The following is a 54,524-nucleotide window of genomic DNA, read 5'->3' as shown; positions in this document are numbered from 1 at the left end:
GGCGTTCGTTCGGGGAGCCGACGGTAGCACCGTCTCACTGGAGGTCGCGTGGGCGACGAACCGACCGACGACGGACGAGTTCGTGATCCGAGGCAGCGAGGCGGGCGCGACGTTCGACCGCGGCCGGGACGAACTCACGCTCCACGAGGCGAGCGTCGGCGGCGGACACCACCTCTCGGACACCGAAGTGGAGACCCGCGACGACAACAGCCACGGGGCCGAACAGGACGTCTTCCTCGAGGCCGTCGCGGCGGACGAACCCCCCGCTATCAACACGGTCGAGGAGGGGCTGGCCGTTCAACGCGTGATCGACGCCATCTACCGGTCCTCCGAGACCGGCCGCGCGGTCCGACTCGATTGAACGCGGCGCGGAAGGCCGGCTTCCGACCGGATCACGAACCTATTCGTCGCTGTAGTCCGTGGACCCGCGTATCGTGAGCGACTCGCCCGGACCGACGCCGCCCTCCGAACGCATCGTCAGCCTCGACGCGCTCCGCGGCGTGGCCGTCCTCGGCATTCTCGTGATCAACGTTCGGGTCTTCTCGATGCCCGAGACGACGCTTCTCAATCCCACCGTCTTCGGCGACTTCACCGGGGCGAACTACTGGGCGTGGCTCGTCGGCCACGTCCTCGCCGAACAGAAGTTCATCACCCTCTTCTCGGCGCTGTTCGGGGCGGGAATGGTCCTCTTCATCGAGAGCAAGGAGCGGAAGGACCAGCCCGCCATGCCGCTTCACTACCGGCGGACCGCCTGGCTGATCGCCATCGGTCTGGCACACGCGTACCTGCTCTGGTACGGGGACATCCTCGTCGCCTACGGCTTCTGCGGGCTGGCGCTCGTCTTCGCGTACGACTGGGAGCCGCGGGCGCTCGCCGGACTCGCACTGGTCTTCCTGCTCGTCACGCCCCTGCTGGAGGTGTTCGCCGGCCTCACCGTCGGTGGCGAGGCGATCGCGGGGCAGTGGGCACCCGCCGAGTCCGCGCTCCGCGCCGAGGTCGAGACCTACCGGAGCGGCTGGGTCGCCCAGTTCGACCACCGCGCACCCACCGCGTTCGAGCGACAGACCGTCGGCTTCCTCGGCGGGACGTTCTGGCGGGTCGGCGGCACCGTCCTGCTCGGGATGTCGTTGTACAAGTGGGGCGTGTTGACCGGCGAGCGCTCCTCGGCGTTCTACCGCCGGCTCGTCACGGGCGGCCTCGTCGGCGTCGGGATCGTCCTCGCGGGCGTCTGGTACATCGAGGCCAACGACTGGAGCGCGGCCGCGGCCCTGTTCTGGCGACAGTTCAACTACGTCGGCAGCCTCCTCGTCGCCGGCGGCTACGTCGGGATCGTCACTCTCTACGCACGGTGGCGGCCGGAGGGCCCGGCCACGCGGGCGTTCGCGGCGGTCGGCCGGACCGCGTTCACCAACTACCTGCTCCAGACGGTGGTCGCGACGACCGTCTTCTACGGCCACGGGCTCGGGCTCTTCGGCTCCGTCCCTCGCGTCGAGGCGCTCGGGATGGTCGTCGCCTTCTGGGCGATACAGGTGCTCCTGTCGGTGATGTGGCTCCGGCGGTACCGGTTCGGTCCCGTCGAGTGGCTCTGGCGGACGCTCACCTACGGCGAGCGTCAGCCGATGTGATCGTTCGGAGGGATTTGACGCGCTCGGAGGTGTTTGACGCGATCGGAGGAGCCCCTACGTCGAGTTCGACCCGGCCACGACCCGATTCGAGAGCGTTCCGACGCCCTCGTAGGTTATCTCGACGCGCTCGCCCGGCTCGACGAGCCCGGGGTTCGCGGGGCTTCCGAACGCGATACAGTCGCCCGGACGGAAGGTGAACCGCCGGGAGAGATACGAGACGACCTCGTACGGATCGAACAGCATGAGTTCGGTGTTCGCGTCCTGTCGGCGCTCGCCGCCGACCGTGGTGGTCACGTCGATCGCGGTCGGGTCGACGTCAGTCTCGATCCAGGGACCGAGCGGTGCGGAGCCGTCGAACGCCTTCCGCGCGGTCCGCCCCTGCTGGTCGAGCCCGTCGAGGTCGTTCATCACCGTGTATCCGCGGATGGCCTCGGGCACGTCCTCGGGCTCGAGGTCGCGACACCGCTCGTCGATCACGGCGACGAGCTCGCCGGCGTAGGTCAGCTCGTCGGTCCACTCGGGGTAGCGAACCGACCGACCGTGTGCGAGGAGACTCGTCGGCGGCTTGATGAAGAAGTCCGGTTCCTCGGGTCGCTCGTACTCCATCTGATCGAGCGTCTCCGCGTAGTTCCGACCGACGCAGTAGAGCGCGCTGGGTTCACACGGCGGGAGAAGCCGGCCGTCGCGGCCGACCTCGTATCGACCGTCCTCGGCGATGACGGTTCCGTCGTCGTATCGACCGGCAACCGGGCCCTCGGGCGTCAGCAGACGAGCGAGTCGCATGCCGATCCGTCCTCGCGCGGGCGAGAAAGGTCCGTCGGTGGGGGAGGGCTCATTCCTCCTCCGCGTTCCCGGTCCCGATCACGACCGCCGACCGGATCTCGAGGGCGGCCTCGAACTCCGCGCGTCGGTCCGTCGTCGACCCCCACCGCTCGACCGCGGTCTCGTGTGTGCGGGCGACCGCGTCGCGCTCGCGGGACGACAGGCCCAGACGCGCGCCGATCCCGTCCCAGTGGTCGGGCTCGACGAGGAACGTCTCGCGGTCGGGGGCCGCCTCGATCCGCTCGTAGCGCCGCCGGTAGTCGTCAAGCTGCGACCCGAGATCGGTCTGGACGCGCGCGAGGAGCGTCGGGAGTCGATCGGCGGGGACGCTCGCGAGCGCCGCGGCCTTCAGGAGCGCCGTCCCGTCGATCGGGTGGCCCCCGTCGCCGCTCCCGGTACCGTTCCCGGCGGAATCCGCACCCATCAGCCGCCGGCCCGCATCGCCTTTCGTTCGAACTTCGGGAGCAACTCGTCCAGAACCGACTCCTCGCCCGCGAACGAGACGGTCACCTCCGTGAGCGTGATCGACGCCGCCGCGGTCACTTTCGCCGCGTCGAGCGTCGCGCGCCAGCCCTCGCCGTCCACGCGCGTCGCCGCCGCGGGGTCGTCGGTGTCGACGAGTTCGCCGCCGAGGTTCTCGAGGTAGTGGGCCGCGAGCCGCCGGGAGATCCCCCGATACGCGACCTCGCGGCGGACCCATCCGGGCTCGGTCGTCGGCTCCGGCGGAACCTCCGCTTCTTCGTCGGCGGCGTCACCCTCGATCGTCCCGCCGGCGACGGGCGGGAAGACGGAGAGCCGGTCGCCGTCGGCGAGTTCGGTGTCGAGCCCCTGGAGGTGTAACACCTCGCGACCGTTCTTCAGCACGTTGATCTGGGGGGCGAGGTCGCCGTCGACGATCAGCCGGCCGTCCATCCCCTCGTACTCCGCTTCCAGCGCGCGGAGTACGTCGCCGACGTCGGAGCCGTCCTCGAACTCGCGGACGACGGTCTTGCCGCCGGCGGCCTCCCGAAACGTCGCGAAGAACCGCAACTCCAGTTCCATACCCACCGATCGGGACGTGGCGGCTTAAAAACGGGCGACACCGGTGGTACCTGTGGGGACGATCCGGCGTGGACGGCCGTGCGTCGGTCCACGCGAACCGATCCGTCGACGAGGGACGTGCGCGGCTCGTCGGGAAGTGGATGTGGTGGCTCGGTGGAAACCCGTCGTCACAAGGGGCTCAGTGGGGGTAACTGAATCGTCACTGCCACCACGGATGGGGATACTCGCTGACGACAATAAGTCGTTCGTGATACGTCCTGCTACGAGCTAGTGGTTTTCCAGTGGCGGTGAATCCGGACGGGCTTTTTCGATGCCGCACCTTCTCCGAGACCGGTTTCAAGTATCGAATCGGTTTCGGCCATCGACGATTCTACGCAGACCGTTTCCGGTCGAGGATCGACTGCATCTCCGACAGCGCTGCCCGTGCCTCCGACCGATTGTCTTCGAGCGATGCGATCAGTTCTTCCGGGAGGCCGAGATCATTTGCCAGCAAGATCAGCCGGTCCAACAGCGTGATCTCGATCCGCTCGTTGATCGTCCCGACACCGATTACGTCGAGATCGCGTAACTCCTCGCTCGTGACTTCGCTGACGAACTCGTCCTTCTCGGCCACCAATCCCTCCATGATCGGACTGCCGCGGGCGGCAGGTTCGGCGCCGATCGTCTCGAACATCTCCTCGATGCGGTTTATCTGCTCGGTCGTGTCCTCGCGGTGGCCGGAAAACAGGTCCACGACCGCCGGACTCGCGGCGGCGGCGGCGAGGTCGCGGTGAAGATCGAGGATCTCCAGTTCGGCGTGGTACAACTTCCGCAACTCCCGGATGAACATGTCCTCTTTCGTTTCGATCGTCATTCTTGCTTCTCCGTATGGGTCGCTTCGATTTCGCTCGACGAACTACCGGCGTCGTCTCCCTGTTCCGTTATCATCGTGCGCATGTGCGCCTGGATCTCGTCCGTATCGATCGACTCGGACTCGAGTAAGATCGCGAGTTCGGACATGGATAGCTCTTCACCGTCGACGAGCTTCCGTTGCAGTTGCGACCTCGTCGCTGGCCGGGCCTGCACGTCCAGCGAGACGTCCTCAACGACGTAGTCGTCGACTCGGCCGGCCTCGCGCACGGCGTCCCGGAGGAGCCGCCGAGCGTCCGTTTCGACGCCGCCCTCGCGGTCCATCGATGCGGTGATCCCGGTGCTATAGAGGAGAAACGCGAGACCGTCGCGGACCCCCTGATCCAGTTCGGGATCAGCGGAGATACCGCCCTCGTCCTCGCGGAACAGCTTCTCCCGTTCGGCTTCCTCGAGGTGCTCGAACACGATCGAGAAGTCGAGTAGCGAGTTATAGATCCGGTCACGGATGTCGCGGCGTCGCTGGTAGCGCTGCTGTTTGGCGTGTTCGCCCTCGTACGCCTTCGATCCGGTCAGCCATCGTCGGTCCTCGGTGGTGAGCATCGCGTTCTTCCGGCTGTTCATGCGACGATACCTCGATCCTTCATGAACATCACTCCGCCATGTAGTGGGAAATACTTTACCACCCATAGAAATCTATTTACCACTTGGTGCGAACGCACGGACATGCGCGTACGGACGGTCGTCATCGAGTTCCCTCACAGCGAGGTACGTGCTGGAGGCGGTGAAAGGTGACGGACACGGAATCGGCCAGCGAGGCCGCCACGTCCTATAGTGGCGAGCCGACGCGGACGAACCTCGTCGAGATCGCGCGCTACTTCATCTACATCGGGATCGTCGGGTTCGGCGGCCCGCTCGTCCACATCGCGATGATGGAGGACGACCTCGTGGGCGACGAGGGGTGGACGGACCAGCAGACGTTCATGGAGGGACTCGCCATCTGTAACACGCTTCCCGGACCGGCGTCCACGCAACTCGGAATCTTCATGGGATGGGTGCGCGGCGGGAACCTCGGCGCGCTCGTAGCTGGCGGCGCGTTCATGCTTCCGACGTTCCTGCTCGTCGTGCTGTTCTCGTGGATATACTTCGCCTATCAGGCCGTTCCTTCCGTCGAGGCGTTCTTCTACGGCATCAATCCGGTGGTGATCGGGCTCATCGTCGGCGCGGCGTGGTCGATGGGCCACTCCGCGCTCGCGGAGGGTCGCACCGATCTCGAGTTCGAGCTGGGCTCCGAGACGTGGGAGATCGACTACCTCTTGGCCGTGCTGTTGGTCGCGACCGTCATCGCGACCGTGGTCGTGAACCCGAACCCCGTGGTCGCGTTCGTCGTCGCCGGCGTCGTGGCGGTGATGATCTACCGGTCGACGTGGGTCCGCGAGAACCTCCGCGCGGTGAGCCTTTGGGGACTTCTCGGCGTGGTCCTCGCAGCGCTGTACACCGTCCGTGATCGCGTCCTCGACCTCCTCGGCCCGGGCGCGAGGGGCGCACTCGAGTCGTCGCCGATATGGGGCGTCCTCCTCCTGCTGTGGTCGAACCCGTGGGTCCAGCTGTTCGCGTTCATGGTGTACACCGGGTCGTTCATCTACGGCGGCGGCCTCGTGTTGATCCCCTTCATCGAGAAGTACGTCGTCACCGACTTCGGGTGGATGACGGCCCGCGAGTTCGTCGACGGCGTCGCAATCGGACAACTCTCCCCCGGCCCGGTCGTGATGACGACCGCGTTCGTCGGGTACAAACTGCTGCTTGACGTCTCCGGCGGGTTCGTCGGAATCGCCGTCCTCGGGGCACTCGTCGCCACCATCGGCGCCTTCGGCCCGTCGTTCGTTTTCATCATGGGCTTTTTCCCCTACTTCGCGAGGGTTCGGGAGAACGACGTCGTCCAGACGGCACTGAAGGGAGTTAATGCAGCAGTCGTGGGAGCGATCCTCGGTGCCACCGTCACGCTCGCCCGTGAGTCGTTCGTCGTCGACGGCGTCGTCGATCCGCTGACCGTGGCGCTCGCGGCAGTCACGTTCGGGCTCTTCCAGCGGGGGATCGACGCGGTCTACCTCATCTTCGGTGGCGGCGCCGTCGGAATCGCATGGTACTTCATCGTACTGTGACACGATCGCGAGGGTATCACCGTATGACGAGGGCTCACACGTCATCCGAAGCCAACTCGGGCGAGTCGAACAGCGGGTCGAGAACCGACGTGATCGGACCGAACGGCCGAACGAGTCTCTGCTGACGACACACCGATGACAAAAGAGCAAGTCACCGTCGAGACACAGGATACGAGCCCGCTAGACACGTTTCGCCAGTTCTTCGCACTTCAACAGGACGTCCTGGTGCTGTCGCTGGCCATGTTCGCGTTCAGTCTGGGATTCCAGATGACGAGTCGATTCCTCCCCGAATACATGGTTGCGCTCGGGGCGAGCAGTTTCGTGGTCGGTCTGTTCGGAACGTTCGGCAACGTCATCTCGGCGATCTACCCCTATCCCGGCGGCGCGGTCTCCGATAGAATCGGGTCTCGCTACGCGCTTACCGTGTTCGGGTTCGTCTCGACGCTCGGCTTCGCAGTTTGGCTGTTCGCTCCGAACGTCGGGATCGTTCAGATCGCCGGCATGTCGATCGAGCCATGGATCTGGGTCTTCGTCGGACTGGTCCTCGCTCAGGCGTGGAAGTCGTTCGGTCTCGGCGCGACCTTCGCAGTCGTGAAGCAGGCCACCGATCCGTCACGACTTGCAGCGGGCTTCGCCAGTACGGAGACGTTCCGGCGTACTGCGTTCCTCATCGGTCCCGTTCTCGCAGCCGTGCTCATCGACCTTCATCCAGAGTTCACCGTGAGCTTTCGGTACGTCCTCGCGATCGCCGTCGTGTTCGGGATCGTCGGGACCGTCGTCCAACACTTCCTGTACGAGGTCGACGCCGATTCGATCGGCGGTTCCTTCGAGGGGTTCGCACAGATCCGGCAGGACCTGCGCGACATGCCGGAAGAACTCCGCCCACTACTCGTCGCCGACACGTTGGTCCGCTTTGCCAACGGAATGGTGTACGTTTTCTTCGTCCTCGTGGTCACCCGGTTCCTCAGTGTGGGGCTGGAAACGACCGTCTCGGTCGGGAGTTTGTCATACGCTCTCGACCTCTCGCCAGCGGCCTTCTTCGGCTATCTACTCGGTGTAGAGATGCTCATCGCCTTGCTCAGCATGGCGCCGGCCGCGAAGTTCGCCGAGCGCGTCGGTCTCAAACCGGTCGTCGCACTCGGGTTCTTCGTCTACGGGGTTTTTCCCGTCATTCTGATCAACACGCCGGCGAACCCGGCTGCTCTAATCATCGTGTTCGCGTTTTCCGGACTTCGGTTCGCCGGACTCCCATCGCACAAGGCGCTCATCGTTGGCCCGGCCGAACGGGGAGCAGGTGGCCGCGTCACCGGGACCTACTACCTGCTCAGGAACACCATCGTCATCCCGAGTGCCGCCATCGGCGGCTACCTCTGGGACTTCGTCAGCCCCGAAGTGGCGTTCACGATCGCCGCCGCCATCGGCGTCCTCGGAACCGGCTACTTCCTCGCCTTCGGGAAGGAGTTCGAGGCGTACGCGTGAACGCAGGTCGGGGGGAGGTATCCCCGACGACTCGCGTTTAAGGACTTCATCGAACAGGGCCGTGACCCGATCTTCGATCTCCTCGCGGATCTCGCGTACCTCCGCGCTCGGCCTGCTGTCGGGGCCGTCCAGCGCCCAGTCGCGGTTCTCACCGCCCCACGTGGCAGGAAGACGTCCGACGCGGAACGACCCATCGCCATGACACCACCAACTCCAGGGCGGACACGGACGGGTCGTCGAACGCTTCGGCGTCGAAAAGCGGAGACGAGTCAGTCACGTCGTTTCCACTCACGGAGCCTTGGTAACCGAAATAGGGCACGCATCTCCGGGGAACAGCTGGATCTGGTTTCTGAACAGGTTAATGCCTCTCGACGTTTTTCCCTGGCATAGTGGCGTTTTCAACCGAGTATTGGGACGGGAATTCGGTTGAGTTTTCCATTGATGAGTTCACCGGAGCGATGGGTGATTCGGTTACGGTGTTTCCGGTGGTGGTCGCTATTGCCGCCCTCACGGAGCTCTCGCTGACACGTCTCCTTCTCGGGTTCGCGGCGTTCCAGATCGTCTGGGGGCTCCACTACGGGCTTCCCATCTCCGTCGAGCCGATGAAAGCGCTCGCGGCGCTCGTGATCGCGGGCGCGCTCACGGCGAGTGAACTCGCGGTCGCGGGGCTCCTCGCCGGCGTCGTGCTTCTCGCCGTCGGGTCCACCGGAACGCTCGGTCGGATCGAGCGGTACGTGGGCCAACCGGTGATCCGAGGCGTTCAACTCGGAGTCGGGCTCATCCTTCTCGAAACCGGCATTCGATTGAGTCTCGACGGGGTGACGCTCGCACTCGTCTCGATGGGCGTCGCGTCGGTCGTGATCCTCGCGGGGTACCGGAAGGCGAGTGCCCTCGTCGTTCTCTGCGTCGGCGTCGTCTTTACCGTCACTCAGGTCGGCGTCCCGACGCCGCAGCTTCCCGCGTTTACGGTGGCTCTTCCGGATCCTTCGTCCGTCTCCGTGGCGGCGCTCGAAGGGACTGTCGCGCAGCTCGCCATGACGGTGGGCAACGCCGCCGTCGCCACCTCGTTACTGCTCTCGGACTACTACGACGCGGACGTCTCCGCCGACGAGCTCTCCACGAGCATGGGCGTGATGAATCTGTTCGCCGTTCCGCTCGGAGCGATGCCGATGTGCCACGGGAGCGGGGGTGTCGCCGGAAAGTACGCCTTCGGTGCGCGAACCGCCGGATCGAACGTCATTCTCGGCGCGATCTACGCGGTCGCCGCCGTACTGGCGGTCGGTATCGTGTCGGCGTTCCCCCTGCCGATGCTCGGCGTCGTCCTCGGGCTGATCGCCATCGAGCTCGGACGAGCGGGCCTCGACACGGATCACCTGCCGCTCACGATCGGGATCGGGTTGCTCGGTGTGGTAACCAATATCGGCGTTGCGTTCGTGGCGGGTGCCCTTGGATACCTTCTCTTTGAACACGGATCGTAGGCACGCTCGGTGACACGACCGGCGGAGGATCCCTCCGAAAGGACTTACCGAAGGGGCGAGAATCGTCGCCCGAGAGATGGCACTCGATACCACACCACCGTGGGGGGACGTGCGGAACTACATCGACGGCTCCTGGCGGGCGTCGACCGGAACCGACGGGCAGGACGTGGTCGATCCGGGAACCGGAGAGACGCTCACGCGCGTCGGATTCAGCGCCGAGGAGGACGTCGACGCGGCCGTCCGGGCGGGACGGGACGCGTTCGGCGAGTGGTCGCGAACGCCCGTCGAGGCCCGCATCCAGCCGCTCTTCGAGCTCAAGCGACTCCTCGAGGAGCACCAAGACGAGCTCGCGGAGGTGTTGGTCCGCGAACACGGCAAGACGCTCGCGGAGGCCCGTGGCGAGCTTCGCCGCGGCATCGAGAACGTCGAGGTCGCCTGCGGCATTCCCTCGATGATGCAGGCGGGCCACCTGCCGAACGCCGCGCCGGACATCGACGAGACCGCGGTCCGCAAGCCGCTCGGCGTATTCGCGGCGATCACCCCGTTCAACTTCCCCGGAATGATCCCGCTGTGGTTCCTCCCGTACGCGGTCGCGACCGGGAACGCGTTCGTTCTCAAACCCAGCGAGCGTGACCCCGTCGTCGCCGAACGACTCTTCGAACTGATCGACGAGGCGGGCTTTCCCGACGGGGTCGTCCAGCTCGTCCACGGGAGCGCCGACACGGTGAACGCGATCCTCGACCACGACGGGATCGAGGGCGTCTCGTTCGTCGGCAGCACGCCCGTCGCGAGACACGTCTACGAGCGCGCCGCCGCGAACGGGAAGCGTGCCCAGGCGCAGGGCGGCGCGAAGAATCACGTCGTCGTCACCGAGACCGCCGATCTCGACTTCGCCGCGAAGAAGACCGTCTCCTCGGCGTTCGCGTGCGGCGGCGAGCGCTGTCTCGCGAACGACGTCGTCGTCGTCGAGGCGGACGTCTACGACGAGTTCGTCGACCGCGTCCTGGCGGAGGCGGAGTCCCGAACCGTCGGCTACGGTCTCGACGACGACACCGACATCGGTGCGCTGATCACGCCCGACCACGAGGAGCGCGTCCGCGAGCTGATCGCGAGCGGGATCGACGAGGGAGCGGACCTGCTCTTGGACGGCCGCGACGTCGCGGTCGAGGGCTACGAGGACGGCAACTTCCTCGGGCCGACCGTGTTCGGCGACGTCGACCCGGCGATGCAGATCGTCAAAGAGGAGATATTCGGTCCCGTCCTGGGGCTGATGAGCGTCGCGGACATGGACGAGGCGATCGACGTGGTAAACCGGAGCGACTTCGGCAACGCGGCGAGCCTCTTCACGGCCAGCGGGGGCGACGCCCGGAAGTTCCGCCACGAGGCCGACGTGGGGAACGTCGGCGTGAACGCCGGGACCGCCGCGCCGATGGCGTTCTTCCACTTCGGCGGCCGGAAGGACTCGTTCTTCGGCGACCTCCACGCCCAGGGTCAGGACATGATCCACTTCTACACCGACGAGACGGTGTACATCGAGCGGTGGCCGGACGCCTGAGCGGGATCGCTCGGGTGCCCGAACCGGCGGACCGATCGCGACCGTTCGACGGTGTCTCGGTCGCACAAACACTTTTCACCAATTGAATAGAGGAATAAATATGATCGCGGACATCGCGCTGATCGACGGTACCGTACTGACGCTCGACGCCGACGGTCGGGAGGCCGAGGCGCTCTCGTCGCGCGCCGGGCGGATCGCGACCGTCGGGTCGACGGACGAGGTACTCGACGACGTCGGGCCCGAGACGACGGTCGTCGACCTCGAGGGACGGGCGGCGCTCCCGGGGTTCATCGACACGCACCTCCACGTGCCGATGGGCGGCGCCCGGATGGTCCACGTGAACTGCCGGTCGCCGCCGAACGAGTCGGTCGCCGACGTTCAAGGGCGAATCCGCGATCGGGCCGAAGGGACGCCCGACGGCGAGTGGATCCTCTGTTCGGGGTACAACCTCGGGCTGGTCTGGGAGGCCGAGGGCCGCCACATCGACCGGTGGGACATCGACGAGGTCGCGCCCGACAACCCGGTCCAGGTCAACAGCGTCGGCGGCCACACCGGGAGCATCTACAACTCCGCGGCGCTCGATCGCGCGGACATCGACCGCGACACGCCCGACCCCGAACCGCCGGCGACCATCGAGCGCGACGCGGACGGCCGGCCGTCGGGACTGGTGAGCGAGGAGGCCGAGATCCCCCTCCACGAGGCGATCCCCGACGAGACCGACGAGGACCGCCGCGCGAACGTCGAGCGGGCGATAGACCGCCTGCTCGAGTGGGGGATCACGACCGTCCACGAGGCCAAGACGACGCCCGGGGATCTCCGGATCTACCAGGAGCTCGAACGCGAGGGTGACCTGCCGCTCCGGCTGGGGACGATGATCCAGGGGGACGCCGGCGAGGACCTCGGCGAGGAGGGGATCGACCTGCTCTCCCGGCTCGCGGAGACGGGCGTTCGGCCCGGCTTCGGGAGCGACCGGCTGTTCGTCGTCGGCGTCAAGTACTTCATGGACGGGGCGTTCACCGGCCGGACCGCCGCCATGCGGGACCCCTACGAGGGCGAGCCGGTGCCCGAGGACTCCCCGCAGTACGACGGCGTCCTCCACATCGACCCCGAGTACTTCGCCGACCGGGTCGAACGTGCCGCCGAGGCGGGGCTCCGGGTCTGCGTCCACGGCCAGGGCGACCTCGCCATGGACCACATCCTCGACGCCTACGAGGCCGTGCTCGACCCCGACGAGGACCACCGCTTCCGGATCGAACACGCCGGGTTGACCCGCCCGGAGCACCTCGAACGTATGGCGGACCTCGGGGTGTGCGTCTCCTCGTCGATCAGCTTCCTCGGGGCCGACGTCTCGCGCAACTGGGTGTACTGGGGCGACGAGCGGATGGACTGGACGTACGCCGTGGCCGCCCTCCAAGAACACGGGATTCCGACGGCCGGCAACGGCGACTGGCCCGTGGCGACGGGCGACCCCCGCGTCGGGCTGCGGACCGCCGTCACCCGCGAGACGGTGACCGGCGACGTCGTCGGGCCGGACCAGCGGGTCGCGATCGAGGACGCGCTCCGTCTGTACGGTCCCGACGCCGCCTACCTCGGGTTCAACGAGGACGAGAAGGGGACGCTCGAGCCCGGGAAGCTCGCGGACGTGACCGTCCTCTCGGCGGACCCACGGGCGGTCGACCCCGCCGCGATCAGCGACCTCGACGTGGAGTACACCGTCGTCGACGGCGAGGTCGTCTACGACGCCGAACGGGGCCACGTGTACTGAGAGGGGAACGCTCGGAGAGCCCTCGCGGAAATCGGCGGAGCCGACCCGCAGTTTTATGATCCCGGTCGGAAAGCGTGACGTATGGTATCACTGCCCGATTACGGGGTCACGGTCCGTCACGACGTCCAGGTGGAGGTCCGTGACGGGACCGCGCTCGCGACCGACGTGTATCGCCCGACGGACCCGGAGACGGGGGAGCCGATCGAGGAGCCGAAGCCGGCGCTGCTCGTCCGGACGCCCTACAACAAGCGCGCCCGCGAGCGCGTCGAGCAGGCGGGGAACTGGTACGCCGAGCGCGGGTACGTCGTCGCCCTCCAGGACGTCCGCGGCCGGTACGCGAGCGACGGCGAGTTCTACCTCCTCGCCAACGAAGCGGAGGACGGCGCCGACACGGTCGAGTGGCTGGCCGATCGGCCGTACTGTGACGGCCAGGTCGGGACGATGGGCATCTCCTACATGGCGTGGGTCCAGAACGCGCTTGCGACGCAACGACCGTCGGGGCTGGCGGCGATGTTCGTCAACCAGGGGGCGGCGAACGCGTGGAAGGCGACGCTGCGACACCACGGGGCCTTCGAACTGCGGTGGCTCACGTGGTCGTTGACTATCGGCGGCGGGTTCGCGAAGCGCGTCCTCGCCGACGAGGACCTCCGGCGACGGATCGCCGAGGTCGACACGCGCGACATGCTCGCGAACGAGCCGGTACTTCCCGGCCAGTCGCCGCTCTCACACCTCCCGAACTACGAGAAGTACGTCCTCGACTTCGCGCGGACCCCCGGCGACGACGAGTTCTGGACGGACCCCAGCATCAACTTCGAGGCGCACTACGACGAGAGCGCCGACGTGCCGACCGTCTACGCCGGCTCGTGGTACGACTCCTACGCGAAGGCGACCTGCGACAACTTCGAGGGGCTCGCGGACCGGAAGGAGAGCGACCACTTCCTGCTCATGGGCGCGTGGACCCACGGCGGGCAGTCGACGTGGACCAAGCCGTACTCGGGCGAGACCGCCTTCGGCGACGCGATGACTCGCGACTGCCTCGAGACGAAGCTGCGGTTCTTCGATCACTACCTCAAGGGACGGGACACCTGGGACGAGCCACGAGTCCAGTACTTCCGGATGGGATCCGGCGACGGCTCCGCGACCGGGGACGGGCGACTCCGTCACGGGGGCGAGTGGAAGGAGGGAACCGACTGGCCGCTCCCGGACACCGACTTCACCGCGTACTACGCGCACGGCGACGGCAGTCTCGCGACCGATCCGCCCGACGACGCCGACTCCTCGACGACCTACGAGTTCGACCCGCGGGACCCGGTCCCCACCCTCGGCGGGAACTGTTCGTCGTACTATACCTTCGAGCCGCGCGAGGAGCGGATCGAGGACCTCCCGCTCGCGGATCGGCCGACTCTGAGCATCACCGGCCGCGGCGGCTACGACCAGCGAACCCGCCCGGACACCTTCGGAGCCGACCCGCCCTACGGGCCGTTGGAGGAGCGGAACGACGTCCTCGTCTTCCGGACGCCGCCGCTGGAGGAGGCCGTCGAGATCGCGGGCCCGATCCGCGTTCGGATCCACGCCTCGACCGACGCCCTCGACACCGACTTCACCGCGAAACTGATCGACGAGCATCCGGCGAGCGAGGAGTTCCCTTCCGGCTTCGCGCTCAACCTCACCGACTCGATCTGTCGGGGTCGCTACCGGAACTACCGCACGGAGCCGGACCTCCTCGATCCCGGCGAGGTGTACGAGTTCGAACTGGAGCTGTACCCGACGGCGAACCTGTTCAAGCCGGGCCACCGGATCCGACTCGACGTCTCATCGTCGAACTACCCGCGATACGACGTCAACCACAACACGGGCGGCGACCTCTACGGCGACCGGGAGTACGAGACCGCGACGAACACGATCCATCACGACGCCGACCGCCCGACGCACGTGGAGCTGCCGATCCGGTCCGGATAGAACCATGTCCGCAGACGACGGAAACGCCGCCGGCCGAGGCGACGACGACGGCCCCGATGGGGGGATGACGCTCGTCTTCACGCTCTCGGCCGCCCGAGAGCTCGCCGACCCCGCCGCCGCGTTCGCGGACGCGCGCCGGTGGAGCGCGCACGTCGGGATCGTCGCCAACGACACGGACGCCGTCGAGGCGTTCCTCGATCGACACGGCCTCGAGAACGACTACGCGCTCAGGGACTGGGACAAGTGGGGCACGCTGGCCGACGTCCGGGAGGCGACCGACACGCCCCGGCACGTGTTCGTCGGGACCTCCCCGGAGGACCGCCGGCTCGCCGAGACGGTCGGTTGGGAGTTCCGCACGGTGCGCGAGGCGGCCGGAAAGGCCGAGTGGGAGCTCGGCGAACGGGAACCGTCCGAGAGCGATTCCGACGCGGGAGCCATCGAGCGGCTCCGGCGAGCGGTGCTCGACCGCCTCCGGAAGTGACCCACGGTCGGTTCGTCGGTCGTCGCGCTGGTGCTGTCGAACACGCGGAACTCAGACGCCGTCCGCGATCCGGCGAGCGACGCGGTCGCGGTCCTCGCGGATCCGGTCGACGAGCGTCGCGACCGACGCCAACACCGGGTGGTCGGGCCCGTCCATCGGCTCGTAGAGGTACTCGTAGAAGCCGGCCTCGACGCCGCCGGCGACGCGTTCCGGGGACATCGGCGGGTTCCGAAGGGTCGACTGTCGGTCGTCGGCGAGGTCGTCACACTCCGTCTCGAGGTCGCCGAGCCGCTCCCAGACGTCGATCGAGGCGTCGGCTCGTCTCCCCTGCGGGATCCCCTCGAGATGCTGGTCCAACCGTCTCCGGCGCCGGTCGATCCCCGAGAGGGTCGCGTCGGCGTCGTCGAGCGCGTCGAGTTCGACGCCGATCGCGTCCCCGAGCGACCGTCTCGCGGCCGCCGCCCGACGGCTCCGGTCGACGAGTGCGGACTGTAACCCCGGCGAGAGCGTCCCGTTCGACGCCAGAGACACGGTCGTGTCCGGACCCAACTCCGCCGCGAGGCTCTCGGCGACGCTCTCGTCGTACTCCTCGGTGTAGTGAGGTAGCGACATCACGGTGTCCCGGTACGTGTCGAGGACGCGTCTGAGGCGTATATCCCCGACCGCGCGTTGCCCGGCTCCCCGACGCGTCCCGACCGTTTGGGTGGCGGCGGACGCGGACGGTTCCGTCGCCTCCGCGGGACACGGATCGAGCGCGGCGACGCGGTCGGCGAACTCCTCGAACGCGTCGTGTTCGTCCATGACGCGGCGGCGCTCGCGACGGCAGACCGTCTCCGCGTCGCGGACGTACGCGAAGGTGAGGAGCGCGAGCAGTCCCGCGAGCGCGACGGCCATGACGACGCCGGGCTCGGTCGCCGCCGCCGACAGCTCACACGAGAGGCTCGTGCACTCGGGTTCCAGGGCGGGCTCGCTCGGGATCCGGAAGGCGACGTCGCCGCCCCGATTGACGCTCATAATTTCGTTAACACATCGCACATTCAAAACCGTTTTGCCAGGTGTCACGCGCCATACATCGGATCGCGTCCCGGAAGCGGTCGGGCCGGGTCCCGCCGACCGATAGGCGAGTCACGGCCGGCAGGCGACATCGATTTCATGCCGCGTACCGAACCGTCACGCGTGACGACGCAGACGCCGGGCATCCACCACGCGACCGGGATCGTCGGCGACGCGCAGGCGAGCGTCGACTTCTACGCAGGCTCGCTCGGGCTCCGCCTGCTCCGGACGACGGTGAACTACGAGGACGTCCTCCAACATCACCTCTACTTCGGGACGGGCGTCGGCGCTCCGGGATCGGTCCTCACCGTCTTCCCCGAACCGGAGGGAGCCCCGGGACGACCCGGAAAGCCGGGGTACGAGTCGGTCTCGCTCGCCGTCCCGCCCGGTTCGTCCGAGTACTGGCGCGACCGACTGACCGACCGCGGCGTCGACGTCGACCGGATCCGCCCGGAGGAACGGTTCGGCGACCGTGGACTCCGCGTTTCCGACCCCGCCGGGACCGCGGTCGAACTCCTCGAGACGGCCGACCCGGGCGACCCGTGGACCGACGGGCCGGTCCCCGAATCGGCGGCGATCCGGGGACTGTACGGCGCGGCCGCGACGCCGACGGACCCGTACGGTGCCGCGAGCGTGCTTGAGACGCTTGGATTCGAATACGAGGCCGAGATGAACGATCGGGTCCGGTACCGCGCGCCGGGCGAGCGGGCGACCGCCGTCGACCTCCTCGATCGGGACGCACCCTATCTTCGCGAGGGCCCCGGCACGCTCCATCACGTCGCGGTGCGAGTCCCGGACCGCGAGGCCCTCCTCGACTGGCACGACCTGTTCCGCGATCGGGAATACGAGGTCTCTCGCGTGAAGGATCGACACTTCTTCCACTCGCTGTACGTCCGCGGTCCGGGCGGGCTCCTCGTGGAGCTCGCGACGGAGGAGCCGACCCCGGACGGCCCGCGAGGGCCGGGACTCGCCGATCCCGACGCGGACGGCCACGCGACCGACCGCTACCTTCCTGGCCGGTTCGCCGAGGACCGGGACCTGATCGAGGGACAGCTGCCGCCGATCGAGCCGCCGGCGGACGGGGGATGACCCGGACGCTGTCGGGGATCGAGGGTCCCCACGCCGACGCTCGGCTCGTCGTCGGGGGTGCACCCGCCGCGGCCGCCGAGGTCGCGGTCGTGCTCCTTCACGGACGGGGAGGAACCGCGGACGGGATCGTGCGGCTCGCCGACGAGTTCTACCGCCCGGGCGCGACGTATCTCGCCCCCCAAGCCCGCCGGTCGAACTGGTTCCCGGCGAGCCACGACGCCCCGATCGAGTCCAACGAGCCCGCCCTCTCCTCGGCGATCGACTGCGTCGCCGGCGCGGTCGCGGCCGCGGGCGACGTGGGGATCCCCCCCGAGCGGACGCTCCTCGTCGGGGTGTCTCAGGGCGGGTGCGTCCTCGCGGCGTTCCTGTGTCGTCGTCCGCGACGGTTCGGCGGGGCGGTCGTCGCGTCGGCGGCGCTCCCGGGCGACGACCTCGATACGTGGCGGATCGCGGACGGCGGGGACGGCGGGGACGGCAGGGATGACGAGGGCGATAGGGACGGGGACGGCGAGGACGACGGTGACGGCGCCGGACGCGGGGCCGACCGCGACGGCCCGCTCTCAGGAACGCCCGTCTCGCTCGATTCCAGCGAGTCGGACCCGTACGTCCCGTCCACTCGAGTGCGCGAGACCGGCCGGATCCTCGAGGCGGCCGGCGCGGCCGTCGACGTCCGGATCGACTCCGGGTCGGGTCACGGGCTCTCGGACGCGACGCTCTCGCGGATCGGCGACCGGGTCGACTCGCTCGTTCCGTGACGCTCGACGCGCTCACTCCATGACGCCGTCGTCGGTGATCACGGTGTCGATCATCCCGACGGGAGTGGCGTCGTAGCTCGGGTTCTCGATCTCGACGCCCTCGACCGGCTCGCGCATCACTTCCACGGCGTCGCGGAACTCGTTCTCGAACCGGAACTCCTCTATGGTCTTCGCGCCGGAGCCGACCGCGGTGACCGGGACGCCGAGCTCGCGGGCGGTCACGACGAGCGGGAACGTCCCGACGCGGTTGTAGTAGGTGCCGCCGGTGATACACGTGATACCGAGCAGGACGCGGTCGCAGTCGCGGAGCGCGTATCCCATCGCACCGTCGACGACCATCCGCACGTCGACGCGGTCCATCCCGGCCAGCGCGCGCGCCGTCTTCCGGCCGAGGGTCCGCGGACGCGCCTCGGTCACGTACACCGTCAGGTGTGCCCCCTCGCTGGCGGCGGTCTCGATCGACTCGAGGACGGTCGTGGAGTAGTCGTGGACCAGAAGGGTGTCGCCGTCGACGATCCGTTCGGCGGCGTTGGCGGCCGCGGCCGCCTTCGACGTCTCGACGTCCTCGACGACGCGGGCGATCACGTCCTCGAGGAGCTGTTTCGCGCCCTCGACCGTGGTCGGCTCGCCGACGATCGAGCGTTCGACCTCGCGCATCGCGTTGTGGAGCGCGGCGTGTGAGGGGTTCGACCGGCGCAACACGCCCGCGTTGTGTTCGAGGTCGCGCTCGAACTCGTCGACGGTGATGTACTCGCGGTCGAGCAGTTCCGCGAGCGACTCCGTCGCCTTCACGGCCACCGCGGAGGTGCTGTGGGTCCGCATCGCCCGGATCTCGGCGACCGTCTCGTCGATCATGTCCGGAGAGTCGACGGCCCCGCTAAAAGGGGTTGCGGGGTTTCGTTCCCCCGCCAGCAGGCTTATATCGGAGAACGAACGTGTTCATACACGAGATGAACGAGAGCGACGGGTCGGACGGGTACGAGCGCCTGTTCGCCGATCCAGTTCGAGAGACGATGGAAGGTGCCGCCTACGGGACGTGGCGGGCGATCACGGCTCCGGACGCGGTGTCGCTCGCGTTCGGGTTCCCGTACCCGGACGCGTTGCCGAACGAGGCGGTCGGCGACGCCGTCGATACGGTCCTGGAGGTCGACCACGAGGACGCGCTCCAGTACGCCGGCGGCGACTACGCGGACGCGATCACGGAGACGGTCGTCGAACGGACCCGCGCCCGCGGGATCGACTGTTCGGCCGAGGAGGTTCACGTGGCGAACGGCGCGACCCACGCGCTCGATACGGTCGCCCAGACCTTCCTCGACCCGGGCGACACCATCGCGGTCGAGGCGCCCACGTTCATGGGCGCGATACGGCTGTTCCGCAACTACGACCCCGACATCGAGGGGTACGCGATGGACGCGAACGGCCTCGACGTCGACGCGTTCGCGGACGACCTCGCGGCCCGCGAGGAGGCGGGCGACCCGCTCCCGAAGCTGCTGTACACGATCCCCGACTTCCAGAACCCGACCGGCGTGACGCTGTCGGCGGAGCGCCGCGAGCGGCTCCTCGAGCTGGCGGAGACGTACGACTTCCTGATCGTCGAGGACGACCCGTACGGCCAGCTCCGCTACGAGGGCTCGACGCCGCCGCCGCTCAGGTCGCTCGACGAGGACGGCCGCGTCGTCCGGGTCGACACGTTCTCCAAGACGATCGCTCCCGGCATCCGGACGGGCTGGATCGTCGCCGACGAGGCGATAATCAGGGAGCTCGACCGGATCAACGCCGGCGGCGAGAACGTGCTGACGCTGGGGCTCGTCGCCCGCTACTGCGAGGCGATCGACTTCGAGGCGAACCTCGAGGAGCTGTGTGCGGGCTACCGTGAGCGCCGGGACCGCATGCTCGAGACGCTCGAGGAACGGATGCCGTCGGGGACGAGCTGGAGCGAGCCCGAGGGCGGCTTCTTCGTCTGGGTCGATTTCCCCGAGGGGATCGATGCCGAGGAGCTGCTCGAGACGGCGGCCGAGGAGGGCGTGACGTACCTCCCCGGCTCGTACTTCTTCCACGACGACCGCGGGGAGGGTCACGCCCGGATCTCGTTCAGCTACGCCGCGCCCGACGAGATCGAGGAGGCGATCGCGGCGCTCGCCCGGGCGACGCGCGCGGAGCTGCCGGCGGTCGAGGCGTCCGACGACTGACCGTCCTCGACCCCGGCCTACCGCCGGCGACGAGCGTTTATCCGTTCCGCCCCTCCCGACGATATGGGCTATCCCGTCACCTACCACTGTCCGCGCTGTGAGACGATCGTGGAGATCGAACGCGAGGGCTACCTCGCGGACAAGGCGGTGACGCCGTACCCCTTCGAGGGATGGACCTACGCCGAACCCGACGAGTCCTTCGAGGACGACGCCGCCGACGGCGTCCGGTTCGTCTGCGGCGAGAGTGACGAGGTCGTCTGGGACCCGAACGCGGACGGGAGCGGAGAGGACGGATCCTCCGGATCGACTCCGGGATGTGGCGAACCCTTCTATCTCTCGTTCGTCCGCTACGAGGAGGGTCGAGAGATCGATCCGCGTGCCGAAAGCGAGTTCGTGCGGATCGACCCGGATCCGCGTCCGTCGGGGCCGAAGGGTCCCGACGGTCCGTGCGGTCCCGGCGGCGGCTTCCGGTAACGGCTCGGAGCTCGCACGATCCGGCTCCAACCGGCAAGCCCCTTACGCCCGGACGCGAAAGGGGAGGTATGGAGAGCATCAACCGGACCGCGATCGAGCTCGTCGACGAGGCGCTCGACTTCGCGGGCGAGCTCGACGTGGCGGGGTACGAGTTGGAGAACGGGGCGACGGTCGTCGACTTCGGCATCGAGGCCAACGGCGGGGTCGAGGCCGGCCTGCTGTTGGCCGAGATCCAGACGGCCGGGCTGGCGAGCGTGAACACCCGCATGGGCGAGGTCGCGGGCGCGTCCCGCGGGTACGTCGAGCTCTCGACGGACCACCCGGCGGTCGCGCTGTTGTGTTCACAGAAGGCCGGCTGGGAGCTGGCGTTCGAGAACGGCTTCGAGGGGCTCGGCTCCGGGCCCGCTCGCGCGCTCGTCGGCCAGGAGACGGAGTTCGAGCGGGTCGGCTACTACGACTCCTCGGAGTTCGCCACCCTCACGATCGAGTCCACGTCGCTGCCCGACGAGACGGTCGCCGAACACGTCGCCGACCTCGCCGAGGTCGACCCCGAGGGCGTCTTCCTCCCGACGTACGCCACCGGCTCCACGGCGGGCTCCGTCTCGACCGCCGCGCGGGCGGCCGAGCTCGCGGTCTTCCGCCTGCTCGAGATAGGCTACGAGCCGACCGACGTGCTCTACGCCTCCGGGAGCGCGCCGATCGCCCCCGTCACCCGCGACGAGGACCTCGCGATGGGCCGGACGAACGACGCGCTGGCGTACGGCGGGGAGGTCCACCTCCAGGTCGCGCGCGACGACGATCGGTTCGACGAGGTAGTCTCTACCGTGCGCGACGACTACGGCACCCCGTTCGTCGAGGTGTTCGAGGACGCCGGCTGGGACTTCTACGAGGTCCCCGAGAGCGTGTTCGCCCCGGCGAAGGTCACCGTCGACGTGGTCGACGGCCCGGTCTACACGGTCGGCGAGACCGACGAGGAGCTGCTCGCGGAGTCGTTCGGCTACCGCTGATGCGGCTCAAACCGGTCCCCGAGCCGCCGGCGAAGCTCGCGGAGCTCGCGGCGTTCCAGCGGGCGGTCCCGCTCGTCCCGGGAAGTACGGACGACTGCTGTGCCCGCCTGCGCGACCGACGTGACCTCCCGAACCGCCAGCGCGCGAACGACTGGCTCGCGTTCCTCCGGACGCTCGGACTCGTCCGGGAGACGCCCCGGGGATTCGTCCGAACCGACGCCGATCCGACGCCCGAACGCGTCCGCGAGGGTCTTCGCGACGGCGTCCTGTTCGTCCCCGAGGCGCTCTCGTTGCTGCGGTCCGCGACGCCGGCGGAGCCGGTGACGGCCGACACGCTCTTCGAGGCGACCCGAGCGTCGGTTCCGCGTCACGACCGTGCGCGCGACGCCGACTGGGAGCGGACCTGGCGCGGCCGCGCGGACCGGCTGCTCCGGTGGCTCGCGCTCGTCGATCTGGCCGCGCCGATCGAAGGCGACGGGCCGAGGTCCGCGGACGGGAACGACGGAGGCTACGTCGCCGGCGGCGCCCTCGAGGCCGCGTGAGGCGGACGGGTCCGTTTCCGAACTTCCGATCCGCATCCTGCAGTTCGACCCCGTAACAAGCCTTTTGCCCGGGGGCGGTGACGGTCGAGCATGGGACGATTCGACGGGCGACGGCCGCCGGAGAGGGTGTCCTACGAGCCCGCGAGCGTGAAGGACCTCCTCGTGGAGATGAAGGACACGGCGGAGCTCCTCATCGACCTCTCGTACTCGGCGGTGCTCCACGGCAGCCCCTCGGTCGCGCGGGAGGTCGTCGAGCTCGAACACCGGATGGACGTCCTCCAGATGCGCGCCCGAATGAGCCTCATGCTCGCCGCACGCAACCCGAAGGAGGCGGAGACGCTCGCGCCCGTGCTCGGGGTCGTCGGCGCCGCCGACAAGGTGTCCGACGCCGCCGGCGACATCGCGAAGATCGTGCTCGAGGAGATCGGTCTCCCGGACGCGATGCGCGGCGCGCTCACCGAGGGCGTCGAGACGCTCGTCCGCGGCACCGTCGCCGACGACTCCCCGTACCACGGTCGGACGCTGAAGGACATCGACCTGGAGTCCGTGACGGGCGTTCGAGTCATCGCGATCCGCCGGGACGACGACTGGATACTCAATCCCGGACCGAAGACGCGGCTGAAACGCGGGGACGTGACGCTGCTTCGCGGGCCGGAGACCGGCGTCGCGGAGGCGTACCCGACGCTGGCCGGCGAGCCGTTCGAGGCGGACGACCCCGTCGAGCCCGCGATCGACGACCTCGAGCGCGCGGTCGACTCCATCGTGTTGATGAAGAACCTCTCGGAGCTCGCCGTCGACTTGGCGTACGGCTCCGTGCTCTTCGACAACGAGGAGCTCGCGGAGGAGGTGAGCAACCTGGAGATCGAGGTCGACGCCCTCCAATCGCGCTTCGAGGCGTGGACGCTCCGGGCCGCGAAGGAGGCCGACGACCCCGTCGCGCTCCGCGGGCTCATCCACCTCGGCGTCGCGACCGAGGAGATATCCGACGCGGCCCTCGAGATCACGGAGGGCGTGTTGCGCGACATCGGCGTTCATCCCGTCGTCGAGATGGCCGTCAGGGAGTCCGACGAGATCATCGCCCGCACGCGGGTCGCGCCGGGAAGCGACCTCGTGGGAACGCCGATCGAGGCCGGCATCCCGGCCACCGAGATAGCCACCAGCGTGCTCGCGATCCGCCGTCCGGACGAGGGGTGGCTCGTCGGTCCCGACCTCGACACGACGATCCGCGCCGGCGACGTGATCATCGCGAAGGGGACGCGGACCTCCGCCGCGGAGTTCGCGGAGCTGGCGTCGTGAGCCGGGCGATCCGGACCGCCCGCGCCTACTACGAGGCGATAGACGACGCCGACTACGACCGGCTCGCGGACCTCCTCGACCCGGAATTCGTCCACGAACGCCCCGATCGAACCCTCGAGGGCCGCGATCGGTTCGTCGAGTTCATGCGCGAGGAACGACCGCGTTTCGACACCGAACACGTCGTCGACGCGCTCTACGAGAGCGACCGCGGCGTGGCCGTCCGGGGACGACTCCTCGCCGCCGACGGCGAGGAGCTGTTCGCGTTCGTCGACGTCTTCACGGTCGAGGGCGGGCGGCTGGCCGGGTTGAAGACGTACGTGCGGACGGACGGGTAGTTCGCGGGCCGGTAGCTCCGAAGTCCGTCTACTTCTCATCGACGTGGCGCACTTCGCTCGCGACGCCGCGGGTCGACTCGACCATCTCAGGACCGGACATCTCCGCGCGGCCGACCGCGAAGGCCTTCGGGCCCTCGATGACGACCTCGTCGCCGACGCGGATCCCGTCGTCGGCGTCGACCACGCCCGGCGCGAGCACGGAGCCGTGGGGGACGAACCCGTCGATCTCGACGCGCTTCGTCGGGGCGTCGCTCGCGAGCCACCGCCGCGCGCCCGCGAGCGTGAACGAGAGCGTCCCGTACTGCGGGACCATGGTCGCGAGCTGTTCGCCCGGTTCCCCCTCGCGACCGGCGTCGGGGTCGTCGCCCCACACCTGCAGTTTGGGATAGCGACCCGTGGTGCGGATCTCGGCCGAGCCGGAGTCGTTCGTCCCGTCGTCGCTCGACCCGTCCGCTCCGTCACCGAACACCTCGTCGCCCGCGCCGTCCCCGAGCAGGTAGTCGGCGATCGCCCGGACCGTGTTGTGCTCGCGTTCGCGCTTGCTGTAGGCGGGCTCGCCGGAGAGCGCCGCGTTCAACTCGCCGAGCGACTCGTCGGTCGTGGGGTGGTCGACGCAGGTGTACTCGAAGTCGACGTCGATCTCGGGGTCGGACTCGACGCGCTCACAGACCTCGCGGTAGCCGTGTTCCGGGACGTGAGCGATGACCCGCGAGTACTCGTTTCGGACCAGGTACCGGCGGAGCACCTCGGCGACGAAGCCGATCTCGTCCTCGCTCCAGTCGCCGGTCACGACGGAGTCGTAGTGCTGTGCGGGGTAGGTCGTCTCGAGTTCCTGGGGAACGACCCCGATCGGCGAGGTCATCGAGACGGTGTGGCCGCGCCACTTCACCGCGTCGTGGAACTGGCGGTGGCTCTGGGAGTCGCTGTACGGCTTCGTCGCCGAACAGGGAACCAACACCAGCGGCTGGTCGGAAAAGCGGTTGCGGTAGCGGCTCGTCACGCGGTCGGCGAACCGCCGGATCTCGACGCGGTCGAGCGTCTCGGCGGTCGCCGCCGTCACCTCGGCGTCGCGCATCAGCGGCGTCCGCTCCTCGAGGTAGCCCCACTGGTCGTCGAACTCGCGGAACGCGGCGGTGAGCCACTGGTCGTGGCGAGCCTGCCCCTCGAGGTAGTCCCGGAGCCGCCCGGACCGGATCCGCTCGCGGACCCGGCGCAACTCGGCGCGGAGCGCGTTCACGTTGTGGTCGGCACAGTCCACACGGGTGAACTCCCCGCGGGGCTTCGCGCAGGCCGGGCAGGCGCACGGAAGCTCCTCGAGGTCCTCGAGGAAGTGCTCGGCGTCCGCGGTGAGGTACATCCCCTGCGCTCCCTTCGTTCGCGCGAGCGACGCGTCGACGAGGTCGACGCCGACGTACGCGAGCGTCGCGACGTTCAGCGGCGTGGCGACGCCGGCGAGGTGAAGGGCGGTGTCGGCCGGCAGCGCCGACTTCGCCGACAGGATCGCGTCGCGGAACGCCTCGCCGTGGCCGACGAACCCGGACGCGTCCGCGAGGACGTAGGCGTCGGCACCCACGTCACGCGGGGCCTCGCTGTCGACGACCGCGGCGGTCGGCGCGTCGATCGCGGGATGGTCCACCCGGAACGACTCACGGACCTCCTCACGAGTCCCCGCCGGAAACGAGCGGTGCGGTAACACGGTGAGTTCCGACTCGTCCCCCTCGGGTACGTCGCGGTCGGCGGTCCAGAGGCTGCCCGCGTCGACGAGGAAGGGGTCCGCGAGCGCCGGCGTGGTCACGGGGTCGGCGAGCCGAAGCTCCCCGATCCGGGCCGCACCGTCGCGCTCGTGGATCTCGAAGTGGTCGGTCATACGTCCCTTCACCGGGGAACGCTCAATTCTCTTGTGTTCCGACTCGAGAAAGCGCGGGCCGCGGGAGAAGTGGACCGCGGCTCAGTATCCGCGCGTGATGAGGTAGTCCGCGAGGTCCTCGAGGAGCGCGCGCGAGTCGCTCTCGGGTAACACCTGGAGGTGCTCCTTCGAGCGGGCGGTGAGATCCGCCGCGGTCTCGCGGGCGTACTCGATCGATCCGGCCTCCTCGAGGACGGCGACCGCCTCGTCGACCTCGGCCTCCGTGACCTCGGCGGGCGTCTCGGCGTCGACGAGCCCGTCGACGTCGACGCCCTCCTGACGGGCGTGAAGCGTGATCAGCGTCTCCTTGCCCTCGACGAGGTCCGAGCCGCGCTGTTTGCCCAGATCCTCGGAGGGGACGGTGAGATCGAGCACGTCGTCCTGGATCTGGAAGGCCCTGCCCGAGTCGATCCCGTACTGATACAGCGCGTCCGAGATCCCGTCGTCAGCGCCGAGCAGGACCGCCGCGGTCGAGGCCGCGGCCCCGTACAACACGGCCGTCTTCAGCTCGACCATCTCGAGGTACTCCTCGGGAAGGATGTCGTCGCGGGACTCGAAGGCGACGTCGAGCGCCTGTCCCTCACATATCTCCGTGCAGGTCGACGCGAGCAGCCGCATCGCCTCCAGGCCGTCGGCGGGATCCGCGCCGGTCTCGCTCATGATCTCGAACGCCTTCGAGTAGAGCGTGTCGCCGGCGAGGATCGCCGTCGACACGTCGTACTGCTCGTGGACGGCCGGGACGCCGCGTCGCAGGTCGTCCTCGTCCATGATGTCGTCGTGGATCAGCGTGAACGACTGGATCACCTCGATGGACACGGCCGCGCGCATGACGTCGACGGCCTCGCCGTCGAGCGCGTCGAACTCCCGAAAGTCGGCGCTCATCGGCTCGATCCCGGCGACGGCTTCCGCCGCGAGCGTCGTGACCGTCGGCCGGAGCCGCTTGCCGCCCGCCTCGAGGATGTATCGGGACGCCTCGTAGAGGCGCTCCGGGCGCTGTACGGGTAACTCCTCGTCGATAGCGGCGTTGACCAGATCGCGCCGCTCGCGGATGGCGTCGAGCACCCGCGCCTCCGTCGTCTCGGTCGTCATTCGACTATCTGGACGGTGTTGCCGTTCTGCGTGACGTGGAGGTCACGACCGAGCTTGTACCCCTGCGACTTGGCGAGGTCCACGTACGGCGACCGGCCCTTGAGGTCCTGGTGGCCGGGGATGACGTGTTGCGGCTGGAGGGTGTCGAGCATCTCGTAGTGACCCTCCTCGCGGAGGTGACCGGAGACGTGGATGTCGTCGAAGATTCGAGCGCCCTGCATCCGGAGCAGCTGCTCGGACTGGTAGCGCTGTCCCTCGTTGGTCGGCTCCGGAATGATACCCGCGCTGAAGACGACCTTGTCGCCGTCCTCCAGTTCGTAGGGTGTCTCGCCGCGACCCATCCGGGTGAGCATCGCGCGCGGCTCGCCCTGGTGGCCCGTCACGATGGGGAGGAAGTTGCCCTTCCCCTCCTTCATGATCCGCTTGAACGCGCGGTCGACGGACTTCCGGTGGCCGTACATGCCGACGTCCCCCTGGAAGTCGACGAAGTCGAGGCGTTCCGCGGTGCCCGAGTACTTCTCCATCGAGCGGCCGAGCAGAACCGGCTGGCGGCCGATCTCGCGGGCGAACTCGACGAGCGACTTCACCCGAGCGATGTGGGAGGAGAACGTCGTGGCGACGATCCCGCCGGAGTAGTCCTCAACCGACTTGAGCGTGTCGTGGAGGTGCTTGCGCGCGACCGACTCGGAGGGCGTTCGGCCCTTTCGGCCCGCGTTCGTACAGTCCTCGATGTAACAGAGGACGCCCTCGTCCTGGCGGCCGATCTCGGCGAAGCGGTCCATGTCGATCGGGTCGCCGATGACGGGCGTGTGGTCCATCCGCTTGTCGAGCCCGTAGACGATGGCGCCCTCGGGCGTGTGGATCACCGGGTTGATCGCGTCGATGATCGAGTGGGTGACGTTGACGAACTCCATCTCGACCTGCTCGGAGTCGCCGATGGCCATCGTGCCGCCGGCCTCCATCTTCACGAGGTCGTTGTCGACCTGGAACTTGCCCTCGTCGGAGATCTGCTGTTTGACCAGCTCGATCGTGTACGGGGAGGCGACGACCGGCGCGTCGTACCGGTGTGCGAGCTTCGGGATCGCCGCGATGTGGTCGAGGTGACCGTGCGTCGGGACGATCGCCTGGACGTCGCCCTCCAGGTCGCTCATGATCCGGTCGTCCGGGATCGCGCCCATGTCGATCAGGTCGAGGCTGTGCATCTTCTCGGTCTCCACGTTGTCGTGGATGAGGACCTTACTGAGGTTCAGGCCCATGTCGAAGATGACGATGTCCTCGCCCGCACGGACCGCCGTCATCTGTCGACCGACCTCTTCGTATCCGCCGATTGTCGCGATTTCGATTTCCATGGTGTGGTAGTTCGACGCCGTCGTCCGGCGTCTCTCACTGGTTCCCCGCAAAGGAGCCGTCAGCCCCGGCGTCTAACCGCGTGTCGGTGAAGGCCCCGCTACGGCCGAGCCGGCGTCGGCTCACCGTGTCCCGCGGGAGTGTGGTGTTCGCCGATACACCGTGGCGTGTTAAAAACGTCCGGGTTCGACGGCGCAGCGCGGAAACGGAGACCCGGGAACGCGGGTTCGACCGTTCTACGGCCGGTCGAAGGCGTCCGCCTCCCGGTATTTTTAATAGTGCGACGGGAGGCGGTAGGCACAATGAGTGGACGACCCCTCGACGTGCTCGAAGCGTCGCTCGAGGATCCGGTGACGGTACATCTCAAGGACGGGACGACCTACTACGGCATCCTGGCGGGCTACGACCAGCACATGAACGTCGTGATCGACCCCGAGGAGAGCGTGAGCGACCGCGTCGACGGCGATATCGACGGGGAGTTCGCGGTCGCGATCGAAGACACAACGATTATACGCGGCGATAACGTCGTTTCCATCAAAGCATGACCGGCTCCGGTACGCCCTCTCAAGGGAAAAAGAACAAGACGGTTCACGTGAAGTGTCGACGCTGCGGCGAGAAGTCCTACCACCTCACGAAGGAGCGCTGCTCCTCGTGCGGCTTCGGGAAGTCCGCCAAGCGCCGCGACTACGCCTGGCAGTCGAAGGCCGGCGACAACTGAATCTCCGCCCTTTCTCCCAACCGATCCGCGCCCCCGACAGCCGCCGCTCCGTCCCGAACCGACCGACGTTTCGTCCCGAACCGACGACCACTTGCTCCCGGATCGTCGGACTACTCCGCCGCGAGCCCAACCGTTAACGGCGGGACCCTCCGATGTCGGACATGGACCTCTCCATCGTCGACCTCTCGCCGATCCCCGCCGGCGGGACTGCCGCCGACGCCTACGCGAACACCGTCGAGACCGCGAAACAGGCGGAGCGGCTCGGATGTTCCCGGTTCTGGGTCGCCGAGCACCACGGGATGGGCGACCGGCTCGCGGGAACGACCCCCGAGGTGCTCCTCGGACGGCTCGCGGCCGCCACGGACTCGATCCGGGTCGGGTCGGGTGCGGTTCTTCTCAACCACTACAGCCCGTTCAAGGTCGCCGAGGTCTTCGGCGCGCTCGACGGGCTCGCACCGGGGCGGATCGACGCCGGACTGGGTCGAGCCAACGGGTCACCCGCGGCCGACCGCGCGCTCGGCACGGACCGGCGGACGAACGATCCCGACGGCGACCACACGGAGAAGATACGCGCGGTCATCAACCACCTGTACGACGCCTTTCCCGCGGACCACGCGTACGCCGACCTCGAGATCCCCCGATCCGGGGCCGCCCCGCCGGTCCCCTGGGTGCTCGGATCGAGCCCGTCGAGCGCGGAGATCGCCGGGGAACTCGGTGCGCGGTACTGCTTCGCGGCCTTCATCCGCCCGAACCACGCCGAGGCCGCCTTCGAGACGTACCGAGAGCGGTTCGAGCCCTCCGAGCTGACGGACGGTCCCGACGAACCGCACGGGATGCTCGCGGTCAACGCGGTCGCCGCCGAGAGCGACGAGGCCGCGGCCCGTCGGCGCGCGCCCGCGGAGGCGACGTACGAGCGGATGCGACGCGGCGTGCTCGGGCCGACGCCGTCGGTCGAGGAGGCGATCGACGAGCTGGGCGGCGTCCCGGAGCCGACCCCCGCGACGCTCGATCCCGGCGAGTGGCCGCGGGCGATCTCCGGGAGTCCGGAGACGATCGACGGCCTGCTGTCCCAATTGGCCGACCGCGTCGGCGTCGACGAGGTCATGATCCAGCACGTCGTCCCCGACCACGGGGGCGCGCTGCGGTCACACGAGCTGCTGGCGGAGGCCGTGGGTCTCGAATCGTGAGCGGTCCGTCACGCGGATCGGTTCGAGGAGGAGGATCGGCGGCCGCTCACCCGTCGTTCGGCGGGTTCACGAAGAGTCCCTCGAACATCAACGGGGCACAGGCGATCGAGGCGATCCCGATGGCGACGGATCGGGCGTCGAACGCCAGCGCGCCGGCTCCGTATCCGCCGAGAAACAGAAGCGGCATACAGAGGAGGATCAGGTCCGCCCGGGAGAGCCGTTCGAAGAACTCGTCGAAACGTTCCTCGACCGTTCGGGTCACTCCATGTACCCCAACTCCCGGAGCTTTCGGGCGATCTGCCGGGCTTCCTCCTCGCCGATCTCGTCGTCCGACTCCATCTCCCGAACGACGACGTGTTTCACGAACTCCTTGACCGAGCCGAACGGCTCGTCCTCGATGTACGTCTCGACGTCCGCGACGAACTCCTTGCGCAACGAGATCGTCGTGTACTCGCTCATGTTCCGGGAGACGCCATCCGGCCACTAAAATCTAATTACATCTAATTACGAGTCATTCGACCCGCTCCCGAGCGGCGGCGACGAGCAGCGGCAACAACACGGTCGCGTCGCCGTAGACGGAGGCGTTGCGCGCGTCCGTCTCCAGTTTCCCCCACGAGCGAGCCTCCTCCAACGTCGCTCCCGAGAGCCCGCCGGTCGACGGCGGGTCCATCGTTATCTGGACCGCGTAGTCGTACGCCCGCGGAGTCACGAGCATCGTCTGGAGCGTGAAGTTCTTCGGGACCCCGCCCCCGACGAGCAGACAGCCGGCGTCGTCGGCGTCGAACGCGAGGTCGGTCAGCTCGGTCATGTCGGCCAGCGCGTCGAGCGTGAAGTCGGCGGTCTGGCCGTACATCCACGCCTGAAGACCCAACACCGAGTCCTGGACGGCCGGACAGTAGACGGGCACGTCCGACTCGTAGGCGGCGGCGGCGACGCCGGCGTCCTCCGTGATCCCCTCGCGTTCGTTCACGGCGGCGTTCGCCCGACCGAGTTCCGCACACAGCTCCGCTATCGACACGGATCCCTCGCCGTCGAGCGCCGGGAACACCTCCTCGCGGAGGTGTCCCTCGAACTCGGCGAAGTGCTCCTGGGGGAGATAGACGTTGTAGATGCGGTCGACGCCCTCCTCCCGTAGGGCCTCGTCGTGTTCCCGAGCCGTCTTCTCGGGGTCGTGCGTGCGGCCGTGGTGGTGTTTCCCGCCGATCGCCTCGATGGTGTCGTGGGTGAGGTTCGCGCCCGTCGTCACCAGCGCGTCGACGTAGCCGTCGCGGATCAGCTCCGAGACGATCCCGCGCATCCCCGCGGGGACCATCGCGCCCGCGAGCGAGAGAAAGACGGTACAGTCGTCGTTCCCGAACATCTCGGCGAGCACGTCGCCCGCCTCGTGGACGTCGGCCGCGCCGATCCCGGCCTCGCCGTACGTCTCGAGGAGCTCGCCGACGGTCATGCCCGCGCCGACGCGCGCGTGTCCGACGGGATCCTCGCCGAACTCCTCGCGATGGGGGTGAGCACCGTGTTCCGGCCCGTCCGTCTCGTGGTCCGCGGCGTCTCCTTGGTGGTCCGCGGCGTCCGTCTCGTCGTCGCTCATGTCCGCCACTCCGGCGCGCGATCGGTTTAAACGACCGATCCGGTTCGCGGGGCGGATCGACGGACGTTGCCGGAGTCGACGTCGACCCCTATCCGCCGCTCACCGGCGGGAACAGCGCGAGCTCGTCGCCGGGCTCCAGTCTCGTCTCCATCCCGTCCTCGTGGTGGACGTTGCTCCCGTTACGGAGCACGTTGATGTGGTCCGCCACCTCGCCGTCGTCGAGGACGCGGTCGCGAAGCGCCGGATGCGCCTCGAGCAGGCTCTCGAATGCGTCTCCGACCGTGTCGCCCGGTTCGGCGTCGACCGCGACGACGCGGTCGCCGGCGATCTCCGCGAGGTCCGCGAACAGCTTCCACTCCATACCGGATCCCCGCGGGGACGCGCCATTAGCGTTGTGTCACGTCCTCGTCCGCCGGGACCCCACCGGACGGCGACCCGTCCGAGGTTTTCGCCGCGTCTCCGGTATCGGCCGCGTTTCCGGCGTCCGTCGCACCCTCGACGTCCGCCGAGGTCGTCGGCTCGTCGACCGGGCTTCCGCCCTCGCTCCCTCCCCTCCCGACGCGGTTCGCACCCGTCTCGAACCGACGGATCGCGTCGGGTCGGCCGACCAGAAACGCCGTGTCGCCGGCCGCGAACGCGTACGCGCGGCGCGGGATCGGCTGAACCGATCCGTCGGTGGGGCGGATCGCGGCGACGACCGCGCTCACCTCGCCGACGGTCGTGCCGACGAGCTCGCTCCCTTCCTCGACCGTCACCGTCGCCATCGTCTCGTCGGCGTTCCGGAGCAACGAGGCGAACTCGCGGTCGGCCTGCGGCTCCGCCGGGAGCGTCACCAACCGGTAGCCGCCCTCGACGGAGAGTTCCTCGGCGTCCGACTCGTCGAGCGCGACCGTGGCGGCGTCGCCGGCGACGCCCCGGAGCTCCCCGGTGGCGACGCGTTCCGGGTCGGGAGCCGCCCGCCAGATCTGGACCATGTCGCCGGCAGTCGCGTTGTTCGGCGGGTCCGCGGAGAGAGCGACCGCGACCCGACCGGGCGCGAGCGTCGGGCCGAGGCCGGTCACCCGCGAGCCGACCGCGAAGTACTCGAGCGTCCCGTCCTCGGTGACGTCGACGTCGACGTAGCCGACCCCGTAGTCCGCCTTCACGCGCTCGACGAGCCGCTCGCGGAGCTGCTCGACCGTGAGCCCGCGGGCGAATATCAGCGTTCGATCGGCCATCTCGGCCTTCTTTTCGGGGGAGACCGGCTCGTAGGTGTCCATGTCCTCGATCGCCTCGGCGGCCGGGAGCGTCACCGGCGTCATCCGGCCCACGGTCCTGACGAACCGACTCATCTCGCCCTCGATACCTTTCATCCCCGACAACGCGAAGACGTCGACGGCGAGCCGATCGCCCGCGTACCGACCCACCGGAGAGACGACGGCCGCGAGCCCGAGCGCGGTCACGTTGAACACGACGGCCTCGACGGTGAGCAGTTCGGCCGTCTCCGCGCTGACGAGCGCCCCGAGCGACGTGGTGTTGAGGTACAACGCGACGATCGAGACGCCGAGCAGGACCGCGACGCCCTCCGGTATCTCCGATCGGAAGTACCACCGGTAGACGAGCGCGCCCGACGCCGACACGACCACCGCGAGGACCCCGAACGTGACGAGCGTGATCGCCGCGGCGCGCGGATCGCCGAACCCCACGCCGCTCGCGGCCGCCACCATCCGCGAAGCGCCCGTGGTGGTCGCCGTCACGACGCCACCTCCCCGAAGCGATCGAGCGCCTCGCGGGTGCCGACGACGAACAGTTCGTCGCCCGCGGAGAGCGGCTGGCTTCCGCTCGGGGCGACGGTCCACTTCGCGTCATGGCGCGCCGCCAGCACCGCGACGTCGTACGTCTCTCGAACGCTCGCCTCGCCGATGGTGTGGCCGTCGAGCGCGCCGCCGGCGACGACCGTCACCTTCCGGAACCGCTTGCCCGCCCGCCGCAACAGCGTCGTCAACTCGAACTCCCGGCGCGTCCCGCGCGAACACACGAGCACCCGTCCGCGCCCGGCCCGCAGCAAGGGCGCCGCCTCGGAGCGATCGACCGCGACGGTCACCCGTCCCTCTCCGCCGGTCGTGGTCCCGGTCTTCGGCGGGGACGTCGTGACCGGCGCCGCCTCGCCGCCGTCGGTCCGGGGATCCCCGTCGCTCCGAGGGTCGGCCGTCCGGCCGTCCTCCGGGCGCGGCTCCGCCTCCGGGTCGTCTCCGCCCGTCGCGGGGAGGGTGGCTCCGCCGCTGGCCCCCTCGACGGGTTTCCCGCCGGATTTCGCCGCCAGGAGCGTTCCTTCGACCGTGAGGTCGGCCGTAACGATCCTGACCACGTCCCCACGGGCGAGGCCGGTCGGAACGAGCGCGGGAACCGACACGGCCCGTTTCCCCTTCGGAACGCGTTTCGACAGCCCGCCCGTGGGCGGCGCCGCCGTCACCGTCGCGCGCGCTTCCTCGTCGATCCGGACGCTGACGTCGGCGAGTTCGAGCTCCGTCTTCAGCCGCTCGGCGAACCGCGTCTCCAACTCGGCGAGCGGCACGTCGGCGGGGAACGTCCACTCGCCCTCGGCGATCGCTCGGCGCGTCTCGGCGGGGAGCGGCGGGTATCCCTCCATGTCGCTCACCTCGCCGGCGACGGTGACGCGGACCTGACCGCGCCCGCCGACGAGTTCGACGACGTCCGTCGAGAGCGTCCGTTCGCGGAGCTTCCGGAAGGAGACGCGCTTCGGGACGTTCGCGCCGAGCTTGTCCCCCTGTGCGTGGGCGTACAGCGAGAGCATCAACACGACGAGGATCGCCGTGAGTATCGCCGGTGCGCGGTTGGAGCTGCGGATCGTCTGGTCGTTCAACGCGAGCAGTCCGCCGTTCACTCCCGCGATCGCGAGCGCGAGCGCCACGACCCCGAGCCCGGGGATCGTCACCCCCGTGAAGTATTTGAAGATGAACCCGAGCACCCCGGCGACCAGCGCGGGGATTATCCCCGTGAGGACGCCGAGGTAGATGCCGAACAGGATCTCGACCGGGAGCGCCATACCTCCATCATAGCCGGTGAGGTTAAACCAGTACCGCCGCCGTCGACGACGGCTTCGCCCTTCGGGTCCGCGCGCCGTCCACGAGGGATTTAAGTCCGGTGTCGGCCACCGGAAGCCCATGGAGCGGAGCCGCGAGTGGGTCTCGGTACGAGCCTCGGTGTTCCTGACGTTCGGCGTGGCGCTGCTCTCCATCGTCGTCGGGCTGTTGCATATCAGCGGTTTCAGCGTTCAGGGCCCCCTCTCGCCGTACATTCCGGATATCGTCCGCCGTACCGTCGGATTCACCGGAACGATCACCGGCTTCGCGATGCTCGGGAGCGGGTTCGCGCTCAGACGGGGGTACCGCGTCGGCTGGCACTCCACCGCGATCCTGCTCCCGCTGACCGCGATCCAGGGGCTGTTACAGGTGTCGGTGTTCTCGCTGCCGCTCGTCGTGTTCTCGCTCGTCTCCGTCCCTGCGCTCGTGATCAATCGGAAGCGATTCGACCGGGAGTTCACTCCCTCTCCGACGCAACTCGCCGCCGCGGCGTCGCTCGCGGCCGCCATCTCGTACGGGACCGTCGGTTCCTACGCGCTCCGCGACGAGTTCGGCGGGGTCGACACGATCGTCGACGCGTTCTACTTCACCGTCGTCACCGCCTCGACGGTCGGATACGGCGACGTGACTCCCGATACGGGGATCGCCAAGCTGTTCGTGCTCTCCGCGCTCGTGATGAACGTCGCCGCGTTCGCGGTCGCGCTCGGGGTCCTGCTCACGCCCGCGATCGAGGCACAGCTCTCCAAGGCGCTCGGAAAGATGACAGAGAAACAGTTCGACCTCCTCGACGGCCACGTCCTCGTGTTGGGTTACGGGGACTTGACGGAACCGATACTCGAAGAACTCGCGGAGCGGGACGGCGTCGAATACGCCGTCGTGACCACCGACGAGACCGCCGCACGGCGGCTCGACGAGCGGTCGATTCCCGTACTCACCGCGGATCCGAGCGACGTGGAGCCCCTCCACCGCGCCCACGTCGAGGACGCCCGCGCGGTCGTGGTCGCGACCAACGACGACGCCCGCGACGCGCTGGCGATCCTCACGGCCCGCCAACTCAATTCCGACGTGCGGATCGTCGCGGCCGCGACCCAGCGGGAGAACATCGACAAGCTCCGGCGGGCCGGTGCGGACCAGGTCATCTCGCCGACGACGCTCGGCGGACACATCCTCATCGACTGCGCGTTCGGGACCGACGACGACGGGATGGAGGGGGCCCTCGACGACGCCTTCGACTCGGGGGACGAGTAGCGGTCGAGTTCGGCCCGAACTCACCGGCTCCGGCGACCCTTCGTCTGCCGGTAGTCCCGGCTCAACACGTTCTCGCGCATGTGATCGAGAAACGCCGCCGCCTCGTCGTCGGTCATCGAGTCCGGTTCGCGCATCGGGACGATCTCGAAGCCACGCCCGCGGATGGTCGTGGCGTGCTCGCTTTCGACGTCGAAGGAGTCCGGCCGGCGGGTCGTGTACGCCACCGCGAGCTCGCGGAGCGCCCGCCCGCCGACGGGGACGATGATCTGCGGGTTGATCATCCGGATCTCCGCGTTGAGGAACGGCTCACAGGTCGTCACTTCCTCGTCGGTCGGGACTCGATCCGGGTGCCGACAGCGCGTGAGGTTCGTGAAGAAGACGTTCTGTACGTCGGGTTCCGTCGCATCCGGAGGCGACCTGACGAACCCGAGGTCGGCGAAGATCGACTGGACGCGCTCGCCGCCGCCCTCGCCGGTGAGGGGGACGCCGTTACGCTCGGCGGCCGCCGTGGGTCGCTCGCCGACGACGAGGAACTCCGCGCCCACGTCCCCGTAGCCGTGGATCACGCGATCGCGGGCGTCGCACAGCCTCTCACAGTTCTCGCAGTCGGCGTCCATCCCGAACGGGTTCGCGAACTCCTCCTGGGTTGCGTCCACGGCCGTACTGGGGCGTTCCGCGACCTAAATCCTCCGGGGCGTCGCGAGCGGCCATCGGCGGGAGGTGAACCGACGCGTCAGCTCGGCGTGTAGGCGTCGCCGTCGCGGGCGACCACGTCCTGTTCCCGAAGCGTCTTCAGGATGCTGTACAGCGACATCTTCTTCATGTCGAGCGAGTCACCCATCTCCGAGACCGTCGCGTGCCCGTTGGTCGTCAGATAGAGGTACACCAGCTTCGCGCGCGGAGACTGCAGCTCCGGCGGCAGCGCGGGAGCCGCCGCGTGCGCCGTCTCTGTCTCTAACATCTTACTCGATCCCATGACTTCGACGATAATAAACCCCTACTTCAACGATCGTCGAAATAATCGGGACCGACGACGCAGCGCGCATCGAGCCGTTTCACGCCCGATATCGTCCTCGTCGAGGGAAGTATCGTACGACGGAATCGGACGTGTTCCGTCGCCACTTTCGACCGACGACGCATAGAGAACCGTGAACGATTCGCGCCGAAAGCCGGAGCCGACTCCGGCGTCAGTACGACCGGACCTTCGGCTCGTACGTCTTGGCCTCGCCCTCGAGGATGGCGGGCTTGTACCAGAGTTCGGGTTCGCCGTCGTTCCACGAGACGAGCGTGTGTTTCAGCCAGTTCTCGTCGTCACGTTCCTGGCGCTCCTTGCGCCAGTGTGCGCCGCGGAACTCCCGGCGGGCGAGCGCTCCCATCGCCAGCGCCTCCGCGATGTCGAGGACGTTTCGCGTCTCCATCGTGTGGATGAGGTCCGTGTTGAACGTCCGCGACGGGTCCGAGACCGCGACCTCCGTGTACGCCTCGCGCGCCTCGCGGAGGTCCGAGAGCGACTGCTTGAGCCCCTCCTCCTCGCGGAACACGTTGACGTTGGCCGTCATCGTCTCCTGGACCGCGGAGCGGATCTCCGCGTGGTTGCGGCCCTTACGCGTGAGAAGGTCCTCGACGCGCTCTCGAGCGCGCTCGATCTCCGCCTCCATCAGTCCCTCGGCGTCGGCCGCCACCGCGCCGCCGTCGGCCGCCGCCGGGCCACGATCGCCGACCGCGCCCACGTCGACCTCGAACTCGTACTCGGCCGGCTCCCACTCGCCGCGCTTGCCGGTCGGGATCTCCGCCTCGCCCATCTCCTTGCCGGCCGCGTGGTGGCCCGCGCGCTTGCCGAAGACGATGAGTTCGGGGAGCGCGTTCCCGCCGAGGCGGTTTCCGCCGTGGACGGAGACGCACGCGCATTCGCCGGCGGCGTAGAGGCCGGCGATGGCCGTCTCGCCGTGTTCGTTCGTCTCGATCCCGCCCATCGCGTAGTGCTGGCCGGGCTTGACCGGCATCGGCTCCGTGAGGCCGTCCGCTCCCTCGAAGTCCTCCGCGAGATGGAGGATGTTCTCCAGGCGGTCGAGGATACGCTCCTCGCCGAGGTGCCGCATGTCGAGGTGGACGTACTCGTCCTCGATGCCGCGGCCCTCGTTGACCTCGGTCAGCTCGGCTCGTGAGACCACGTCGCGGGAGGCGAGCTCCCCGTCGTTGTTCGCGTAGCCGTGCTCGAACATGAACCGCTCGCCGTTCTCGTTGTAGAGAATTCCACCCTCGCCGCGGACGCCCTCCGAGATCAGCACGCCCGTCGACGGCAGCGTGGTCGGGTGGAACTGGATGAACTCCATGTCCTCCATCGGGACGCCCGCGCGGTAGGCCATCGCGACCCCGTCGCCGGTGTTCGCCACCGCGTTCGTGGTGTGGTCGAACACCTGTCCCATCCCGCCGGTGGCCAGGATGACGCCGCCGCTCGCGCGGAACCCGTCGACCTCGCCGCGCTGGATGTCGTAGGCGACGACGCCGTGGCAGGTCCGGTCGGCGGGGTCGTCCTCGTCGGTGACGACGAGGTCCATCACGTGCCACTCGTCGTACACCGTGATTCCCCGTTTGACCACCTGTTCGTACATCGTGTGGAGCATCTGGTGGCCCGTCTCCGCGCCCGCGTACGTCGTCCGCGGGAACGAGAGTCCCCCGAAGGGGCGCTGGGAGACGCGGCCGTCCTCCTCGCGCGAGAACGGCATTCCCCAGTGTTCGAGCTGGATCACTTCCTCGGGGCTCTCCTTACAGAGCGCCTCGACCGCGGGCGCGTCCCCGAGGTAGTCGGATCCCTTCATCGTGTCGTACGCGTGGTCCTCCCAGGAGTCCGCGTCCCGAAGCGCCGCGTTGATCCCGCCCTCCGCCGCGCCCGTGTGCGATCGCACCGGGTGCAGCTTCGAGACGATCGCCACGTCGGCTCCCTCCTCTTGTGCCGCTATCGCCGCGCGGAGGCCCGCACCGCCCGCGCCGACGACGACGACGTCGTGTTCGTACATGGTTTGTGGTATGGTGTGTGGTTAGTGGTGGTGTCGCTTGAGCGTGTCCCTGGCGTCCCCGGTCGTCACCAGAACTTCAGGTTGTTCTTGACCGCCTCGCGTTTCAGCTCCTGGATGTGCTCGGTGAGCGGGATGTCCTTCGGACACACCTCCGTACAGGAGAACTGGGTCTGACACCGCCAGACGCCGTGTTCCTGTTCGATTATCTCCAGGCGCTTCTGCTTGACGTCCTCGCCCTCCCGCTCGTCCATCGCGAACCGGTACGCCTTGTTGATGGCGGCCGGACCGAGGTACTCGTTGTCGCCGGCGGCGATGTTACACGAGGACATACACGCGCTACACCAGATACACCGGGTCGACATCTTGATCTTCTCGCGGTTCTCCCTGGTCTGGCGCTGCTCCTCCAGCTCGCCGTCGGGGTACTCGTTCGTCTGGAAGTACGGCTCGACCGCCTCCATCTGGTCGTAGAAGTGCTCCATGTCGACGACGAGGTCCTTCGTCACCTCGGCGTGCGGCAGCGGCTCCACCCGGATCGGCTCCTCGAGCTCGTCGATCTGGGTCTTACAGGCGAGCTTCTGGCCGCCGTTGACGAACATGGCGTCCGAGCCGCAGACCGCCTGCCGACAGGAGTGTCGGAAGGTGAGAGAGGAGTCGTAGCTGTCCCGGGCGTACATCAGCGCGTCGAGGACGGTCATTCCCTTCGTGAACGGGACGTGGAAGGTGTCGAACCGGGGCTCCTGTTTCCCCTCGACGTCCGGGTCGTACCGGAACACCCGCAGTTCGACCGTGTTCTCGTCGGCCGCCGCCCGCTCGGCCTCCTCCGTCTCGCGCTGACGGCGACGCTCGTCCGCCCGCCGGCGCTTCTCCGCCCGGCGTTCGTCCCCCTTCGAGGGGGCGTCCGTCTCGGTTTCGGCCGCCGTCTCGTCCGCTTTCTCGGTCTGTTTGGGTATCTGCGTGCTCATGGTTCGATCAGTAAAGCGGGATCCCCGCCCACGCGTTCGCGGTCCGGATCCCCTGGAGGACCAACACGACGCTCGCGGCGACGAGCGTCCACTTGATGACGGTGCGTTTCGTTCCCGTGAGCCCCTGGTTGACGAGGGCGTTGTAAACGCCGTTGACGCCGTGGAACGTCGCCGTCAGGAGGAACAACACCATGAGCGAGTAGTAGCTCAGGGTCTCCATCCGGCCGGCGCTCATCAGGAAGGACACCTCGTCCGCGTGATGGACGAAGTGCAGAAGGAAGAAGTGGAACGCCAACACGACGAGCAGGAACGCGGCCGTGACCCGCTGGAGCAGCCACATCCGCCCGCCCTTGTCGAACGAGGAGTAGCGCTGTGCCATCTCAGAAGGCCCCCGCGATGAACGTCGGAACCGACGCGACCGTGATGGCCCCCGTCAGGATCAGCGACGCGTAGAAGCTCTTGTCCTGTGACTCCAGTCCGACGCCGAGATCGACCAACAGCAGGCGCGCGCCGTTGAGCATGTGGAACACCGCGACGGCGAGCAACCCGACCTCGAGGATCCGAACCAAAAGCAGGCCCTCGAGCGAGACGATCGTCTGGGTGTACACGTCGTTGCCCGCCTGAAGCACGGCGGTCTCCGCGCCCGACGCGGGGATCGCCGTGCTCAGGACGGCGATGTGGGTGAAGAGGTACCCGATGAGTACCCACCCCGTAAACTTATGAAATATCCACGCCCACATACCGGCCTCGAACTCCCGCCAACGGCTGAAGTCCTCGATGAGGCCTCGATTGTACGACTGACTCATACGTAGGGGCTCGGTACTGGGGTCGTATAGTAGTTACTACCACGGCCGATACCGATCGACACCGATCGGGGCGGACCCGTCGGTCCCGAGACTGCGATCGACTCTCTCTTCCCCCGTCCGGACAGCTCCGTGTGCCAGCCGTTGTCGCGCTCGGATCGCTCGCGGAAGCCTTTTATGTACTCCTCCCGGCTGTACGGATGCAATGGCGAAAGGCGAAGTTGACTTCTTCAACGACACTGGCGGCTACGGATTCATCGAGACTGACGACGCGGACGAGGACGTGTTCTTCCACATGGAGGACGTCGGCGGCCCGGACCTGGAGGAAGGTCAGGAAGTCGAGTTCGACATCGAGGAGGCGGACAAGGGTCCGCGCGCGACGAACGTCACGCGTCTGTAAGGCGTCAGACCGTTCTGTTGTATCGGCTTTTCGAACGTTCCACGCTCGGTAGCCACCGCGCCGTGGGGACCGCGGACCAGTTCTCGGCACATATGACTTGGATCTGGAGTTTCCGGCGAGACGTACCGCTCACCGATAGGGCTTTGAGCCTTGCTGACTGACCGGTCAGTCAATGAGCGAGCAGCCGGGCGCGGCCGACGAGATCATGGACGGCGTCTACCGGGCGCTGTGTAAACACGGCTACGCGGGGCTGACGATGCAGGACATCGCCGACGAGTGCTCGAAGAGCAAGTCGCTCCTCCACTACCACTACGACACGAAAGAGGACCTCCTCGTGGCGTTCCTCGCACGAGTGATCTCCGACTTCGAACGTCGCATGGATCGCGGCGCGGACGCGGCCCCGGTCGAGCGGCTCGTCGCGTTCGTCGGCTGGTTCGTCTTCGAGCCGGCCGAGACCGAGCGCGAGTCGTTCCACATCGGGCTCCTCGAGATGCGTTCACAGGGCCCCTTCAACGACCGGATCCGCGAACAGCTGCTCCGAAGCGACCGGCTACTCCGTGAAACCGCCGCGGAGATCCTCTCGGACGGGATCGACGCGGGCGTCTTCCGGGACGTCGACGTCGACGAGACGGCCGCGCTCCTCGTGGCGACGCTCGACGGCGCGCGAACGAGGCAGATCACGCTCGGGACCGGGCTCGGCGGAGAGGGCGGTTCGGGGACCGGCCAGGTCGACGCCGAGGCCGACATCGCGTACACCCGGACGGTCGCGGAGGCGACGCTCCGACGGATCGTCGAACCGGTGCTCGCCGAGGGAGTGACGCTTCCGTCGCTCGACGAAACGCTCGAGAAACTCACGGCCCGGACCGGGGAGAACCCCGCCGGCTCCGGTCCGGTGAACGAGACGCCGGAATGACACGAACACGTTCGAGACCGGTACGGGTACGCCCGGTTATCGCGGCGGCTCCGGCGGGTCACGCGGGTTCATAGACCGATGGCTCGAGTCCCCTCGATCGGTCTCTCCCGGTTCCCGACCGTGTTGCTCGCGGTGATCGCCAGCACGTTCTTCGTCGGGTTCGGCGGCGGCGTGGTCTTTCCCATCCTCCCGAACCTCGGCGCGGTCCTCGGCATCTCCGCGTTCATGGTCGGCGTGATCCTCTCCGCGAACCGCTGGGTCCGGCTCGTCGCCAACGCGCCCGCGGGCGCGCTCGTCGACCGATACGGCACGCGGAAACCCTTCGTCCTCGGGCTGCTCATCGAGGGGATCGCCACCCTCGGATACGTCGTCGCGATCGCGTTGCCGCCGGCCGAATCGCTCCGGCCGGCCCTGGCGGGACTGCCCGCGGGATCGATCGGACCGGTCGCGGTCGGTCCGACCGAGTGGTTCGCGGTTCTCGAGTTCGTCGTCGCGCCCGAGGCGTGGTTCCTGCTCGCACGCGTCCTCTGGGGGATCGGGTCCGCCGCGGTGTTCGCGACCGCCTACACCATCGCCGCGGACGTCTCCGACAGCGGGTCGCGGGGGACGAACATGGGCGTGGTGCGCGGCGGCATCACGATGGGCTTCCCCGCGGGTCTCGTGCTCGGCGGCGTCGTCTCCTCGCTCGCGGGCAACGTCGCGGCGTTCACCGTCGCCGCCGCGTTCGCGCTCCTCGCCAGCGTCGTCGCGTACCGGCTCGTTCCCGAGACGCACGTGACGACCGCCGGCGAGAAGCAGTCGGTCAAGCCGTGGGACGTCGACACCTCGACGCCGGCGGTGACGGTCGGGCTCGTGAATTTCGGGCTGATGTTCGCGTACATCGGGGCGCTTTTCGCCACCCTCGTCCTGTTCCTCGGCGAGACGGACATCTCGCTTCTGGGGCTCGATCCCCAGGGTACCTCGGGGTTGTTCATGGCCGGAACCGTGGTCTCCGCGGCGGTGTTCATGTTCGCCGGCGGTCGAGTCTCGGACTCTCGCGAATCGCGGACGCCGATCCTGCTGGGCTTTCTCGTCGTCTCGTTCGTCGGCTTCCTGCTTCTGGCGCGGGCGGGCTCGACGCTCGAGTTGGGAGTCGCCTGCGTCGCCATCGGCGCGGGACAGGGCGGAACGAGCGGTCCGATGATGGCGCTTTTGGCCGATCTGACCCCCGACGACCGGATGGGACGGGCCTCCGGCACCAACAACGTCTTCGGCGACATCGGGGGCGGGCTTGGCCCGATGGTGTCGCTCCCGCTCGTCGAGACGGTCGGGTTCACGCCGGTGTACGCGGCGTGTGCGGCCGTTCCGCTGGCGGCCGGGATCGCGCTGCTCGTCGGCGTCCGCCGGGAGACGGGGACGTTCGTCCCCGGCCGCGACGCCGGCGAGTCGGTCCGGGAGGACACCGCGACCACCGAGGCGTAAGCCGCGCCGCCCCGGACCGTCCTCTCCACCGCCATCGGACCGTCCTCTCCACGGCCGTCGGAACGCCGTATGCGAACCGCTCGCGCCCGCTGGACGAAAGAACAACCGTTAAAAGTCATCGGCGGGTTCGTACGGACATGGCTGGAACCATCGAAGCGCTCGTCCCCGGCGGGCAGGCCAACCCCGGTCCACCGCTCGGCCCGGAGCTCGGCCCGACGCCGGTGGACGTGCAGGACGTCGTGAACCGGATCAACGAGGAGACCGCCGCGTTCGACGGGATGGAGGTCCCCGTCACCGTCGAGTACGACGACGACGGCTCCTTCACGATCGACGTCGGCGTCCCGCCGACCGCGGAGCTGATCAAGGACGAGGCCGGATTCGAGACGGGCTCCGGCGAGCCCCAGAAGGACTTCGTCGCCGACATGTCCGTCGAACAGGTGAAGAAGGTCGCCGAACAGAAGTCGAGCGACCTGCTGGCGTACGACACGAAGAACGCCGCCAAGGAGGTCGGCGGCACCTGCGCCTCCCTCGGCGTCACCATCGAGGGCGAGGACGCCCGGACGTTCGACGACCGCGTCGACGCCGGCGACTACGACGACGTCCTCGAGGCGTAACGCTCCGGTTCCCCCGGTCGAGTTCACGCTGCCGACGGCTTCTCACCCGTTTCCGAATCCGAACGGTTGCCGCCCGCTTCCACTAGCCGGCCGTTTTCCCGCCTCCACTAGCCGGCCGTTTCCCCGTTTCCGCCTCCGAAGGCGGGATACGTCCCCGTCGCGAACCTCCGCCGATGACCGGGACGGACCACGAGAATCGAGGGTATCGACGGCTGTTCGGTCCCGACGGGCTGACCTTCGGGATCGGCTTTCCGCTCACCGGCGTGCGGGAGTCGACCCCGGCGGTCGACGAGGAGGTTCGGCTCGCGACCCACGCGGAGTCGGTCGGCTTCGACGGGCTCTGGGCGCGGGACGTGCCGACCTACTGGCCCCGATTCGGCGACGCCGGCGGGGCGTTCGACCCCTGGCCGCTGCTCTCGCACGTCGCCGCCCACACGGACTCCGTCGCGCTCGGGACGTCGAGCATCGTCCTCCCGATTCGGCACCCGATCCACGTCGCGAAGTCCGCGGCGACCGTCGACCGGCTCTCAGACGGCCGACTCGTTCTCGGGATCGCCTCCGGAGACCGCGACCCGGAGTACCCGGCGTTCGGCGTCGACCCCGAGGAGCGCGGGACCGTGTTTCGCGAGCGAGTCGAGGCGATCCGGTCGATCTGGCGCGAGGAGTTCCCGTCGACCGCGGGCGAGTGGGGGACGCTCGAGGGCGACCTCGACGTGTTGCCGAAGCCGACGACCGACACGATTCCCCTCCTTCCGACGGGCAACGCCCGCCAATCGACCGAGTGGATCGCCGAGCGCGGCGACGGCTGGCTGTTCTATCACCTTCCCGAGAAGACGCTCCGGTCGTACCTCGACCGCTGGCGCGAACTCGCGGGGGAGAAGCCGTTCGCCATCGCCGTCAGGGTCGAACTCGCCGACGACCCGGACGCCGACCCCGAGCACCTCCACCTCGGCTATCGGGCGGGCGTCGACTGGTTTCGGGAGTACTTCCGTGAGTTGGAGGGATACGGTCTCGATCACGCGATCGTCGGCCTGCAGGCCGACGACCCGGAGGCCGCGATGACGACGTTCGCCGGGGAAGTCATCGACGAGCTGTGACCTTCGGTCCGCCGTCGGAACCCGAACCGACTTTGCCCGCCCGGTCGCACGGGGAGCCATGACCGGACTCCTCGTCGCCGGCGAGACGCTCATCGACTTCGTTCCGGAGGGTCACGGCCCGATAGACGCGACGGAGACGTTCCACCGACGGGCCGGCGGCGCGCCGGCCAACGTCGCCGTGGGGCTCGCGAGGCTGGATGACCCGCCGCTGTTCTGGACCCGCGTCGGCGACGGCCCGTTCGGCGACTACCTCGCCCGGACGCTCGCCGAGGAGGGAGTCCGTGAGGACCTGATCGAGCGGGACCCCGACGCCGACACGACGCTCGTCTTCGTCAGCCTCGATCCCGACGCCGAACGGGCGTTCAGCTTCCACCGGAACGGGACCGCGGACACCCGGATGCGCCCGGGAACCGTCGACGACGACACCCTCGCGGAGACCGAATGGGTTCACGCGGGTGGCGTCGTCCTCGCGGACGAACCGAGCCGGACGGCGACGTTCGACCTCCTCTCGCGGGCGAACGACGTCGACGACGCGGTCGTCTCCTTCGACCCGAACGCTCGCCCGGAGCTGTTCGGGGGGACCGACTTCGCCGACACCTGTCGGCGCGCCTTCGAGCTGTCGGACGTGGTGAAGGCGACCGCCGCGGACCTCGTCGCGGCGGGCATCGCGGACCCGAGCGCGGACGACGGCGACGCGCCCGCGCTGGCCAGCGCCGTCTGCGATCGGGGCCCCCACACCGCGCTCCTCACTCGCGGTTCGGACGGCGCGTTCGCGCGAGCGACGCCGGAGGCACCGTGGAACCCCACGGACGAGCCGCTGGTGGTCGAACACGAGGGGTACCCCGTGGAGCCCGTCGACACGACCGGCGCGGGAGACGCGTTCACCGCGGGCGCGATCGCGGCGCTTTCCGCCGGCGAGTCCCTCGCGGAGGCGCTGGCGTTCGCGAACGCGGTGGCGGCGCGGTCGACGACCGCGAAGGGCGCGATGACGGCGCTTCCCACCCGCTCGGCGGTCGAGGCGATGCGCGCTGAGACGAACTGACTGGGGTCGACGGCGGCGTGTCGACCGATCTCGTGTCGATTGCGAGCCGTTCGGGCCGGTCAGACCGGGTCCGCCTTCGTCACCTCGATCTCGACGTCGTCGGGATCGACGCCGATCCGGGCGAACTGGGTCCGGACGTGTTCGCGGGCCGCGGCCACCGCCTGACCGCGGGTGTCGAAGCCGCGGGGCATCGGTTCCTCGAACGCGACGCGGATCTCCGACCCGTCGACGAGGAGCGCGGATCCGCCGCTTTCGACCTCGTAGAAGGAGTCGCACACCCAGACGTACGCGGCGTCCTCGTCGGGCGCGCCCTTGTACGTCGGCGGGTCCTCCCCCCGTTCGAACACCGTTCCGGTGAGGTCGGTCCCGCCGCCGCTGCCGCGAACGAGTATCATACCGACGGTTGGTGACTGACGCATAAAAGCCGTCCGTGCCTTCGACCCTCGGGGACGTCGGCGGTGACGGGCGTCGTCGCCGTCGGTCCAACCGTGTGGGGGAAACGCTTTGCGGGTGGAAGCCGGTGGCTGTGGCATGACCCTGGAGGACTTCACGGAGTTCGGTGACGGCGAGGGAGGCGGCGGCCGCGACGAGTCGAGCGCGGAGGGCGGTTCGGCCGATCGGGGTTCCACGGACGGCGGGTCCGCGTCGAGCGAACTGGATCGCGATCCCGTCGGCGGTGACTCTCCCGACGACGCCGCGAGCGACGACTTCGCGACCTACGACGTCGACCCCGCGGGCGACGACGCCGGTCTGGGGGTAGTCTCGGTCTCACAGGGGCTCCGCGTGTCCGAGGAGGCCGACGACACGGCGCTGAAGGCGTTCGTCACGACCGGCAACCGCGACGCGGTTCGCCTTGGAAAGTACCTCGTGGTCCCGTACCCGGACGGCGAACGGCTCTTCTCGCGTATCACGGCCCTGGAGTACGCTCAGGAGTTCCAATCGGACGACGCCACCGAGATCCACGCCCGCCGGCAGATGCGCCGCGACGACTTCACGGAGCGCGACTACAAGTTCATGGCCGAGCTCGAGCCCATGTCGGTCGTCTACGACGACGCCGACGGGCTGAGCCGCCGAATGACGGACCGCGTGCCGAAACCCGGGGCTGTCGTCGAGGAGGCCGCGGACGACGCGGAGATCAAGACGGGGCTGAAGATCCCCGAGGAGGGCGTCTTCCTCGGCCACCTCTCGGTCGGCGGCGAGAAGGTGAGAACCGCCGCCGAGCCGCCGACCGTCGACTACCGGATCAAGGACGACTACGGCGACGGCGACCCCCTCGCGTTCAGACACACGCTCGTCGCCGGCGGGACCGGCTCGGGCAAGACCCACGCCTCGAAGAACGTGCTCCGCCAGTACCTCGACGCCGACCGGACGTACCCGATGGACGACGGCCGGGAGGCCCGGATGGCCGTGGTCCAGTTCGACCCGCAGGACGAGTACGCCCAGATGCACGACGACAACCCGGAGATGGACCCCGCGACTGCCCGGCGGTTCGAGCGCGAGGGGATCGCCCACGGCGGCCACGACGACACGGTCGCGCTCGTGCCGAGCGTCCCGAACGCGACGTACCCCGGCCAGGGCCACCGCGCCGAACAGGTCGAGTTCACGATCCCGTTCTCGATGGTCGACGAGTACGACATGCCGTGGCTCGTCGCGGGCTCCGGGCTCAACGAGAACCAGTACCCGGCACTGTTGACCCTCCTCAACCGGTTCTTCGCCGATCACGGCGAGTCCGGGACCTACCGGCAGTTCCTCTCGTACCTCGACGACCCGGCGCTCAAGGAGGAGCTCGACGAGTCCGGGCGAGTCCACGAGAAGACGTTCGAGGCGGTCATGCGTCGGGTCCGGGGCGTTCCCGGCGGCGTCTTCGACGGCGACGCCAAGCCGATCACCGAGCTCGACCACACCCTCGTTCGCTCGGGCGGGCTCAGCGTCGTCCCGACCTACCACCTCCCGACCTCGAGACAGAAGGAGATCGTCGTGCTCGCGGTCTCGACGATGCTCGTCGGGGACAAGCTCTCGAACGATCCGCGGAGCGACCGGATCAAGGAGACCCCGCTTCTGGTCGGGATGGACGAGGCGCACAACTTCCTCGCGGACGCCGACAACGTCCAGGCGCGCAAGGTGCTCGACACGTTCACCGAGGCGGCCAAACAGGGCCGAAAGGAGCGGCTCGGCCTGTTTCTCATTACGCAGGACCCCCAAGACGTGGCCGAGTCCGTGTTCAAACAGGTGAACACCAAGATCGTGTTGAACCTCGGCGACGAGGACGCGATAGCGAGCGTGAACATCCCCTCGACGCTCGCGGGGAAGGTCCCGTACATGGAGAAGGGCCAGATGGCCGTCTACTCGCCGGACAACTCCGAGCCGGTCGAACTGATCGGGCTGTCGACGTGCGTCACCCGCCACGGGGACTGACCGGAGCGTCACCCTTGCCGAACACCCCGGCGTTTCCACGCCCGGGGAAACCGGCGACGCGTTTTTGAGACGACCGCGAGAACCCTCACGTATGACCGAACGGATCCTGGTGGCGGTCGACGGCTCCGAGGAGGCGGCGGAAGCGCTCCGGTTCGCGGCCGAGGAGTGGCCGGACGCCGACCTGACGGCGCTTCACGTGATCAACCCGGCCGACTCGACGACGGGCGCGGAGGGCGGGTTCCCGGGCGCGGTCGACCAGTGGTACGACAGCGCGAAGAAACGGGGCGAGCGGATCCTCGCGGACGCGACCGATCGGGTCGACCGCGACGTCGCGACGCGACTGGAGGTCGGCCGGCCGACCACGACGATCCTCGACGTCGCCGCCGGCGACGAGGACGGAGAGGGCGAGGACGCCGAGCCGTTCGATCACGTCGTGCTCGCGAGCCGCGGACGGACGGGGCTCTCACGGGTGGTTCTCGGCAGCGTCGCCGAGGGAGTCGTTCGGCGGGCGGAGGTCCCGGTGACGGTCGTGCGGTGAGCTACGCCGCCCCGTCGGGATCCACGTCCGCATCGTTTTTCGCCTCGCCATCGTCGTCGTCATCCTCCCTGTCGTCATCGTCATCCTCCCTGTCGTCATCGTCATCCTCCCCGTCGTCATCCTCCTCGCCTTCCTCGCCATCATCGCCGTCTACCACATCCGCGCGCTCCGCGGCGACGACCTCGCCGAGCATCGTCCAGCCCTCCTCGTCGGGGCCGGATCGACCGAGGAGGACCCGTTCGTGGTCCTCGGAGGTGACGAGGCGGAAGGCGGCGTCAGGCTCCGCGTCGGTCCGGACGCCCTCGCCGCGGAACTCCCGCTGAAAGAACTCGGTCGAGGAGAACTCGTACACTCCGGGCTCGCCGGAGTCGAGCTCGAGACGGATCGGGTCGGGCTGGACGTTGTGGATCCGCTTGGCGATCGGGTGGAGATCGGGCATGGTCGTGGGTTCGACGGGTCACGATAAAAACCCGATGAGCCGGCGGGCCGTCACGGCGGACGCCCACGGTACCGAAAGGGTAAAAGCCGGAACTGACCATGATACAGCCATCATGACCGCGTTCTCGACCGGAACCGCGATAGGGGTGTCATCGACCCGTGGGTGACGCCGAGGTCTCGAACGTCGTCCTCGTCACGGTCGACTCCCTCCGGGCGGACGCGGTCGGAGCCTACGACGAGGCGCGGCACACGCCCGTCATCGACGGGATCGCCGACCGAGGGACGGTCTTCGATCACGCCTTCGCGACGGGCAACTGGACGCCCTTCTCGTTCCCGTCGATCCTGGCCTCGAAGGACGTGTTCACCGGCACCGGCGACATCGGGGTCGAGGGGGCGTCGACGCTGGCGGAGACGCTCTCCGACGCCGAGCTCTCGACGGCCGGCTTCAACGCGGCGAACGGCTTTCTCACCTCGCATTGGGGGTATGACGACGGGTTCGACGAGTTCGAGCCGTTCGTCGCCAGCGTCGGGTCGAGCATCTACAGCCGGTACCTCGCGACCCATCCGACCGTCGAGGCGTGGATCCAGCTCGCGGCGTCGCCGCTTCGACGCGCGGGATCGTGGATCCGCGGCGAGACCGACGATCGACCGTTCCTCGACACGTCCCGGATGTTCGACGTCGAACACGCCGCGACGGACTTCATCGAGGGGGTCGACGCCCCGTTCTTCCTCTGGATCCACTACATGGACGCACACACTCCGTACGTCCCCGCACCGAGGTACATCCGCGAGGTGTCCTCGAACTGGCTGGGGACCCACCGAATGCTCCACGCGCACACTCGAACCGGGCTCGGCCTGGAGGTCGACGGCCGGACCCTCGAGGAGCTTCGCACGCTGTATCAGGCGGCGGTCCGCCAGATCGACGCCAGCATCGGCCGGGTCCTCGAGACGCTCTCGGCCGCGGGCGTCGAGGACGACACCGCGGTCGTCCTCGCGGGCGACCACGGCGAGGAGTTCCAGGAACACGGCCACCTCGCCCACTACCCGAAGCTGTACGACGAGCTGATCCACGTCCCGTTCGTCGTCGACGTTCCCGGATCCTCCGGACGCCGAGTCGACCGACAGGTCGGCCTCGATTCGATCCCGCCGACCGTGACCGATCTGCTGGGCGTCGAAGCGCCGACGGAGTGGGAGGGAACGAGCCTCGCTCCGACCGTGCGCTCCGGCGATGAGCCGGCGGACGAGCCCGTGGTCTCCGTCACCGTTCGCGGCGAGGACGTGACCGCACAGCCGATCCCTCGCTCGCTCGATGACGGCGAGCTGTACGTGAGCGTTCGCGACCGCGAGTGGACCTACATCGAGAACGTCGACGCCGGGACGACGGAGCTGTATCACCGGCCGTCTGACCCCCTTCAGTCGAACGATCGCTCCGCGGACCCGTCCGAGAAGGAGCGGGCGGTGGTCGACCGGTTCGCTCCCCTCGTCGAGGCGCACGCCGAGTCGGTCCGTGCCGGCGGAACGGGCGGCGACGACGGGGACGCCGGCGATGACGGGAACGCCGGAGGCGAGGGAGGCGACGAGTCCGTGGACGAGGACCTCAACGCTCGTCTGGAGGCGCTCGGCTACCGATAGATGGTTCGGTCGCTCCTCCGCGGCCTCGTGTACGGGCCGCTCGCCGTCCAGCTCCGGCGTTTCGTCACCGTCGGACTCGTCACGTCGGCGATCCAGATGGCGCTGTTGTGGCTGTTCGTCGACGTCGGAGGACTGAACTACCTGCTCGGCGCGACGATCGCCATCGAGTTCACGATCGTCCTCTCGTACGTCCTCAACAACGCCTGGACCTTCCGCGCCTCGAAGAACTCCGGTCGGATCGACTACTTCTCCGGACTGCTCAAGACCAACCTGGTTCGCGGGACCGCGATCCCGATCCAGCTCGCCATCCTCTTCGCGCTCGTCGAGTGGGTCGGGCTGTTGTACCTCATCGCGAACGCGGGCGCGATCTTCCTCAGCGGGCTCTACCGATACGTCCTTGACGCTCGCTGGACGTGGGGTGGCACGTGAGCTCCGTGACCCCGCTCGTCCCGCCCGTTCCATCCGCCCTCCTCGTCTCTCCCCTTCCCCTCGCCGTCGACGGGATGCTTTCGGCCCTCGGCGGCGGGTTCGAGTCGCTCGTCGAGTCGGCGACCGGCTGGCCCGGCATGGGGATCATCTTCGTGTACTCGTTTCTGATCGCGTTCGCGCTCCCCGGTCCGAGCGAGGTCGTGCTCGTCGCGCCGATCGACCTCGGGCTCCCGCCGTGGGCGCACCTCGGCAGCATCATGCTCGTCAGCGCGACGGGAAAGGCGGTCGGCAGCCTGTTCGCGTTCCACATCGGTCAGGAGGTCAAACGATCGGGACCCGTCACCCGGTGGCTCCGGCGGTCCCGGTGGAACGTCATGGAGTGGTCCGAGAAGCGTTCGGTCGAGCTCGCCCAGCAGTACGGCTACGGCGGCCTCGCGATGGCCCTCTCGGTGCCGTTCTTCCCCGACACCATCTCGATCTACGCGTTCGCGGTCCTCGAGCGCGACTACACCCGGTTCGCCGTGGCGACGTTCCTCGGGAGCCTCGGCCGACTCGTCGTCACGGTCACGTTCGTCGGCGGGCTGTTCACGGTGTTTTGAACGGCCCGGAACTCCTTTGATCCGAGCGCTCGACTCCCCGGTATGGATCTCCACATCGATCTCCACATCGATCACGTCACGATCGCGGGGCGGGACCTGGATCGTCTCGTCGACGCGTTCGAGGCGGCCGGATTCCCGGTCGTGTACGGCGGTCACCACTCGAACGGCGTCACGCACATGGCGATCGTCGGGTTTCGCGACGGGAGTTACCTCGAACTCATCTCGACGGTGGAGCCCGAAGCCGACTCGCCCTGGTGGGACGACCCCATCCACGGGGACGGCGGTCCGTGCGCGTGGGCGGTCAGGGCCGATGACATCGCGACCGCGAGCGCCGACCTCCGCGACCGCGGGATCCGAGTCGACGGCCCGTCGGGATACGAGCGGACGCGCGAGGACGGCACGCTCGTCGAGTGGGGCCTCACCTATCTGGGCGAGGGGGATCCGGGATCGACCCTCCCGTTCCTCATCAGCGATCGAACCCCGCGGGAGCGTCGGGTCCGGCCGACCGGGGACCTGGCGTCGTCGCCGATCGTCGGCGTCGACACGGTCGTGCTCGGCGTCCCCGACCTCGACGCGGCGATCGAGCGATTCGAGGCGGCGTTCGGGCTGGCTGACCCGAAGCGAGGCGAGTGTCCGGGACTCGACGCCGCGGTCGCGACGTACCCCGACGCGCCGGTCGCGCTGGCGGAGCCGCGCGGGGAGGGATGGCTCACCGACCGGCTCGACGCGTTCGGGCCGCGACCGGCCGCGTACCTGCTCGGGTACGAGGGCGATCCGGGAGACGTCGGCGACGGAGTCGCCGGCATCGACGATCCCGACGCGCTCGCGTCCGGATCGCTCGGGGACCGGCCCGTCGCGTGGTCGTCCGTGACGTCACCCGTCGGCCGGCGCTATCTCGGCTTCGTCGAGGTGGAACCGTAGGGGATGAAGAAGGGCGTTATTGGGTGTTACTTTCACTGGATTCTAACTGGATCCTCCGTTAGAGCGTGTGTGCACATCCACCTTTTTCTCGTCGGGTTCCCTCGCTCACTGGGTTCGCTTCGGGAACCGCTCCTCGAAAACCCTGGAGGGAAAAAGCCGACGGCCCGGCTTCGTCTCGCCGTCGGTGAACCGCTCACTTCGTCGCCGGCGCTTCGCGCCGGCTGCCAGTGGCGCGTCGCGCCACGCTGTTCGCGGATGCTCATTGTAGATGGCTCACGGATCGGTCAATACAACTGACGAGTTCCCAGGAGTTTACGCCGGTGGCTCAGTCGAGTCTAAGCAAGGCGAAGGCATCGACTCGTAACACGGTTCTACGATTCATCGGTCGTTACATCCTCACCCTCGTCAAGCAACTGTTGGGTGGGTTCTGCACCGTGTTCAACCAATTCGGAATCAAACGAGACGAGAGTTGCGTCGGCAGCCTCAGCTGCCGAGAGGATCATCGCGTCCATCGGGTACAGCAGCGTGTTCGATTGGAGACGGTTCGCTGCCATCATATCTGAGGCATCGGGGAAGGTAACGGTCATTCGCGAAGTGATTCGATTCTCGATGTCATCGATTCGGTCCCGTTCGAACCGTTTCTTCTTGCTCAGAACGCTCCGCAGTTCCATAAGGCTGAGAACCGAAACGAGCGGATCGTCGGCTTGATCAAGCAACTCGATCGCCTCATCAGACCGATCAGTATCCCGAGTGACCGCTGCGACGAGGACGTTGGTGTCGAGGAGTATCCTCATAACCGTTCGCGGATGTCACGAACGGCCTCAACGGAGTCGACTTCGACATCGAGTCCCAACTCTGAAAGTGCCTGTCCGAGCGGGACCGTTTCGTCGTCATCGGGGTCCGAAGAAACGAACTCCTCGAAGTCGTCCGAGGTGAGACTCATACACGTTATTGCCTGCCAATTCGCAAAAGGCTACTGGTGGGACTCGTCGCCCGAGCGATTGTGGATACTGGGATCTATTGAAACTCTCCGTAGCGGGCATATTCACACACCTTGGATCGCTCGATACAGGTGAGAGAAGCATCGATCCGCGGTGGCGCGCCTCCGAGCGGCCGGAGGCCGT

58 protein-coding genes and 3 pseudogenes (1 of these 61 cut by a window edge) are annotated in these 54,524 nt (G+C 68.3%); 33 read left to right on the top strand and 28 right to left on the bottom strand.

Going from position 1 to position 54,524, the window contains the following annotated elements; all coding sequences use genetic code 11:
• Both OKW78_RS11995 and OKW78_RS11990 read left to right on the top strand, forming a co-directional pair.
• Window positions 1-361 carry the final stretch of a Gfo/Idh/MocA family protein gene (locus OKW78_RS11995; RefSeq protein WP_281195393.1) on the top strand. Its footprint begins 704 nt before the window's first position, so 361 of the gene's 1,065 nt are visible here — the last part of the coding sequence; its start codon lies off the left edge, out of view; it ends in the stop codon at window positions 359-361.
• A 73-nt stretch (window positions 362-434) separates the two neighbouring features.
• On the top strand, window positions 435-1,625 hold the full coding sequence (locus tag OKW78_RS11990; protein ID WP_281195392.1) for a DUF418 domain-containing protein: 1,191 nt from the start codon (window positions 435-437) through the stop codon (window positions 1,623-1,625).
• A gap of 54 nt (window positions 1,626-1,679) precedes the next feature.
• On the opposite strand, the gene OKW78_RS11985 is transcribed toward OKW78_RS11990, so the two are convergent.
• The 6 genes and pseudogenes from OKW78_RS11985 to OKW78_RS11960 all read right to left on the bottom strand — a co-directional run bounded on the left by OKW78_RS11985 (window position 1,680) and on the right by OKW78_RS11960 (window position 4,958).
• Complete coding sequence (locus tag OKW78_RS11985) at window positions 1,680-2,408, bottom strand: fumarylacetoacetate hydrolase family protein (protein WP_281195391.1); 729 nt, start codon at window positions 2,406-2,408, stop codon at window positions 1,680-1,682.
• Between the two features lie 49 nt (window positions 2,409-2,457).
• Window positions 2,458-2,871, bottom strand: a complete 414-nt coding sequence (locus OKW78_RS11980; protein WP_281195390.1) for a hypothetical protein — start codon at window positions 2,869-2,871, stop codon at window positions 2,458-2,460.
• Window positions 2,871-3,209, bottom strand: coding sequence for a hypothetical protein (locus OKW78_RS11975; protein ID WP_281195522.1), 339 nt, complete (start codon window positions 3,207-3,209; stop codon window positions 2,871-2,873). Before OKW78_RS11975 ends, OKW78_RS11980 begins: the two co-directional genes overlap by 1 nt.
• Window positions 3,210-3,212: 3 nt before the next feature.
• Window positions 3,213-3,488, bottom strand: a pseudogene (locus OKW78_RS11970) (ubiquitin-like small modifier protein 1); the annotation flags it as partial.
• Between the two features lie 370 nt (window positions 3,489-3,858).
• A complete protein-coding gene (locus OKW78_RS11965; RefSeq protein WP_281195389.1) occupies window positions 3,859-4,341 on the bottom strand; it encodes a DUF892 family protein in 483 nt (160 codons plus the stop codon).
• The gene (locus OKW78_RS11960; protein WP_281195388.1) at window positions 4,338-4,958 is read right to left on the bottom strand and encodes a hypothetical protein; all 621 of its coding nucleotides are present in this window, start codon (window positions 4,956-4,958) and stop codon (window positions 4,338-4,340) included. The genes OKW78_RS11965 and OKW78_RS11960 overlap by 4 nt, the downstream gene beginning before the upstream one ends.
• 167 nt (window positions 4,959-5,125) lie before the next feature.
• Between OKW78_RS11960 and OKW78_RS16925 the strand changes: the two genes are divergently transcribed.
• Window positions 5,126-6,496 carry a chromate transporter gene (locus tag OKW78_RS16925; RefSeq protein WP_281195387.1) on the top strand — a complete coding sequence of 457 codons (1,371 nt, stop codon included), beginning with the start codon at window positions 5,126-5,128 and terminating at the stop codon, window positions 6,494-6,496.
• 135 nt (window positions 6,497-6,631) lie between these two features.
• Entirely contained in the window at window positions 6,632-7,975 is a 1,344-nt protein-coding gene (locus tag OKW78_RS11950; RefSeq protein WP_281195386.1) for an MFS transporter, read from the top strand.
• A gap of 39 nt (window positions 7,976-8,014) precedes the next feature.
• Here the strand turns inward: OKW78_RS11950 and OKW78_RS11945 are convergent.
• Window positions 8,015-8,178: pseudogene (locus OKW78_RS11945) on the bottom strand (low molecular weight phosphatase family protein); the annotation flags it as partial.
• Between the two features lie 186 nt (window positions 8,179-8,364).
• Between OKW78_RS11945 and OKW78_RS11940 the strand changes: the two are divergent.
• From OKW78_RS11940 to OKW78_RS11920, 5 genes are all read left to right on the top strand, one after another.
• Window positions 8,365-9,453 carry a putative sulfate/molybdate transporter gene (locus tag OKW78_RS11940; protein WP_281195385.1) on the top strand — a complete coding sequence of 363 codons (1,089 nt, stop codon included), beginning with the start codon at window positions 8,365-8,367 and terminating at the stop codon, window positions 9,451-9,453.
• Between the two features lie 76 nt (window positions 9,454-9,529).
• A complete protein-coding gene (locus OKW78_RS11935; RefSeq protein WP_281195384.1) occupies window positions 9,530-11,008 on the top strand; it encodes a CoA-acylating methylmalonate-semialdehyde dehydrogenase in 1,479 nt (492 codons plus the stop codon).
• A 100-nt stretch (window positions 11,009-11,108) separates the two neighbouring features.
• A complete protein-coding gene (locus OKW78_RS11930; RefSeq protein ID WP_281195383.1) occupies window positions 11,109-12,773 on the top strand; it encodes an amidohydrolase in 1,665 nt (554 codons plus the stop codon).
• Between the two features lie 81 nt (window positions 12,774-12,854).
• Entirely contained in the window at window positions 12,855-14,732 is a 1,878-nt protein-coding gene (locus OKW78_RS11925; RefSeq protein ID WP_281195382.1) for a CocE/NonD family hydrolase, read from the top strand.
• A gap of 4 nt (window positions 14,733-14,736) precedes the next feature.
• On the top strand, window positions 14,737-15,213 hold the full coding sequence (locus OKW78_RS11920) for a hypothetical protein (protein ID WP_281195381.1): 477 nt from the start codon (window positions 14,737-14,739) through the stop codon (window positions 15,211-15,213).
• Between the two features lie 51 nt (window positions 15,214-15,264).
• On the opposite strand, the gene OKW78_RS11915 is transcribed toward OKW78_RS11920, so the two are convergent.
• Entirely contained in the window at window positions 15,265-16,227 is a 963-nt protein-coding gene (locus tag OKW78_RS11915; RefSeq protein WP_281195380.1) for a hypothetical protein, read from the bottom strand.
• Between the two features lie 162 nt (window positions 16,228-16,389).
• On the opposite strand from OKW78_RS11915, the gene OKW78_RS11910 reads away from it, so the two are divergent.
• Complete coding sequence (locus OKW78_RS11910) at window positions 16,390-17,355, top strand: VOC family protein (protein WP_281195379.1); 966 nt, start codon at window positions 16,390-16,392, stop codon at window positions 17,353-17,355.
• Complete coding sequence (locus OKW78_RS11905; RefSeq protein WP_281195378.1) at window positions 17,352-18,110, top strand: alpha/beta hydrolase; 759 nt, start codon at window positions 17,352-17,354, stop codon at window positions 18,108-18,110. The genes OKW78_RS11910 and OKW78_RS11905 overlap by 4 nt, the downstream gene beginning before the upstream one ends.
• A gap of 12 nt (window positions 18,111-18,122) precedes the next feature.
• On the opposite strand, the gene OKW78_RS11900 is transcribed toward OKW78_RS11905, so the two are convergent.
• A complete protein-coding gene (locus OKW78_RS11900) occupies window positions 18,123-18,965 on the bottom strand; it encodes a translation initiation factor eIF-2B (protein WP_281195377.1) in 843 nt (280 codons plus the stop codon).
• A gap of 95 nt (window positions 18,966-19,060) precedes the next feature.
• On the opposite strand from OKW78_RS11900, the gene OKW78_RS11895 reads away from it, so the two are divergent.
• The 6 genes from OKW78_RS11895 to OKW78_RS11870 all read left to right on the top strand — a co-directional run bounded on the left by OKW78_RS11895 (window position 19,061) and on the right by OKW78_RS11870 (window position 23,953).
• Complete coding sequence (locus tag OKW78_RS11895; RefSeq protein ID WP_281195376.1) at window positions 19,061-20,299, top strand: PLP-dependent aminotransferase family protein; 1,239 nt, start codon at window positions 19,061-19,063, stop codon at window positions 20,297-20,299.
• A gap of 63 nt (window positions 20,300-20,362) precedes the next feature.
• Window positions 20,363-20,773: a hypothetical protein gene (locus OKW78_RS11890; protein WP_281195375.1), complete on the top strand. Its 411-nt coding sequence runs from the start codon at window positions 20,363-20,365 to the stop codon at window positions 20,771-20,773.
• Between the two features lie 68 nt (window positions 20,774-20,841).
• The gene (mch, locus tag OKW78_RS11885) at window positions 20,842-21,780 is read left to right on the top strand and encodes a methenyltetrahydromethanopterin cyclohydrolase (protein WP_281195374.1); all 939 of its coding nucleotides are present in this window, start codon (window positions 20,842-20,844) and stop codon (window positions 21,778-21,780) included.
• Entirely contained in the window at window positions 21,780-22,322 is a 543-nt protein-coding gene (locus OKW78_RS11880) for a hypothetical protein (protein ID WP_281195373.1), read from the top strand. The genes mch and OKW78_RS11880 overlap by 1 nt, the downstream gene beginning before the upstream one ends.
• A gap of 90 nt (window positions 22,323-22,412) precedes the next feature.
• On the top strand, window positions 22,413-23,618 hold the full coding sequence (locus OKW78_RS11875; RefSeq protein WP_281195372.1) for a potassium channel family protein: 1,206 nt from the start codon (window positions 22,413-22,415) through the stop codon (window positions 23,616-23,618).
• Window positions 23,615-23,953 carry a nuclear transport factor 2 family protein gene (locus OKW78_RS11870; RefSeq protein ID WP_281195371.1) on the top strand — a complete coding sequence of 113 codons (339 nt, stop codon included), beginning with the start codon at window positions 23,615-23,617 and terminating at the stop codon, window positions 23,951-23,953. Before OKW78_RS11875 ends, OKW78_RS11870 begins: the two co-directional genes overlap by 4 nt.
• 28 nt (window positions 23,954-23,981) lie before the next feature.
• Here OKW78_RS11870 and arcS read toward each other — a convergent pair whose 3' ends face one another.
• The 3 genes from arcS to OKW78_RS11855 form a co-directional block, all read right to left on the bottom strand.
• A complete protein-coding gene (arcS, locus tag OKW78_RS11865; protein WP_281195370.1) occupies window positions 23,982-25,820 on the bottom strand; it encodes an archaeosine synthase subunit alpha in 1,839 nt (612 codons plus the stop codon).
• Between the two features lie 81 nt (window positions 25,821-25,901).
• Entirely contained in the window at window positions 25,902-26,948 is a 1,047-nt protein-coding gene (locus tag OKW78_RS11860; RefSeq protein WP_281195369.1) for a geranylfarnesyl diphosphate synthase, read from the bottom strand.
• Window positions 26,945-28,297 (bottom strand): ribonuclease J, encoded by a 1,353-nt coding sequence (locus OKW78_RS11855; RefSeq protein ID WP_281195368.1) that lies wholly within the window; start codon window positions 28,295-28,297, stop codon window positions 26,945-26,947. The genes OKW78_RS11860 and OKW78_RS11855 overlap by 4 nt, the downstream gene beginning before the upstream one ends.
• 300 nt (window positions 28,298-28,597) lie before the next feature.
• Between OKW78_RS11855 and OKW78_RS11850 the strand changes: the two genes are divergently transcribed.
• The 3 genes from OKW78_RS11850 (at window position 28,598) to OKW78_RS11840 (ending at window position 30,200) form a co-directional block, all read left to right on the top strand.
• Window positions 28,598-28,840 carry an LSM domain-containing protein gene (locus OKW78_RS11850; protein WP_281195367.1) on the top strand — a complete coding sequence of 81 codons (243 nt, stop codon included), beginning with the start codon at window positions 28,598-28,600 and terminating at the stop codon, window positions 28,838-28,840.
• The gene (locus OKW78_RS11845; protein ID WP_080505266.1) at window positions 28,837-29,013 is read left to right on the top strand and encodes a 50S ribosomal protein L37e; all 177 of its coding nucleotides are present in this window, start codon (window positions 28,837-28,839) and stop codon (window positions 29,011-29,013) included. The genes OKW78_RS11850 and OKW78_RS11845 overlap by 4 nt, the downstream gene beginning before the upstream one ends.
• A gap of 161 nt (window positions 29,014-29,174) precedes the next feature.
• Window positions 29,175-30,200, top strand: coding sequence for an LLM class flavin-dependent oxidoreductase (locus OKW78_RS11840; RefSeq protein WP_281195366.1), 1,026 nt, complete (start codon window positions 29,175-29,177; stop codon window positions 30,198-30,200).
• Between the two features lie 46 nt (window positions 30,201-30,246).
• Here OKW78_RS11840 and OKW78_RS11835 read toward each other — a convergent pair whose 3' ends face one another.
• The 6 genes from OKW78_RS11835 to OKW78_RS11810 all read right to left on the bottom strand — a co-directional run bounded on the left by OKW78_RS11835 (window position 30,247) and on the right by OKW78_RS11810 (window position 34,834).
• On the bottom strand, window positions 30,247-30,462 hold the full coding sequence (locus OKW78_RS11835; protein WP_281195365.1) for a hypothetical protein: 216 nt from the start codon (window positions 30,460-30,462) through the stop codon (window positions 30,247-30,249).
• Window positions 30,459-30,659, bottom strand: coding sequence for a hypothetical protein (locus OKW78_RS11830; protein WP_281195364.1), 201 nt, complete (start codon window positions 30,657-30,659; stop codon window positions 30,459-30,461). The genes OKW78_RS11835 and OKW78_RS11830 overlap by 4 nt, the downstream gene beginning before the upstream one ends.
• Window positions 30,660-30,711: 52 nt before the next feature.
• Complete coding sequence (locus OKW78_RS11825) at window positions 30,712-31,788, bottom strand: deoxyhypusine synthase (RefSeq protein WP_281195363.1); 1,077 nt, start codon at window positions 31,786-31,788, stop codon at window positions 30,712-30,714.
• An 88-nt stretch (window positions 31,789-31,876) separates the two neighbouring features.
• On the bottom strand, window positions 31,877-32,149 hold the full coding sequence (locus OKW78_RS11820; RefSeq protein WP_281195362.1) for a ubiquitin-like small modifier protein 1: 273 nt from the start codon (window positions 32,147-32,149) through the stop codon (window positions 31,877-31,879).
• A gap of 25 nt (window positions 32,150-32,174) precedes the next feature.
• The gene (locus OKW78_RS11815) at window positions 32,175-33,494 is read right to left on the bottom strand and encodes a cation:proton antiporter regulatory subunit (RefSeq protein WP_281195521.1); all 1,320 of its coding nucleotides are present in this window, start codon (window positions 33,492-33,494) and stop codon (window positions 32,175-32,177) included.
• 26 nt (window positions 33,495-33,520) lie between these two features.
• Window positions 33,521-34,834 carry a potassium channel family protein gene (locus OKW78_RS11810; RefSeq protein ID WP_281195361.1) on the bottom strand — a complete coding sequence of 438 codons (1,314 nt, stop codon included), beginning with the start codon at window positions 34,832-34,834 and terminating at the stop codon, window positions 33,521-33,523.
• Between the two features lie 118 nt (window positions 34,835-34,952).
• Here OKW78_RS11810 and OKW78_RS11805 point away from each other — a divergent pair, with 118 nt between their 5' ends.
• Window positions 34,953-36,119, top strand: a complete 1,167-nt coding sequence (locus OKW78_RS11805) for an NAD-binding protein (RefSeq protein ID WP_281195360.1) — start codon at window positions 34,953-34,955, stop codon at window positions 36,117-36,119.
• A gap of 20 nt (window positions 36,120-36,139) precedes the next feature.
• Here the strand turns inward: OKW78_RS11805 and OKW78_RS11800 are convergent, their stop codons facing one another.
• The 6 genes from OKW78_RS11800 to sdhC form a co-directional block, all read right to left on the bottom strand.
• A complete protein-coding gene (locus OKW78_RS11800; protein WP_281195359.1) occupies window positions 36,140-36,775 on the bottom strand; it encodes a uracil-DNA glycosylase family protein in 636 nt (211 codons plus the stop codon).
• Between the two features lie 77 nt (window positions 36,776-36,852).
• Window positions 36,853-37,080 (bottom strand): TrmB family transcriptional regulator, encoded by a 228-nt coding sequence (locus OKW78_RS11795; RefSeq protein WP_281195358.1) that lies wholly within the window; start codon window positions 37,078-37,080, stop codon window positions 36,853-36,855.
• 226 nt (window positions 37,081-37,306) lie between these two features.
• Window positions 37,307-39,136, bottom strand: coding sequence for an FAD-binding protein (locus OKW78_RS11790; RefSeq protein WP_281195357.1), 1,830 nt, complete (start codon window positions 39,134-39,136; stop codon window positions 37,307-37,309).
• 65 nt (window positions 39,137-39,201) lie between these two features.
• Window positions 39,202-40,098: a succinate dehydrogenase/fumarate reductase iron-sulfur subunit gene (locus OKW78_RS11785; RefSeq protein ID WP_281195356.1), complete on the bottom strand. Its 897-nt coding sequence runs from the start codon at window positions 40,096-40,098 to the stop codon at window positions 39,202-39,204.
• A 7-nt stretch (window positions 40,099-40,105) separates the two neighbouring features.
• Complete coding sequence (locus tag OKW78_RS11780) at window positions 40,106-40,477, bottom strand: succinate dehydrogenase (protein ID WP_281195355.1); 372 nt, start codon at window positions 40,475-40,477, stop codon at window positions 40,106-40,108.
• A 1-nt stretch (window position 40,478) separates the two neighbouring features.
• A complete protein-coding gene (gene sdhC / locus OKW78_RS11775) occupies window positions 40,479-40,904 on the bottom strand; it encodes a succinate dehydrogenase, cytochrome b556 subunit (protein WP_281195354.1) in 426 nt (141 codons plus the stop codon).
• A gap of 202 nt (window positions 40,905-41,106) precedes the next feature.
• Between sdhC and OKW78_RS11770 the strand changes: the two genes are divergently transcribed.
• The 6 genes from OKW78_RS11770 to OKW78_RS11745 all read left to right on the top strand — a co-directional run bounded on the left by OKW78_RS11770 (window position 41,107) and on the right by OKW78_RS11745 (window position 46,428).
• Window positions 41,107-41,301, top strand: a complete 195-nt coding sequence (locus OKW78_RS11770; RefSeq protein WP_004046659.1) for a cold-shock protein — start codon at window positions 41,107-41,109, stop codon at window positions 41,299-41,301.
• A gap of 172 nt (window positions 41,302-41,473) precedes the next feature.
• Entirely contained in the window at window positions 41,474-42,214 is a 741-nt protein-coding gene (locus tag OKW78_RS11765; RefSeq protein WP_281195353.1) for a TetR/AcrR family transcriptional regulator, read from the top strand.
• A 78-nt stretch (window positions 42,215-42,292) separates the two neighbouring features.
• Window positions 42,293-43,675: an MFS transporter gene (locus OKW78_RS11760; RefSeq protein WP_281195352.1), complete on the top strand. Its 1,383-nt coding sequence runs from the start codon at window positions 42,293-42,295 to the stop codon at window positions 43,673-43,675.
• Window positions 43,676-43,812: 137 nt separating this feature from the next.
• Window positions 43,813-44,289, top strand: coding sequence for a 50S ribosomal protein L11 (locus tag OKW78_RS11755; protein WP_122106026.1), 477 nt, complete (start codon window positions 43,813-43,815; stop codon window positions 44,287-44,289).
• Window positions 44,290-44,462: 173 nt separating this feature from the next.
• The gene (locus OKW78_RS11750) at window positions 44,463-45,386 is read left to right on the top strand and encodes an LLM class oxidoreductase (protein WP_281195351.1); all 924 of its coding nucleotides are present in this window, start codon (window positions 44,463-44,465) and stop codon (window positions 45,384-45,386) included.
• Window positions 45,387-45,444: 58 nt separating this feature from the next.
• A complete protein-coding gene (locus OKW78_RS11745) occupies window positions 45,445-46,428 on the top strand; it encodes a carbohydrate kinase family protein (RefSeq protein WP_281195349.1) in 984 nt (327 codons plus the stop codon).
• Window positions 46,429-46,487: 59 nt separating this feature from the next.
• Here the strand turns inward: OKW78_RS11745 and OKW78_RS11740 are convergent, their stop codons facing one another.
• Entirely contained in the window at window positions 46,488-46,823 is a 336-nt protein-coding gene (locus tag OKW78_RS11740; protein WP_281195348.1) for a hypothetical protein, read from the bottom strand.
• Between the two features lie 136 nt (window positions 46,824-46,959).
• On the opposite strand from OKW78_RS11740, the gene OKW78_RS11735 reads away from it, so the two are divergent.
• Together OKW78_RS11735 and OKW78_RS11730 are read left to right on the top strand one after the other, a co-directional pair.
• A complete protein-coding gene (locus OKW78_RS11735) occupies window positions 46,960-48,843 on the top strand; it encodes an ATP-binding protein (RefSeq protein ID WP_281195347.1) in 1,884 nt (627 codons plus the stop codon).
• Window positions 48,844-48,934: 91 nt separating this feature from the next.
• Window positions 48,935-49,381 (top strand): universal stress protein, encoded by a 447-nt coding sequence (locus tag OKW78_RS11730; RefSeq protein WP_281195346.1) that lies wholly within the window; start codon window positions 48,935-48,937, stop codon window positions 49,379-49,381.
• A gap of 157 nt (window positions 49,382-49,538) precedes the next feature.
• Here the strand turns inward: OKW78_RS11730 and OKW78_RS11725 are convergent.
• A pseudogene (locus tag OKW78_RS11725) lies at window positions 49,539-49,820 on the bottom strand (transcriptional regulator); the annotation flags it as partial.
• A gap of 158 nt (window positions 49,821-49,978) precedes the next feature.
• On the opposite strand from OKW78_RS11725, the gene OKW78_RS11720 reads away from it, so the two are divergent.
• The 4 genes from OKW78_RS11720 (at window position 49,979) to OKW78_RS11705 (ending at window position 53,400) form a co-directional block, all read left to right on the top strand.
• A complete protein-coding gene (locus OKW78_RS11720; protein WP_281195345.1) occupies window positions 49,979-51,451 on the top strand; it encodes a sulfatase in 1,473 nt (490 codons plus the stop codon).
• The gene (locus tag OKW78_RS11715) at window positions 51,452-51,880 is read left to right on the top strand and encodes a GtrA family protein (protein ID WP_281195344.1); all 429 of its coding nucleotides are present in this window, start codon (window positions 51,452-51,454) and stop codon (window positions 51,878-51,880) included.
• 74 nt (window positions 51,881-51,954) lie between these two features.
• Window positions 51,955-52,479, top strand: a complete 525-nt coding sequence (locus OKW78_RS11710) for a YqaA family protein (protein WP_281195520.1) — start codon at window positions 51,955-51,957, stop codon at window positions 52,477-52,479.
• A gap of 42 nt (window positions 52,480-52,521) precedes the next feature.
• The gene (locus OKW78_RS11705; RefSeq protein WP_281195343.1) at window positions 52,522-53,400 is read left to right on the top strand and encodes a VOC family protein; all 879 of its coding nucleotides are present in this window, start codon (window positions 52,522-52,524) and stop codon (window positions 53,398-53,400) included.
• Between the two features lie 371 nt (window positions 53,401-53,771).
• Here OKW78_RS11705 and OKW78_RS11700 read toward each other — a convergent pair whose 3' ends face one another.
• Window positions 53,772-54,194, bottom strand: a complete 423-nt coding sequence (locus OKW78_RS11700; protein ID WP_281195342.1) for a PIN domain-containing protein — start codon at window positions 54,192-54,194, stop codon at window positions 53,772-53,774.
• On the bottom strand, window positions 54,191-54,343 hold the full coding sequence (locus OKW78_RS11695; RefSeq protein ID WP_172861719.1) for a hypothetical protein: 153 nt from the start codon (window positions 54,341-54,343) through the stop codon (window positions 54,191-54,193). Before OKW78_RS11695 ends, OKW78_RS11700 begins: the two co-directional genes overlap by 4 nt.
• Window positions 54,344-54,524: the final 181 nt, after the last annotated feature.

Origin of the sequence: Halorubrum sp. F4 (genome assembly GCF_027257195.1) — an archaeon.
In the GTDB taxonomy this organism is placed as follows: Archaea; Halobacteriota; Halobacteria; order Halobacteriales; family Haloferacaceae; genus Halorubrum.
The sequence above is the reverse complement of the archived record's forward strand: the minus strand, read 5'-3'. Positions and strand labels throughout refer to the sequence as shown.

What these genes read in the sequence shown, in the direction of transcription:
- OKW78_RS11985 (WP_281195391.1), bottom strand. Translation starts at nt 2,408, where the DNA reads ATGCGACTCGCTCGTCTGCTGACGCCCGAGGGCCCGGTTGCCGGTCGA.
- OKW78_RS11980 (WP_281195390.1), bottom strand. Translation starts at nt 2,871, where the DNA reads ATGGGTGCGGATTCCGCCGGGAACGGTACCGGGAGCGGCGACGGGGGC.
- OKW78_RS11965 (WP_281195389.1), bottom strand. Translation starts at nt 4,341, where the DNA reads ATGACGATCGAAACGAAAGAGGACATGTTCATCCGGGAGTTGCGGAAG.
- OKW78_RS11960 (WP_281195388.1), bottom strand. Translation starts at nt 4,958, where the DNA reads ATGAACAGCCGGAAGAACGCGATGCTCACCACCGAGGACCGACGATGG.
- OKW78_RS11950 (WP_281195386.1), top strand. Translation starts at nt 6,632, where the DNA reads ATGACAAAAGAGCAAGTCACCGTCGAGACACAGGATACGAGCCCGCTA.
- OKW78_RS11935 (WP_281195384.1), top strand. Translation starts at nt 9,530, where the DNA reads ATGGCACTCGATACCACACCACCGTGGGGGGACGTGCGGAACTACATC.
- OKW78_RS11930 (WP_281195383.1), top strand. Translation starts at nt 11,109, where the DNA reads ATGATCGCGGACATCGCGCTGATCGACGGTACCGTACTGACGCTCGAC.
- OKW78_RS11925 (WP_281195382.1), top strand. Translation starts at nt 12,855, where the DNA reads ATGGTATCACTGCCCGATTACGGGGTCACGGTCCGTCACGACGTCCAG.
- OKW78_RS11920 (WP_281195381.1), top strand. Translation starts at nt 14,737, where the DNA reads ATGTCCGCAGACGACGGAAACGCCGCCGGCCGAGGCGACGACGACGGC.
- OKW78_RS11915 (WP_281195380.1), bottom strand. Translation starts at nt 16,227, where the DNA reads ATGAGCGTCAATCGGGGCGGCGACGTCGCCTTCCGGATCCCGAGCGAG.
- OKW78_RS11905 (WP_281195378.1), top strand. Translation starts at nt 17,352, where the DNA reads ATGACCCGGACGCTGTCGGGGATCGAGGGTCCCCACGCCGACGCTCGG.
- OKW78_RS11900 (WP_281195377.1), bottom strand. Translation starts at nt 18,965, where the DNA reads ATGATCGACGAGACGGTCGCCGAGATCCGGGCGATGCGGACCCACAGC.
- OKW78_RS11895 (WP_281195376.1), top strand. Translation starts at nt 19,061, where the DNA reads ATGAACGAGAGCGACGGGTCGGACGGGTACGAGCGCCTGTTCGCCGAT.
- OKW78_RS11890 (WP_281195375.1), top strand. Translation starts at nt 20,363, where the DNA reads ATGGGCTATCCCGTCACCTACCACTGTCCGCGCTGTGAGACGATCGTG.
- mch (WP_281195374.1), top strand. Translation starts at nt 20,842, where the DNA reads ATGGAGAGCATCAACCGGACCGCGATCGAGCTCGTCGACGAGGCGCTC.
- OKW78_RS11880 (WP_281195373.1), top strand. Translation starts at nt 21,780, where the DNA reads ATGCGGCTCAAACCGGTCCCCGAGCCGCCGGCGAAGCTCGCGGAGCTC.
- OKW78_RS11875 (WP_281195372.1), top strand. Translation starts at nt 22,413, where the DNA reads ATGGGACGATTCGACGGGCGACGGCCGCCGGAGAGGGTGTCCTACGAG.
- arcS (WP_281195370.1), bottom strand. Translation starts at nt 25,820, where the DNA reads ATGACCGACCACTTCGAGATCCACGAGCGCGACGGTGCGGCCCGGATC.
- OKW78_RS11860 (WP_281195369.1), bottom strand. Translation starts at nt 26,948, where the DNA reads ATGACGACCGAGACGACGGAGGCGCGGGTGCTCGACGCCATCCGCGAG.
- OKW78_RS11855 (WP_281195368.1), bottom strand. Translation starts at nt 28,297, where the DNA reads ATGGAAATCGAAATCGCGACAATCGGCGGATACGAAGAGGTCGGTCGA.
- OKW78_RS11850 (WP_281195367.1), top strand. Translation starts at nt 28,598, where the DNA reads ATGAGTGGACGACCCCTCGACGTGCTCGAAGCGTCGCTCGAGGATCCG.
- OKW78_RS11845 (WP_080505266.1), top strand. Translation starts at nt 28,837, where the DNA reads ATGACCGGCTCCGGTACGCCCTCTCAAGGGAAAAAGAACAAGACGGTT.
- OKW78_RS11840 (WP_281195366.1), top strand. Translation starts at nt 29,175, where the DNA reads ATGGACCTCTCCATCGTCGACCTCTCGCCGATCCCCGCCGGCGGGACT.
- OKW78_RS11830 (WP_281195364.1), bottom strand. Translation starts at nt 30,659, where the DNA reads ATGAGCGAGTACACGACGATCTCGTTGCGCAAGGAGTTCGTCGCGGAC.
- OKW78_RS11825 (WP_281195363.1), bottom strand. Translation starts at nt 31,788, where the DNA reads ATGAGCGACGACGAGACGGACGCCGCGGACCACCAAGGAGACGCCGCG.
- OKW78_RS11820 (WP_281195362.1), bottom strand. Translation starts at nt 32,149, where the DNA reads ATGGAGTGGAAGCTGTTCGCGGACCTCGCGGAGATCGCCGGCGACCGC.
- OKW78_RS11815 (WP_281195521.1), bottom strand. Translation starts at nt 33,494, where the DNA reads ATGGTGGCGGCCGCGAGCGGCGTGGGGTTCGGCGATCCGCGCGCCGCG.
- OKW78_RS11810 (WP_281195361.1), bottom strand. Translation starts at nt 34,834, where the DNA reads ATGGCGCTCCCGGTCGAGATCCTGTTCGGCATCTACCTCGGCGTCCTC.
- OKW78_RS11805 (WP_281195360.1), top strand. Translation starts at nt 34,953, where the DNA reads ATGGAGCGGAGCCGCGAGTGGGTCTCGGTACGAGCCTCGGTGTTCCTG.
- OKW78_RS11795 (WP_281195358.1), bottom strand. Translation starts at nt 37,080, where the DNA reads ATGTTAGAGACAGAGACGGCGCACGCGGCGGCTCCCGCGCTGCCGCCG.
- OKW78_RS11790 (WP_281195357.1), bottom strand. Translation starts at nt 39,136, where the DNA reads ATGTACGAACACGACGTCGTCGTCGTCGGCGCGGGCGGTGCGGGCCTC.
- OKW78_RS11785 (WP_281195356.1), bottom strand. Translation starts at nt 40,098, where the DNA reads ATGAGCACGCAGATACCCAAACAGACCGAGAAAGCGGACGAGACGGCG.
- OKW78_RS11780 (WP_281195355.1), bottom strand. Translation starts at nt 40,477, where the DNA reads ATGGCACAGCGCTACTCCTCGTTCGACAAGGGCGGGCGGATGTGGCTG.
- sdhC (WP_281195354.1), bottom strand. Translation starts at nt 40,904, where the DNA reads ATGAGTCAGTCGTACAATCGAGGCCTCATCGAGGACTTCAGCCGTTGG.
- OKW78_RS11770 (WP_004046659.1), top strand. Translation starts at nt 41,107, where the DNA reads ATGGCGAAAGGCGAAGTTGACTTCTTCAACGACACTGGCGGCTACGGA.
- OKW78_RS11765 (WP_281195353.1), top strand. Translation starts at nt 41,474, where the DNA reads ATGAGCGAGCAGCCGGGCGCGGCCGACGAGATCATGGACGGCGTCTAC.
- OKW78_RS11760 (WP_281195352.1), top strand. Translation starts at nt 42,293, where the DNA reads ATGGCTCGAGTCCCCTCGATCGGTCTCTCCCGGTTCCCGACCGTGTTG.
- OKW78_RS11755 (WP_122106026.1), top strand. Translation starts at nt 43,813, where the DNA reads ATGGCTGGAACCATCGAAGCGCTCGTCCCCGGCGGGCAGGCCAACCCC.
- OKW78_RS11750 (WP_281195351.1), top strand. Translation starts at nt 44,463, where the DNA reads ATGACCGGGACGGACCACGAGAATCGAGGGTATCGACGGCTGTTCGGT.
- OKW78_RS11745 (WP_281195349.1), top strand. Translation starts at nt 45,445, where the DNA reads ATGACCGGACTCCTCGTCGCCGGCGAGACGCTCATCGACTTCGTTCCG.
- OKW78_RS11740 (WP_281195348.1), bottom strand. Translation starts at nt 46,823, where the DNA reads ATGATACTCGTTCGCGGCAGCGGCGGCGGGACCGACCTCACCGGAACG.
- OKW78_RS11735 (WP_281195347.1), top strand. Translation starts at nt 46,960, where the DNA reads ATGACCCTGGAGGACTTCACGGAGTTCGGTGACGGCGAGGGAGGCGGC.
- OKW78_RS11730 (WP_281195346.1), top strand. Translation starts at nt 48,935, where the DNA reads ATGACCGAACGGATCCTGGTGGCGGTCGACGGCTCCGAGGAGGCGGCG.
- OKW78_RS11715 (WP_281195344.1), top strand. Translation starts at nt 51,452, where the DNA reads ATGGTTCGGTCGCTCCTCCGCGGCCTCGTGTACGGGCCGCTCGCCGTC.
- OKW78_RS11710 (WP_281195520.1), top strand. Translation starts at nt 51,955, where the DNA reads ATGCTTTCGGCCCTCGGCGGCGGGTTCGAGTCGCTCGTCGAGTCGGCG.
- OKW78_RS11705 (WP_281195343.1), top strand. Translation starts at nt 52,522, where the DNA reads ATGGATCTCCACATCGATCTCCACATCGATCACGTCACGATCGCGGGG.
- OKW78_RS11700 (WP_281195342.1), bottom strand. Translation starts at nt 54,194, where the DNA reads ATGAGGATACTCCTCGACACCAACGTCCTCGTCGCAGCGGTCACTCGG.
- OKW78_RS11695 (WP_172861719.1), bottom strand. Translation starts at nt 54,343, where the DNA reads ATGAGTCTCACCTCGGACGACTTCGAGGAGTTCGTTTCTTCGGACCCC.